The organism is Nostoc sp. (assembly GCF_036917675.1).
Classification (GTDB): domain Bacteria; phylum Cyanobacteriota; class Cyanobacteriia; order Cyanobacteriales; family Nostocaceae; genus Nostoc.
Genome location: NZ_JBALCT010000006.1, coordinates 1 through 57671, shown reverse-complemented (window position 1 = coordinate 57671; position 57671 = coordinate 1). Strand labels below are relative to the sequence as shown.

Below are 57671 nucleotides of genomic sequence, written 5' to 3'. Positions count from 1 at the left end.
CTACAAGGGTCTACAGTTATTTAGGCAATCCCAACTTGTTAGCTGGATACCTGCTACCAGCAGTTATTTTTAGCTTAGTGGCAATTTTTGCATGGCAAAGCTATCCTAAAAAAGCTTTAGCATTAACAATGTTAATTGTCAATACTTCCTGCCTGATCCTAACTTTTAGTCGTGGCGGTTGGATTGGATTAGTAGTGGCATTTTTGGCTGCGATCGCATTGCTAGTTTATTGGAAAAGCGACCAAATGCCTCGTTTTTGGCGTACTTGGTCGCTACCGATTGTCTTAGGAGGTTTGATTGGGGTATTGCTGCTAGCAGTGATATTTCTAGAGCCAGTTCGCCTGCGGGTGTTCAGTATTTTTGCCGATCGCAAAGATAGCAGTAATAATTTTCGCCGAAATGTGTGGGATGCTGTCTTTGAGATGATTCGCGATCGCCCGATTTTCGGCATTGGCCCTGGTCACGGCTCTTTTAATAAAGTTTATCCCCTCTACCAACACCCTCGTTACACTGCTTTGAGTGCTTATTCGATTTTGTTTGAAGTGACTGTAGAAACTGGCTTTGTTGGTTTAGCCTGCTTTCTCTGGCTAATAATTGTGACATTTAATACGGCATTTTTGCAAGTGCAACGATTACGAAAATTGAGAAGTGTAGAAGGATTTTGGTTAATTGGAGCGATCGCTATTTTGTTGGGTATGCTAGCTCATGGCACCGTAGATACTGTCTGGTATCGTCCTGAAGTCAATACTCTGTGGTGGCTGATCGTTGCCTTAATTGCCAGTTACTGGACACCTTTAACTCAAAAGCAGACAAATTCATCTAACTCAGAACCAGCAGTAAATTAACATGATTAAGTTGTCAGTTGTTTTTCTAGTGAACAACTGACAAATGAGTGAATTTTGAATTGTCTAGTCCTTGTAGGTGGTGCCACCTGGGGCATTAGGGTCCCGATAAGCGGTCGGTTTGCCATCACGCTTTTTGCCAGCCAAACCAGCTAAACCTAATAGACCAATTAATCCTAACCAACCCCAATCAAAATCCTTGTGATCATCGTAAGTCGTCGTTGTTGGAGCAGTAGTGACTCCGGGGTTAGCAGTGGTCTGAGCTTGTGCGGATAGAGTTAAGGGTAAAATTGCCATACTCAAGCCGAGAACGCCAGCGCCAACAGATGTAATGAAATTACTTTTCATAAGTTGTGACAATTCTTCATGCCATCCGAATTTACTCACCATTGTATCGAGTCCCATCTTTAGCAAAATCAATCTGCGGCTATAAATTAGGCATTTTCATAACTCACGCTATAGATATACAAAATGCTTTTCACCGCAATCCGTTTCTGACTTTGGTGTGATAGTTTAGCCACACTGACCCTTAATAGTTTTTCATTGCCCGTTGAATGTCACGCTGATCGTCGCGTCGTTTCAAGTCTTCTCGCTTATCGTGGAGCTTTTTACCTTTGCCAAGGGCTATACTCACTTTTACCCAACCTCGTTTGAGATACATTTTCAAAGGGATTAAAGTTAAACCCTGCTGTTCTACTGTGCCAATTAGCTTGCGGAGTTCTTTGCGATGCAACAGCAGCTTGCGTGTACGCCGTGGTTCATGATTGAAATATTGTCCACTAGCGGTATAAGGCGAGATATGCACATTGATCAACCATGCTTCGCCATTCCGAAGCAATGCATAGCCATCTTTGAGATTAACTTTACCGGCACGAATCGACTTCACCTCGGTTCCTGTCAATTCAATTCCAGCTTCGTAAGTTTCCAGAATTTCATACAAATAACGGGCTTGACGGTTGTCACTAATAACTTTGTAACCTTCGTTCTTGTCGCTCATTGATAATTTTGTGTGCTTTAAATGTACCTAAAAAATTATTTGGATTGGCTTATGAATTATAGGGTTTATCTTATAACCGCTATAAATGTTGAACTGTATATCACTAATTTAGCTTTTCTGAGTTCATAATTAAGAGTTTTTCGGCAAATTTAAATTACCTGGAGCCAATAATAAGCGTGGCTAATGGTTTGGAATATCGGAGAACGAAGTAGCAATGGATACCATTGGTGATTGGAGCTAGCTGGACTTGATTTTGATTTCCTTAGTTAATTTAGCAATATCATAGCGATCGCTGCTGCAATGTCTTTTAACTCAAATATGCTCTTTACGATCGCTTCTTGAAAAGTTAACATCATTTTAGCCATTTAAGAAGAGGTTTAAGATAAGTTTTCTCCCATCTCTTTACCCTCAAACAGATGCTTGAGTTTTTGCGTCAAACCATAGTTGCGCTCTATGGAATCGTCTGTGAAGTTTATCTTAGCTAAGGCTTAATTATCTACATACATATATCATCATGAGAAACAAATTAGTTTTTCTTAGCGTTGGATTAACCATGCTACTGACACCGAACCGAAGTATGGCTGGAGTAATTACTCTTTATGATGGTGCATCAGGTGTCACGCCCGATCAATATAATGCACCATCCCCGTGGCTAAATTTCGGCTCTCCCAATGGTGGAACACAAAGTGTTAGTGGTGGGTTAACAAATTTAGATACCAGTTCTAATAATGCTGCATATGCTGGCTATAGCAACTACAAAGTCGCTAGCCCGCCAGTTTCTTCTTCTGTCATTACCCCTACTACCCTGGTTAACTCATCATTTCCTTCTCTAGATAGAAATGCTGGTTATAACCTGAATTTTACTGTGAGGATTAACTCTCAAGCCAATGATGGAACGAATGGCCTTTATCGTGCTGGCTTCAGCATCATAGTTCTCAGTAGTGACAAACAAGGGATAGAAATAGGCTTTAGAACTGATGATATTTTTGCTCAGGTTAACTCCTCTTTTAATTCTATTCTTCCTGCTGAACAAAAAATTGGTATTAACAGTTTGCTATCAACCCTCACTAATTATAATTTAAACGTTTCTGGTAACAACTATATGCTAACTACTGGTGCTACTACTCTCTTCAGTGGCTTACTACGCGACTACACCACAGCTACTGGATTTGGTAGTGATGTTTATAGAACTCCTAACTTTGTTTTTCTCGGAGATGATACTACATCTGCACGAGCTAACATCGACCTTAAATCTATAACTCTTACCACTAATACTGCTCCCGTACCCTACGAATTTTCACCAAATGCTGGAATTTTTGCATTAGTGGCTGGGAGTATTATAAATCATTTGTGGAAAAACAAAAAGTCATGAAAGCATCTCATTTTGATATTATAGAACAGCTAAAAAAATCTAGCTTTTGGCTATCTGCGATCGCTGTTGGTTTAACAATCATTCAACTCGATTTAAATTGGAAACTTATTGGTAATATTGATGCTCTAACTCTCAGAGGTTTATTTTTAACAGCTATACTATATTTAATTTGGAAGAAACAGCATATCCTTAATCTAAAAAGTGATTTATTTTCTACTTTAATTGGCTTATTATTGATTAGCTTTATCCTAATAAAAAGTTTATCTTTGTTCTGGTTTGAATCTTTTTTTATCAAAATATTTGCTTTATTTTCATTTTTAGGGCTGGCTTTAATAGCATCAGGAATTAAAGGATTAAAGCAATACTGGCAAGAATTTATAATTTTGCTTTTATCCTTATCTGATGGATTACTCCTATCGTTAGTTGCAGCCAAAGTAGATGTTAGTTTATTAGCTGCTAAGGTTTCCAACTTTGTGCTTTGGTATCTAGGTTTTAGCGTGTATCGTCAAGGCGTGAACGTCATTCTTCCCACAGGAGGCATCGAGATATATCCTGGTTGTTCTGGCTTAAATGCCATATTATTATTATTACAATTGTCACTGGTTTTTATTTTCATATTTCCTATTAATATATTTCAAAAAATTTTGTTGCCAATTGTGGCTGTATCTCTAGCATTTATTATTAACATTTTCCGATTAGTATTGATGACATTGCTAGTAGCAAACTCCAATCATCAAGGTTTTGAATACTGGCATGGAGAATCTGGAAATCAAATATTTTCTACAATTTCGGTTTTAGCTTTTGGATTTGTTTGTCATTGGATACTAATGCAAAATAAACCAGCATGATTAAATTTACTCAATGGAAAAAAGAAATAAAATTTTGGGTACATATCCGAATATCATTGCTAGCTGTAACTTGTATTGGGGTTTTTTTGACCTTAGGAAAGTTAATATTTGATGCTGATGCTGCTAGTCATCAAGTTAGCAAGTTTGTATTTCCAGCCAATGTCTTATTAACAGACACGAAAATCTTAGAAAGTCAATTATTGATTGATAAAGTGGCACAAGAATCAAGAAGATATGATGCTGTCATTGCTGGTAGGCGCTATCGATATAGCTATAACAGCATTCCTGTGGATATAGAGATGCGTTATGTGGTAGGTACATTAGGGAACGTCGAAGGATTAATAATAAATAATACGACTATAAATTTGCCTCCTGGTAAGGTATTTAAAACAGTGCGCCAGCAGCTAGGGGTAGGATATTATGGTTTGTTTACCTATCAAAATAAGGCATATCTAAGTAGCTGTATAAATCCCCAAGGTGATAGTACAGTTACAACAGAACAATTTCTTCACAATAGACACATTTATAATATTCGCTTCAATCGTTTTCTACCTTGGTTACTTGGCGAGCAAAGCTTTTTAGATAAACGTTGTTTATGGGCACATTTATCCATTAATGTAAATAATGCTGACTATCAAAGTGCCTATAAATTATTGGAAAAGGCTTGGTTCTCTTGTTATCGTTGGTGGAGTCCTCGCTTTCCTAAACATTAAATTTTAACAAATATAAATAGTTGATTATGAATAACTTAGATAAAGATTACTGGCCTTCTATTTTTAATTTACGTTTAATTGGTTATATATTATTAATATTGTCTTTTATTGATGTTGTTAATATTTTTATTCCCTTTCAGTTTACTAATCCTGTCTGGGAATTTCAAATGATCGGAGCGCTAGTAGAACATGCACCTTTACCTTTAATAGGATCAATATTTGTATTTTTTGGAGAAATGAATTATCGTAGAGAAGTAGAAATATATCTATTAAATTTTATTTCATGGGCTGCTCTATTAGCTGGAATTTTATTTTTATTGCTGCTGCCTTTAGGAATTAAAAATACCTCGCGTATCGATAATCAAAATTGGGTGCAAATTGCAAATCATTCATCACAACAGATTACCCAAATGCAACAAATTAAGAAAGTATTGAGTAAGGCGACAACAAACCAAGATATCAATCAAATCATAAAATCTTTAAACCCTCAAGAGAATACGCCAGAGTTAAAAAATCCTCAAGATGTGAAAAGTCAACTTTTATCACAAATTGGGCAATTAGAAAAAAACACTAATAATCAAACTCAATTAGTAAAAAATAATACACACAAACAACTCATTATAAATTCTATAAAATGGAATTTAGGTGCTTTAATTTGTTCATTTGCTTTTATTTGGATTTGGCGTGTTACAAAGTGGGCACGTTGATCGAAATTCGTAGCTTTTTTAAACGCAAAGGGAAGGCAGCGCAGTCTTGGGGGTTTCCCCCATGAGCGACTGCCGTCGCAGAGGGGCGCTGAGTTTTGCCAATTTTAATTTGCTCGCTATAAACTTATGAAGTTTTATACTTAGCTTTTGGAAAATTATTAATTAACTTAAGAATAAGTTACACTACGGTAAGGATTTACTCTGGCTTATTCGTGAGTTGTTACAAATTACAAAGCTCTCTGGTCCTTCCAAGCAGAGGGAGTCAAAGGTGAGTTAGACTTCTTTAACCAATCCTAAAGATTTAAGATTTTCTTTATAAATCAACCTTGAAGCGTTTATTAGCTGGTCATAATGTCATAGTATGAAACATAAGAACACTATTCTTACCTGTGTTCACTGTTGAAGTGCGTAGAAGCAAATTTCTGAGTAAAAAAATGCTAGGGATATATTGTCCATGCCCTTGACGATCCTTGTAGTGGATGATGATTTGGGTACTCGTCTATCTGTTAGCGACTATCTTGAACTGTCTGGCTACTCAGTGATCATGGGTAATGACGGTCAAGAGGCTTTGGTTATGGTGGATGACTATCATCCTGATTTGATTGTCACGGATATCGTTATGCCACGGATGAATGGCTATGAACTGGTGCGCCGGGTGCGTCAACAACCGGTGTTTCGTTTATTGCCTGTAATTTTATTAACTGCACGCACTAAGACTCAGGAAAGGATTCTGGGCTACCAGTCAGGATGCGATTTATACTTACCCAAGCCTTTTGAACTCGAAGAGTTAGCAGCAGCAATCCGCAATCTTTTGGAGCGATCGCAAATCATTCAATCGGAGTATCGGTTTTCTCATAAACAGAGTTTGGGCATTTCCGCCTCGACAAAAGCCGTGGATGTCCAGAATTCTCTTTCCACTCAAATTCAGAAATCCCACTTGCACTTATCCCTAACTCCTAGAGAACAGGAAGTCCTAGAGTTATTGACTCATGGTCTTTCTAATGCCGAAATGGGTCTTCAGCTACACCTGAGTCCTCGAACAGTGGAAAAGTACGTTAGTAGTTTATTGAGAAAAACTTCAACCAGCAACCGAGCAGAATTAGTGCGTTTTGCGATTAAGCATGGACTGGTGGAATGAAAGTTAGGAGGAGAGACGCGAGGAACATCGCGTCTGTACAGGAGTTTTAACTCATAACTCATAACTCCTAACTTTTGTCAATAGACCTTCACAAGCATCGATTAGTAAATCAATAACCCGATTAAATCCTTCTTCACCACCGTAATAGGGATCTGGAACTTCCTTTAAAGTGTGTCGAGAGCAAAACTCGCACATCAAACGCACTTTATGCTGATATTGCTTAGTTTCGTCAAGAGTGAGGATGTTCTCATAATTTTCTTGATCCATCGCCAAAATCAGATCAAAGTCTTGAAAGTCTGACTTTTGAAACTGGCGTCCTCGACCGCGCAGTTTAATTCCCAACTTTGTAGCCGCCGCAGCACTCATGCGTCTGTCAGGTGGGCTACCAATGTGATAACTAGATGTACCAGCAGAGTCACAGAGGATGTGTTCGCTCAAGCCAGCCTGCTCAATTAGATGATTCATGATGTTTTCTGCCGATGGCGATCGGCAGATGTTACCTAAGCAGACAAATAGCAACTTGTAAGGCATAAATATTTTTTGTCATGCGTCAATAGTCATTCGTCCTTTGACCAATAACCAATAACCAATAACCAATGACCAATGACCAATGACCAATGACTCTTGACTGTTGACCAATGACCAATGACTCTTGACTCTTGACTAAAATCCAGGAAGTTCCAGTCCACTGGTTAATTCTTCCATACGTTCCCGCATTGTTGCTGTGGACTTGTTGTAGGCTTCTTTCATTGCTACTGTCACGAGATCGGAAAGTACTTCTGCACCTTCCCCTAAAGCATCTGGAGAAATCTCCACTCGCTTGGGTTCTTGGTTCCCACTGACAATCACCTTCACCAGGCCACCGCCAGATTCACCTTGAATCTCCATTTGCTCCAATTCTTCTTGGAGTCGCTTTGCGCCTTCTTGAACTTGCTGCGCTTTCTTAAAAGCTTCGGCTAATTCTTTCATTTTTCCTAAGCCAAAGCCGAATCCCTGTCCTTTTCCTGTCATAATTATTTGTACGCGTGTGCGTTGAATAACAAATCAAATTCAATTATAGATGCGGTAAGTAATTTGCCTCTTTTTTTACCAATAATTAATGCATTCTGGAATTGGGCATTGGGCATTGGTTACACGCCATCTCCCTGATCTCTCTCATCTCCCCAGTTCCCAATCCCCATCCCCTGAACTGAAAGTTTCAACAAGCAGCTTGAAACTCTCCGAGCATTTTGACTTCTGGCTCTAAATTAATAGACCAACGTTCTTGTACTTGATGTTGGATGTGGCGAATGAGACAGAAGATATCACTAGCTTTGGCTCCACCACGGTTAACGATAAAATTAGCATGGAGTAGTGCTACTTGTGCCCCACCAATTTGGTAGCCTTTGAGACCAGTTTGTTCAATTAACCAGCCAGCACTGTAAGGTTTGGGATTGCGGAACACACTGCCACAACTGGGGAAGTTGTATGGTTGGGTGCTTAACCGATGCTTTTTGTGTTGTTTGGTGATTGCCACAACTTTTGCTGGGTCAGTACCTGGGGTGAGTTGTAAGGTGGCTTGGGTGACTATGCGATCGCCACCTTGCAATAATGAAGTCCGATAGCTATAACCTAACTGTTCTGGGGTGAGAGTTTCCAGTGTACCATCGGGTGAAAGTACCTGGGCGCTAACTAACATATCTGCGATACAGCTATTATGTGCCCCGGCATTCATCACCACGGCACCTCCGGCTGTTCCGGGGATGCCAACAGCCCACTCCAATCCTTGCCAACCTAATTCTGCTGCCGCCCATGCCAAGCTGGGAATTGATTCTCCCGCAGCAACGGTTAATTGACCTGTCTCTGGGTCAAAGTAGCTGAAGCGGAGATGACGAGTAGCAATCACTAAACCTGTTATACCGCGATCGCTCACCAGCAAGTTAGAACCTGCTCCGAGTGTTGTCACCTTTAAATCACGTTCTTTTGCGTATTTAAGACTTGCTTGCAGTGCTTCTAAGTTTCGAGGGGCAACATACAAATCAGCTGCTCCTCCAACTCTATAGGAAGTAAACGCTGACAAGGAAGCCTGGGACTTGATCGCACAATCAGTATTGGGTAAGTAAATTACTTCACTATCTACCGAATTAGTTGTTTGGTGTTTCTTTGTATTCAAAGCAGAAACTGTGCAGACGTTTCCAGCTGCCTGGGAAATTGTCATCTTTACTTTATATTGGTAAAATTTTTACATTTATTTACCGCAAAGATACGGTAATAGAGTTAACCTATGGAATCGTTGCCAGACAGGCGCTTTGCTCAGAAATAAAACTTCGCAAAGTCTCCACTTTAGGATGTGGCTTTAGCAGGTTCGCAAAGTGTCGTCATTACTTCAGGAATCACCTGATTCAAGTTCCCAGCCCCCAAAAATAGCGCCAAGTCACCTGGGCGTAGTGTTTGCACCAAAAACTCACACACTGAAGGTAAAGTTGGTTGATAAACTACCTGCGAATGCTGTTTAGCAATTTCCGCCGCTAGATGTTCACCACTAATTTGCCCTAAATTTGGTTCACCTGCACTGTAAATATCAGTCAGCACCACCAAATCAGCATGGGTAAAAGACTCGGCAAATTCTTGTAAAAAGGTCAGTGTCCGGCTATAGCGATGGGGTTGGAAGATAGCAACCACTCTTTGCCCTGGTCTTGCCTGTAAACGGGCTGCGGCGAGAGTCGCGCGAATCTCGCTGGGATGATGAGCATAGTCATCAATGAAGGTAATACCATCAACTTCACCCCGGAACTCAAAACGGCGTCTTGCTCCTTCAAAAGTGGCGATACCTTTGGCAATTGCTCCAAATTCTAAGTTCAAGGCGCGACCAACAGCAACTGCTGCTAAGGCATTACTGAGATTGTGCCGACTGAGCAGCCGCAACTTCAACACGCCCAAAGCTTTGCCTCTTTCCCAAACTAGAGCCGTGGTCCCATCAGCACGATAATCAATATTAGTGACGGTGTAATCAGCGTCTGTATCTGACTGTAAGCTGTAACTGATTGTGGGTTGCAAGCGATCGCGCACTGTCGCACAATCAATGCTACCTATTAACGTTTTACAACCCTTAGCAAATGTCTGGAAGATGTCAATGACTTCTTCTAATGTATCGTAATGGTCAGGATGATCGAGTTCAATATTGGTGATGATGCCAATCTCTGGAGCGTGTTTTACCAAGGAACCATCAGATTCATCTGCTTCGGCTACCAAATATTGGCTTTGTCCCAATCGAGCATTACCGGACCAAGCATTAACTTCGCCACCTACTAAAATCGTTGGGTCTAAACCAGCTTGCAGAAGCATATAGCCAATCATACTACTGGTTGTTGTTTTGCCGTGTGTTCCTGCCACTGCAATACTGTAGTAATCGGCAATTAAAGCTGCCAGTACATCTGAACGATGTAAAATTGGACAACCTAATTCTAGCGCTGCTTTGTATTCTAAATTATTCGTGTTAATTGCTGTTGAACAAATGACTTGAGGCAGTTCTGACTTAGTATCAGTAGGTAATTGTTCTTGCGAATTTAATACTACTGCATTCGCCAATACCTGAGGGCGAAAGAATTCGAGATTGCTGGCCTCTTGTCTATCAAAAATATGAGCACCGATAGATTCTAACTTGTGCGTAATGTGGTTGGGACGAAGATCCGAACCTGATACTGGAAATTGACGCTTGGCGAGAACGTATGCCAGAGCAGACATACCTATGCCACCGATGCCAATGAAATGAAATGGTCTACCACTAAAATCTACAGAATTAGTCATTTATTGCTCCTTTTACACCACACCACACCATAATCGCAAATGACACGCGTATCATAACAGGAATTTGATTTATTACCGTAACTGCTCCTATATGATGTTTATGTTTGATGCCCGAAGGATGTTTCCGCTCTGGCTTTCCTTATTCAGAATGATTTTACCTTGGTTGGAGGTTTTTGCTATTTTTGAACTGTTCTTAAGATTATTCTGAAAATTTTCGCCGCATCGGGAAAGAAATTCTTGTAATGTCAAATACATATTTTTGGCTACCTTACTGGAATTGGCTACATAATACATTGTTGAGTGAAACTGATTTGAAATTGCATCAAGTCTAGACGTGAATTGAGTACAATAGTACATTGGTAGTGAAACTATTTTTCAATTGCATAAAACCCAGGCATAACTGGATGCAACAAGTTGCAATTTTTGGTGGCACATTTGATCCAATTCATTGGGGACACCTGCTCGTAGCCGAGACAGCTTTGCATCAAGTATCCCTTGAAAAGGTAATTTGGGTACCATCCCTAAATCCTCCTCATAAAGAAGCAGCTTTGTTTGAGCATCGTGTCCAAATGCTGCAATTAGGCATAAAAGATAACCCAGCGTTTACTGTCTCACTAGTGGAGGCAAATCGCTCTGGGACTTCCTATGCCATTAACACCCTGTTCGATTTATCTGCTTCTTATCCAAATACTCACTGGTACTGGATTGTGGGCTTGGATGCTTTCCAAACCTTACCCCGTTGGTACCGTGGACACGAACTAGCACAAATGTGTGATTGGTTAATCGCACCCCGACTGCTAGGTGGTGAGACTATAACTCAAAGCAGATTAATCTGCAAGCAAGTGGAGGAACAAATCAGGGAGCAGTCACATACCATTTCCTGGCAACTCTTGAATATACCTTTAGTAGGAGTTTCGTCAAGTCTAATTCGCAAATTTTGCCGCAAACGCCAGTCAATTCGTTATTTAGTCCCGGAATCGGTTAGATCATATATCACTAACAACAACCTCTACTCTCACAAATCTGAATAAATTATGTGTTTTTTTATTGATCTAACAGTTTATGGTTAAGAGTCCTTCCCCCCTTTGCGATATGATTGGGGTCAATGATATCAACATATAAGCATAAATACAGAGGGCAAGACACTGTGATTAGAGTTGCAATCAACGGTTTCGGGCGGATTGGACGTAACTTTACGCGTTGCTGGGTGGGTAGAGAGAATAGTAAAATCGATCTTGTCGCTATTAATGACACATCAGACCCGAGAACGAATGCTCACCTGCTGAAGTATGACTCAATGCTAGGGAAGATCAAGGGTGCTGAGATTAGTGCCGATGATAACTCTATCATCGTTAACGGTAAGACCATTAAGTGCGTATCCGATCGCAACCCAGAAAAGTTGCCCTGGAAAGATTGGGGAATTGACCTAATTATCGAAGCAACCGGGGTGTTTACTAGCAAAGAAGGAGCGCTCAAGCATGTGAATGCTGGAGCCAAGAAAGTTCTGATTACCGCTCCTGGTAAAAACGAGGATGGCACTTTTGTGATTGGTGTGAATCATCACGACTATGACCACAACATACACCACATTATCAGTAATGCTAGCTGTACTACCAACTGCTTGGCACCAATCGCCAAGGTGTTGAATGATAAGTTCGGCATCATCAAAGGCACGATGACCACCACCCATAGTTATACAGGCGATCAGCGCTTGCTAGACGCTTCTCACCGGGATTTGCGACGGGCGAGGGCAGCAGCGATCAATATTGTACCCACTTCCACGGGTGCAGCAAAAGCAGTAGCGCTGGTAATCCCAGAGCTTAGAGGCAAGCTAAATGGCGTTGCCTTGCGTGTACCTACCCCGAACGTCTCAATGGTAGATTTCGTAGTTCAGGTTGAGAAGCGTACTATTACGGAAGAAGTTAATCAAGCTCTTAAAGATGCTGCTGAAGGTTCACTCAAAGGCATTTTGGAGTATAGCGAACTAGAACTGGTATCGTCTGATTATCAAGGTAATGATGCTTCTTCGATTGTCGATGCCAACTTGACTTTTGTCTTAGGTAATGACCTAGTGAAAGTTATGGCGTGGTATGACAACGAGTGGGGTTACAGCCAACGAGTTTTGGATTTGGCTGAATTGGTAGCTGAAAAGTGGCAATAATTAGTCATTAGTCATTAGTCATTAGTCATTAGTCATTAGTCATTAGTCATTAGTCATTAGTCATTAGTCATTAGTCATTAGTCATTAGTTTTTGGACAAAGAACAAATGGCAAAAGACAAAGGACTATTGACCAAAATGTTGAAATCCCTGGCTAAGACTCAGAACTTGGTCAGGAAGTTTTTTTTGTTCGTCGTGCAATAATACTGTTGATCCGGCTGTAATCCTGCCTACGATCGCAGCACCTTCACCAAGATGTTGCACTAAGTCTGATGCTAACTCTTGTGGTAAGCACAGCACTAATTCAAAGTCTTCGCCACCGTATAGAGCATATTCTAGCGCTTGCTCTTGTGGCAACCAATGGTTAAAAGTTTTTGGTACGGGAATTTGTCTGCGTTCTAAGACAGCGCCAACGCCACTGGCGCGGCAAATTTGGATAATCGCATCTGCCAAACCATCACTGCTATCCATACCAGAAATGGGCATTGGGCATTGGGCATTGGACATTGGGTATGGGGATGCTAAGATTTTCCAGAGGATTGGCAAGACATCTAATCGGGGCTGTGGGCGCTGGTGTGCGCGGATTAGAGCCGTGCATTCTATATCTTTGAGGTTTTGTCCTACTTCGGGATGCAAGAGCAGTTCTAAGCCAGCTCTTGAGGCTCCATGAACACCTGTTACAACGATCGCATCTCCGACAACAGCAGCAGAACGGCGGATAATTTGACTAGGGTTAACTTGACCAAAAGCGGTAATTGCCAGAGTGGTAACAGGCGATCGCACAATATCACCCCCAACAATTGAGGTATTGTATTTTTGCAGGCATTCTGTCATTCCCTGGTATAGTCGCTCAACCCAACTCACCCTAACTTCACCGGGGAGTCCCAACCCGACAGTGATTCCCAATGGCAAAGCACCCATTGCTGCTAAATCTGATAAATTGGCAGCAGCTGCTCGCCAACCAGCATCTTCTGGGGAAGTGGTGAGGTTGCTAAAATGTACGCCATCAACCAGCACATCTGTAGTTACCACCAAACATTGCTCTGGTGCAGTCTCAAGTACTGCTGCATCATCGCCGATAATTTCAGGAGGACAGAAGCGCTGCAATCTTTCTAAAAGACCTTGTTCACCAATGTCTTTTACTTGTAGGGAAGATAACTCACTGTTCATTGGGCATTGGGCATTGGGCATTGGGCATTGGGCATTGGGCATTGGGCATTGGGCATTGGGCATTGGGCATTTCTCCCCCTGCTCCTTTATCTCTCATTTCCCTCGCTTTACGAATTAAGATATGGGTATTGTTTAGGAGACAGTTGGGATGGTCAGTACACCAGTAACCAGCATCACCTTTGAGGAGTACTTAACTTATGATGATGGCAGTGATTTCCATTATGAACTAGTGGATGGCAAGCTGGAGCTAATGAATCCACCTACTATTCAACATTTCCTGATTGTCGATTTTTTCGATACTGCCTTGAAAGCAGAAATCAAGCGTTGTAGTTCTCCTTGGCTATGTTTTCGGGAAAGTGGGGTGAGAACGGGTAGAAATAAATCTAGGTTGACTGACCTGTGTGTAGTGACACTGGAGCAAGCCAGAGAATTGTTAAATGCCTCAGCAGTATTTCAGTCACCCCCGTTACTAATTATCGAGGTGGTTAGTCCAGAGTCGGTGAAACGGGACTATCGCCATAAGCGATCTGAATATGCGGCCTTAGAGGTTCCTGAATATTGGATTGTAGACCCACTGCAAGGGAAAGTTTCAGTGTTGCTACTGGAAGATGGATTTTATGAAGAAACAGTTTTTACAGCGACTGGGCAAATTGGAACGCGGACTTTTCCCGAATTAGCGATCGCAGTTGATCAGGTGTTCACCGCCGGGAATCTGAGTTAGGAGTGGGTTTTGAATATACTTTACAACTTTTCAGACAACCTCATGCCTGTTGCGGGATGGGGTTGTTAAACTTTATGCAAAGATTACCAGCGATTAATACTATGCAGCATTCACACTCAAATTCACCTGCACAATGACATCGTTGTAATCTTTATCACCACCATTTGGTAAATCCTCAAAACCAAAGCTGTTATTCCCTAATAGGCGAATGTGATCTACTTTATCTGAGCTAGCGCCCAAGAATGGGAAGTAAACCTTCGCATCGCTATTGGCATTGCTATGGAGAATGGCATCGGCTCTAGGATTAACAATAATAAATGGCGCAAAGATAGAACCGGGCTGGAAAGTTCCTGTGTAATTTGCTGTACCTTGGTTATTCACTGTCAAGTCAATGCCTGCAACACGCCCATGCAGGGCGGCTTGGCTGTAACCAGCCTGTCCAACGAGAATATCTGCTTTACCATCGCCGTTGGTGTCAATGCCACCATTCTCATCAGCCACCTGATAAAAGCCCACATAGTTGTTGTAAGATGCTTCTCTGTGAACTGTAAAGTTAGCTGTTACCGATTGTGTCACACTCCGTAAATCAATCAGTTCCCCTTGATATTTGCCTTGCAGACCTGTACCCAAAGTTGCTTGTTTTTCTGTTGGCTGAATATTCACAACCAAATTCTGGAAGTTGAAAGAAAACCCTCCATCTTCTACGTTGTTATTTGTAGCAGAGGAAAAAAGGACATTTGAGAGGGAGGTTTTTCCAGACAGCACGGACTGAGTAGTACTGTTAGATACCAGATAGAATCGGAGTTTGGTATCAGAGTCAAATTCTAAGATGTTTGTCAGGTCGCCGGGATTAAAACCATTGGGCGCATTGGCAAGGGCAAAGAAAATCACCTTGGAGCGCAAAAGAGCCGCTTGGGTATAGCCCTCTGCACCAGGGGCTATGCCCTTAATCCTACCTTGTTCATCATCAACGAAAAATACACCCAGTTCATTTACCTCTTTGGAGGTACTGGTTTTAATCTTAATTGAGAGTTTTCCTTTATTACCTTTAATCTTATACTTAGTCTTGACACTAAAGATATCGCCTGTAATTTTTGTTAGTAGAGTAGTCTCGTCAGCGATCGCAAGTTTAAACACATCACTGACTTTATCTCCAGCAACATCCTTAGCGGTAACTTTGATGTTTAGACTACCGACGTCCCCATTTGCGGGAGTACCATTGAACCTACTGGTAGTAGTATTGAAGGTCAACCAAGTGGGTAGAGGGCTATCGTCGTCCAGAGTTGCAGTGTAGGTGAGGCTATCTCCAGCATCTGGATCGCTGAAGCTGTTAGCTGGTACGGTGAAGTTGAAGACACTATCTTGGGTGGCTTCTTGATTAAGTATTTCATTTGCCACCACTGGAACTTGGTTGACCAAGTAACGCGCTATGGCAAAGTCATTATTTGTCCCGTTATAGCTACCTCCCGCCACGAGAATCTTGCCGTCAGGTTGCACTTTGATACTGTAGCCAGAGTCATTATTGCTGCCAAAGTCGGTTGTTACCTTCCCAGTAGTGTTAAAGCTGGTGTCGAGACTGCCATTGCTGTTGTAACGTACTATGGCAAAGTCATAATTTGTGCCGTTATCGCTTTCTCCTGCCACGAGAATCTTGCCGTCAGGTTGCACGGTGATACTATAGCTAGAGTCATTATTGCTGGCAAAGTCGGTTGTTACCTTCCCAGTAGTGTTAAAGCTGGTGTCGAGACTGCCATTGCTGTTGTAACGCACTATGGCAAAGTCATTATTTATGCCGTTATAGCTACTTCCCGCCACAAGAATCTTGCCGTCAGGTTGCACCGTGATACTGAAGCCAAAATCATTATTACTGCCAAAGTCGGTTGTTACCTTGCCAGTAATGTTGAAGCTGGTGTCGAGTGTGCCATTGCTGTTGTAACGCGCTATGGCAAAGTCATTATTTATGCCATTATAGCTACCTCCCGCCACGAGAATCTTGCCGTCAGATTGCATGGTGATAGTGTTGCCATAGTCATTATCACTAGCAAAGTCGGTTATTACCTTGCCAGTAATGTTGAAGCTGGTGTCGAGTGTGCCATTGCTGTTGTAACGCGCTATGGCAAAGTCATTATTTATGCCATTATAGCTACCTCCCGCCACGAGAATCTTGCCGTCAGATTGCATGGTGATAGTGTTGCCATAGTCATTATCACTAGCAAAGTCGGTTATTACCTTGCCAGTAATGTTGAAGCTGGTGTCGAGTGTGCCATTGCTGTTGTAACGCGCTATGGCAAAGTCATTATTTATGCCATTATAGCTACCTCCCGCCACGAGAATCTTGCCGTCAGATTGCATGGTGATAGTGTTGCCATAGTCATTATCACTAGCAAAGTCGGTTATTACCTTGCCAGTAATGTTGAAGCTGGTGTCGAGTGTGCCATTGCTGTTGTAACGCACTATGGCAAAGTCATTATTTGTGCCGTTATAGCTATCTCCCGCCACGAGAATCTTGCCGTCAGGTTGGACGGTGATACTGGAGCCATAGTCATCGCCGTTACCAAAGTCGGTTGTTACCTTGCCAATAGTGTTGAAGCTGGTGTCGAGTATGCCATTGCTGTTGTAACGCACTATGGCAAAGTCACTATTTGTCCCGTTATCGCTAGTTCCCGCCACGAGAATTTTGCCGTCAGGTTGCACGGTAATACTGTTGCCATAGTCATTATTACTGGCAAAGTCGGTTGTTACCTTGCCAGTAGTGTTGAAGCTGGTGTCAAGCACTACTACACCTAGTACTGAAGCGTAAGCTGCCATTACTTCTGGTTGAAACGCCAGAGCCGGAACAATTGCCCCCGTAGAAACCTCCAGTTTCCAATCAGCACCTAATGCAGTACTCCCCGTTAAGTGATCAGACGCCGCTACTACTGCACCTGTCAATTTACTCAGGCGCTGTAAAAATGCTTTACCTTCCTCTGTTTGTCCTATTTCGCAACCATACAAGAGCAGTTGTGTATCTGCACTCAAAACATTTGCCCAGTCCATGAGTTGCCAAGCATAACGGTCGAGAGTTTCGTCGCTGAGTTGACTGTTCCCCAGATAGACTTGCCCTGGTGCGCCGTGAGAAACAATGTGTAGGCTGTTGATTACCCCATGAGTTGCCAGCACTTGGCTAATTTGTTCAATGCCATTTTGGTCAGCATCTAAGACGATAACAGTCGTGTTGGGCAATACACCTGCTACCAGACTTTGGTAGTTCTCAACCTGTGAGTCGATGAAAACTAGGCGAGTAGCAGGTATTTGCTCATGCAAGTCTTGAGTTGGCTCTTTTGCGATCGCGCTCAGGATGGTGTCTGACATAATTACTCTTATTAATTAATAGTTTTTTCTTGGCAGCCATTGCGTGCTATATCCTGGAAATCACGTAAAAACAGGATTTTTTTGGCATAGCAGAGGAGTCAACCATTAAACGTATATAAAAAACTAATACTTAACTTCAGTAAATTCACTGTTTTAATATAGATTAGATAAAATTTCTCTGAAAGACTTGCCTGTTCTAACTCCTGCTATTTTTTAACCTCGTCGCACTGATGTTAAAAAGCTTGTTTTTCGTTGTACCTTCCTCTCCTACGAGGCTACGGTTTACACACAAGTTTCTCTTGACGCAATTTACGGTTTATCGAATAGCAAAAGAAACCTCACCCTGGTTTTGATACGCAGAACCAGGGTGAGGTTTTTGTTTTGTTTTGGGTAATTCGATGACTGACAGCAGATTGCAACAAGCGCCTCTGTACAGATTATTGTAAGGGCACAACATTGTTCATTGGTGTAAACTTAAGCGCAAACTCATTTAAAACCTCGTTTCCAGCCAGAGGCTGGAAATGCTGCTCTTGGCGGCTCTGCCGCCAGCAAGGGAGGCTCTGCCTCTGAGAACGGCATTCCCAGTCGGAGACTCTTAACGAGATAATCTAAAAGCTGGTTCTAGGCAGGTTTTTACGTTAAGTTGACACGTATGAACATTGTTGTGCCCCTACCTGTGTACCTCATTTACCTGAAAAATGCTGTATGTGTAGACGCTAGCCCTTGTAGGCGAGGGGTTGGGGATTAGGTTTGAGAGCAAGTTGCACACGGGGTGAGTTAGTAATTGTTCTCCCCCTGCTCTCTTGTTATGCTGCTTGCGGCTGAACCAGATTTTCTATTCCCTGAACCACAGTTGCCGATTCAATTTTGTCACCCGCCTTCAGTTTATCCAAAACTTCTTTGCCTTCGGTGAGATAGCCAAAAACGGCATAACGACCATCCAATAGGTTGCGTCCGGCGGGGGTGAGTTCTGGTTCAAACAAAAAGAAGAAAAATTGTGATGAACCACCATTCACTTCACTTTCGGGACGAGCCATCACCACTGCACCAAAGGCAGAGAAAGGCAGAACTGGCATATCAACGTAACGACCGGCTTCTTCGAGAGTAATGCCATAGGTAGGCGCTTTATCACCCTGAACCAGGACTTCTAAGGGAATGGCGCGATATTTGCCCGTTGTTGGGTCAATGAAACCCACGTCTTTGCCAGCAGGATCTCCAGTTTGCAGAAAGTAAGATTCTTCAGAACGGGTAAATTCTAAGCCATTATAAAAACCCCTTTGCACCAAATCTACAAAATTACCAGCAGTGACAGGGGCGCTGTAACCGTCTACTACAAGGGTCAAATCGCCTTTATTAGTTTTGAATTCTACAGTGGCACGACCTTTAAGTTGCGGCAGATTACTGAACTGGGTAGGCACTTCAAAGGGGAATTGTTTCACCATTGACTCTTCTAGCTGAGTGACGAGATTCAGCAGTTTAGCTCTATCTTGCAGAATTTGTTCTTTATCTTTGCTGTCTGCCAATTCTTGCAGTTTACCCACCCCAGATTTCAACTCGGTAATCCAAGCTTCGGCTTGGGGTTGGCGTTCTTCGGGAACGCTTGTTAAGATTTGGGAGGGTTTATCGAGAATGCGGGATGCTTTGCTGATGTCTTTGGAAATAGCACCCCACCGCCGATTCGCCCGCAGTTGGGCAGAAATGTCCTCTAAACTGGCTTGTAGTTGCCGCACGGGTTTGTTATCTATCGGGAGTGCATACCGCAACAGAGCCTTACCGTCAGTAATTGCATTGCCAGCTGGCAGCGCGGCACTACTAGAGGGAGTCCACCCAGATGTAGTTATGCCTAAAAATATTGTTACCAGCAGTATTGCCATTAGGCTGTTCTTCAGCCACGATTTTAATAAGTTAAGCATGGGATAACTCAAATGCAGCATTGAATTGTTGACTGGACGTAACCCATCAATAATCTTCCCACAGTATGAGTGCTGAGTGGGGAGTAGGGAGTTAGGAGTTAGGAGTTAGGAGTTATAAGAATTCTTCCCCAATGCCCAATGCCAAATGACTAAATAGCTAATTACTCCGCTTGAAGGGTACAATAAATGCCGATTGTCTTCCAAAATTTGAAAGTTTCATGATCTCCAGTAACGATTTTCGACCTGGTGTTTCAATTGTCTTAGACGGGACTGTATGGCGAGTGATCGAATTCCTCCACGTTAAGCCAGGCAAAGGTTCCGCCTTTGTCAGAACCAAACTGAGAAATGTCCAAAGTGGGAGCGTGATTGAAAAAACGTTCCGAGCAGGGGAAACGCTTCCGCAAGCCACCTTAGAAAAAAGCACGATGCAACACACCTATAAAGAGGGCGATGAGTTCGTCTTTATGGATATGGAAACATACGAAGAAGGCAGATTGACCCGCGCACAAATTGGCGATCGCGTCAAATATCTCAAGGAAGGTATGGAAGCGGAAGTTATTAAATGGGGCGAACAGGTACTAGGAGTAGAATTGCCTAAGTCTGTGATTCTGGAAGTTGTACAAACAGATCCAGGTGTAAAAGGTGATACTGCCACAGGTGGCTCAAAACCAGCAACTCTGGAAACTGGTGCAATTGTGATGGTTCCTTTGTTTATTTCTCAAGGAGAACGCATCAAAGTTGATACTCAGGAAGATAAATATCTCAACAGGGAATAACTTTCATCTCCACTGAGATGTTTGTCCACCGATTTAAATCCCTACATAGGGATTAAATCCCTGCCCCACTTAAAATACTAATTTACGGATAGGTCGAGGTAATAAAAACTGTGCCATTGGACTTTAATGAAATCCGCCAACTACTGGCAACAATCGCCCAAACAGATATTGCAGAAGTTACGCTCAAAAGCGATGACTTTGAACTGACAGTCCGTAAGGCTGTGAGCATCAGCAATCAGGTGTTGTCGGCAGGTCAAGGGACCTTGGGCGGTGTGGTAGGTTCGGGTTTGATGTCGGGTTCATCTTTGGGAAACCAGGGGGTCGCAAGTCAAGTAACGGAGGTGGCCACAGGTCGCGTGTTTGATAATGCTGGAACTGGCACACAATTGCAGTTATCAGTAAATGCCCCCTCAACTATTGACCAGAGATTAGTAGAAGTGCTTTCCCCAATGGTAGGAACGTTTTATCGCGCTCCTGCGCCGGGGGAAGCGACATTTGTGGAAGTGGGCGATCGCGTCCGCAAGGGTCAAACAGTCTGTATCATTGAGGCCATGAAGCTGATGAATGAAATCGAAGCCGAACTCTCCGGCCAAGTGATGGAAATTCTCCTCCAAAATGGTGACGCTGTAGAATATGGTCAACCTTTGATGCGAATTAACCCTGATTAAGTATTAATGTATATATGAAGTGAGTCATCGTTAAAACTTTCAGTCCTTGCGGGTTAATCCTGATGAAACAAACGTTGCCTTTACCACCAGAAGTGGTGCAACAAGTAGCTGAATACTTCAGCCTGTTAAGTGAGCCAATGCGCTTGCGGCTGCTACACTTACTACGGGATGAAGAAAAATGCGTGCAAGAGTTGGTAGAGGCAACACAGACTTCTCAGGCAAATGTGTCAAAACACCTGAAGGTAATGTGGCAAGCAGGAATCCTTGGCCGCCGCAGTGAAGGAACTTGCGCCTATTACCGGGTGGAAGATGAAATGATTTTTGATTTGTGTAATCGGGTTTGCGATCGCCTCGCCACAAGGTTAGAACAGCAAGCTCGTAACTTTCGTGTGTTAAATAGCAATCGGTAAGCTTCATAAGAGTTATGAGTTATGAGTTATGAGTTAAAACTCCTCACTCCTGTACAGACGCGATTAATCGCGTCTCTTCTAACTCCTAACTTTTTTAAAGAGGATAATTTTTCTGAAAGCTTTCACGAGTTAGTGGCTGTTCTAACTCTAGACCCTCACCGCCTAAAACATCCAACGGTTTGCCGTTCACGTCAATGTACACCTTGGCTTTAGGATTTAAAGTTGTCGCAGTATAAACAACTTGTCCCACGCGCCCCATCATTGAAGTGCTACCACCACCACTGGTAAAATCTTCAGATAAATTAACGTGAACCTCGTCATTTTCTGACTTCAGCCCCAACAGCTTGGTTGCTTTGGGGATAGTAGTTGTTGAATCTGTCCCTGTTGTTGGGCCTGCTAACAAAGTTTGGAAAGCTGCTTCTAAAGCCTGGTTGGGCTGTACAGAAGCTACTTTAACAGGCTGGGGTACCAAAGCAATATTTTTGTCTTTTGGTGTGAGCCAATAAACGTTAGCAGTTTGCTCATTACCTGGCTGCTTAGTTGATGGCTGTGCTGGCTGAACGATTCGCGCGGAGGGATTTGACGGCGTGGGAGTATTGCTGGAGTGTGAAGTAAACCAAGCTACGCCGCCACCCACCGCTACAACAGCTGCTGATACGGCTGCAATTACGCCTGAAGAAATACGATTAGATCCTTGTTGGTCTTTCATGTTCAAAACTTTCCTGACTGAGGGCTGATATAGTAGTTATGTGAGGAGCAGCCTGGTTAAGGACGATACTTACAAGTGGAGAGTTTCCCACAACCTGGAAGAGACTTTATGTCTCAAAAAGCATTAATCCTGTGAGTCACTGACTCAATTTTAGAATTTTTACTTCTAATCCGTCACCTACCAAATTATGTAAATTTCATTCTTTTTGGAGATGATTAAATTTACAACGCAAAGGAACGCTGAGGAAAACGCAGAGAAACGCAAAGTGAAGTATTTATTCCTCTGCGTAAATCTTGGTGTTTAATTTTTTACCTGAATTGCGGCGGTAATCCACTGTTTGAGTGTAGATACAACTTCATCAATGACAATTTCTTGCGATTTACGGGTGGCTCTTTCTACAACTTCGACTTTGCCATTAGCGATCGCCCGCCCGGTTACAATTCTATAAGGGATGCCAATCAAGTCAGCATCTTTAAATTTCACTCCCGCACGTTCATCGCGGTCATCAAGTAGGGTTTCAATTCCCGCTTGATTCAGTTCTGTGTAAAGTTTTTGGGCGATTTCGACTTGTTGAGCATCTTTAATGTTGGGAATTGTGATGATCGCGTGATAAGGTGCGATCGCAACTGGCCAAATAATCCCATCTTTATCGTAAGATTGCTCTACGGCAGCTTGTGCCAATCGTGACACGCCTACGCCAAAACAACCCATAAGGAGCGGCTTTTCTTCACCCTGTTCATTGGTATAATTTGCTCCCATCGCTTGAGAATATTTAGTGCCTAATTGGAAGATGTGACCTGCTTCAATTCCACGAGCGCTTGCAAGAGTTTGTTCTGGGTTATGGATGGCGCGATCGCCTGGTCTTGCCTTCCGCACATCTACTACACCACTTGGTAATTTAAATTGCTCACCCCAATTAGCACCAACTACGTGATAGCCCGCTTCATTCGCACCCGTAACAAAGTTTTTTAAATCAACGACTGTTTGATCCACCAAACGCAAAAACTTGGGATGGATCTGTTTATTAGCGGTAATATACTCATCTGCGATATCTGGCGCAATGCAGCCTAAAGGTAGACATTTCGCTGTCCATGCTTGCTGGGCTTCTACATTTGGTACATTCAAACTAATAATAGTTTTAGCGCCATACTCAGAAGCTGATTTGGTCAATTCATTTTGTAACTTGACCTCATTAACTTCCTGATCGCCTCGGATGCTCACCAGAACTAACACCGTTATACCATTATCATAAACTGTCTGATAAAGGACATTTTTCACTAATTGAGTCGGAGAACAGTTGAGGAGTTGACAGACTTTTTCAATGGTTTCTGTTACAGGTGTATCGCGTTTCTCATAGGTTGTAAACCGTGAGGCTTCAATATCAATTGGTAAAGAAACAGCCTTTTCTACGTTAGCGGCGTATTTGCCATCCTCAGTGTAGAGAACTTCATCTTCACCAGCTTCCGCCAAAATCATAAATTCTGTGGAACCAGAACCACCAATTGCACCAGAATCAGCTTCTACTGCCCGAAAAGCTAAACCAGAACGCCGCAGGATATTACTGTAGGCTTTATACATATCCTGGTAAGTTTCTTTGAGGCTGGCTTCATCGGCATGGAAAGAGTAGCCGTCCTTCATGATAAACTCTCTTGAGCGCATCAAACCAAAGCGGGGACGAATTTCATCACGAAATTTAGTTTGAATTTGGTAGAGATGTAGTGGTAGCTGGCGATAAGAGCGAATCATATCACGAGCGATCGCTGTAATAACTTCCTCATGAGTTGGGCCTAATCCTAATTGTTGCTCACGGCGGTCAATTAAGGAAAACATGATCCCCTCAGCTTTGGTGTAAGTATCCCAGCGTCCCGATTCCTTCCATAAATCAGCCGGTTGTAATTGTGGTAAAAGACATTCTTGTGCGCCTGTAGCGTTCATTTCTTCCCGCACAATCTGGGAAACTTTTTGCAGTACCCGCCACATCAAAGGTAAATAAGCATAAATACCACTACCGATACGACGAATGTAACCCGCACGGAGTAATAATTTATGGCTGGGAATCTCAGCATCAGCTGGATCATCCCGGAGTGTAACGAATAACATTTGTGATAGTCGCATCGTTTATTGCCTTTCCAGAATCTCTAATTTGTTTATAAACCACCTGGCGATTAGAAATCGCGGTTAATCTTGCACACAAACTTTTGTCCGCCTGGGCGGACTAAGAAGGTATCCTAGTTTTTGAACCTGCGTGGTGAGCGCGATCAGCATCTTACAGCCGTTAAGATATGGCATGATATAATGCTTTGCAACTATTTAATCTAGGTCTAGGTTATGAGTCCTCTGACATTAAAACTAGACACCGTTAACCTAAGTGACGAACAATTTTATCACTTATGTCAAAATAACCGCGAACTGAAATTTGAACGCACTACCAAGGGAGAATTAATCATTATGTCCCCCGTTGGAGGAGAAAGCGGCAATCGAGAAGCAGATTTAATTATTGATTTGGGAATCTGGAATCGGCAAACTGGCCTCGGTTACACTTTCAGTTCTTCTACTATATTCAAATTGCCCAATGGTGGCGATCGTTCCCCAGATGCTGCTTGGATTCAACGAGAACGTTGGCAAGGACTTACACCTGAACAAAGACGCAAATTTCCCCCCATTGCACCAGATTTTGTCATTGAATTAAGGTCAGCAACAGATGATTTGGAAATGTTGCGTTCCAAAATGCAAGAATATATGGATGCAGGAGTACAATTGGGATGGTTGATAAATCCCCAACAACAGCAAGTAGAAATTTATCGCCAAAAACAAGATGTGGAAGTGCGAAATCTACCCACACAATTATCGGGTGAAAATGTATTGCCAGGATTTAGCTTGAGTCTGTCCTGTTATTAAGATTTGCAAGTGTTGCTAAACCTCCACTATCTACCCATACTTTCTATCGCAACAGAAAACACTCTATAAGTCTGCGTAGGTGCGGTTCATTAAAATAATTCGTAATTCGTAATTCGTAACGTCAGGGGATTTTACAGCCGTTAAGATAACTTAAAAGAAATAACCCTGGGCGATCAGAAATCGCGGCATCTTTAGGAGAAACTACCTTGGCAGATGTAATTTATCAAGCACAGGCACCCTTAGAATTTATTCCTCCGGCGTTTAACCCCTTATTTTTACAAGTTGTCCAGCTTTTACTACCAACTTACATTAACTGGCAAACAGCTATTACCCAAATTGAAGCAGACAACGTAGAGGTTTTGGTGGATCTCTATCGCCAGTTTCAGGAAGGTAAGATCCGTTTTATGTTGGCATTTCGCCATCCGAAAACAGACGATCCATTTTGTTTGAGCTACTTGTTTTCTCAACTTGTGCCGAAGGTAGCGCGATCGCAAGGTATAGCCCTAGAATATCCGATTCACGCTCATTTTATCTACGATCGCGGGATTCCTCTATGGGCAGGTTCTTATGTAGGTTGGATTGCTTCTCGTTTAGGTGCTACTCCGATTCAGCGCGGTAAGGCTGACTGGACGGGGTTACGTTCGGCGCGTGACTTGTTCGCCAATGGGAAATTCCCGATGGCGGCTGCGCCAGAAGGTGCTACCAATGGTTTATCAGAGAATATTAGCCCCTTAGAACCTGGTATCGCCCAATTAGGCTTTTGGTGTGCTGAAGATTTGCACAAAGTAGGACGCGACCAACAGGTTCTAATTGTACCAGTTGGGATTAAATATAGTTATGTTGATGCTCCTTGGGATGCGATCGCAAATCTTTTAAGTGAATTGGAAACGGCTAGTGGTTTACCTGTGAATCCACCAGAACAGGCTTCTATAGAGTCGCTTTATCCCCGGTTGTTGACTTTGGCAGAACATTTACTTTCGTTGATGGAAAAATTTTACACGCGGTTCTATCATCAAAAACTGGCAGATGTCAAAACAGTAGAGATCGAAGATAGAAATGAAGCATTAGCAGTTCGTTTACAAGCTTTATTGAATGCGGCGCTACAAATATCAGAACAGTATTTTGATTTGCAGGCAAAAGGTAGTTTAAGGGATCGATGTCAGCGAGTAGAACAAGCAGGTTGGAATTATATATTTAGAGAAGATTTTAAGGATGTAAAAGGAGTATCTGCTGTAGAGAAAGCTTTAGGCGATCGCGTTGCTGAAGAAGCGAATGCGCGAATGTGGCATATGCGTTTAGTAGAAAGTTTTGTGGCAGTTTCTGGTAATTATATTCGTGAAAATCCAACAGCAGAAAGGTTTGCTGAGACGATTTTAATTTTATGGCAGATGATTGCTAAAATCAAAGGTGATAAAGCTATACAACGTCCACAATTGGGTAAGCAAAAGGTAAAAATTACCGTGGGTAAACTGATATCTATTTCTGAGCGCTACCCGACGTATCAAGGGAATCGTTTGGCTGCTAGGCAGGCTGTTGCTGATGTAACGAATGATTTGCAACATGCGATGGAAGGTTTGATTTGATTCGGAGGGTTGCATCTTTAGCTAAGAAGCAGAATAACAATTCAAAATTCAAAATTCAAAATTCAAAAATTTTAGATATTTTCAGACGAAGATGAGTGCAGTCTTGGCGTCTCCCCAAGAGGAGCAACTCCGGGGGATTTAAACTCCGACTGAAACTGGGGCTACCTGTAGAGGTAGCGGTCTTAATATTATGTCCGTTTGATTGCTCATTAAACCCGAAGAACCCCACCCCGCCAAAGCTATGCTTTGTCTCCCCTCCCGAAGAGCGGGGAGGGGTTGGGGGTGGGGTTATTTATTTCTAGCGATCGCGGGTTTAGATGCCCTGTACGGAGATGCTCGCGGGACATAGTTTATTGAAATTACACAAACCTAAAAGTTTTTCAAAATTATCTAATTAAATGGGTGCAGAAAATCGTAGGCTACTAGACCTGCTTGGCTTTGCTCCTATTTCACCTTTAATATAATTGGGTTAGATAAAAGCAATTTTAACTAAATATGTAACTTGTTTTTTGAGGTTTATAAAATTCCCGTTAAGTTATCCAAATTATATTTCAGAAGAATCACGCTTCTCTATTTTTGTAATTGAAATTACAAATAGAGAAGTCCAGAAAATTGTGATTCTCTTAATCAATTTATAAAACATGAAAACTCACGGCTTATTCAATTTACTCAAGGTTGGTGTTGCCACTTTTGGAATCTTCTTTGTGGCTGGTCAAGGAGCATATGCCTCCGACTTAAAGGGAACAGCATTTAGCATATCTTTGGAGTGTTTGAACGACACTACCGGTCTTTTGGTGGGTCAAAATCCCAATGATGCTAGCGGCTGGCAGTATGCATTTGATTCAAACAAAGATGGGATGAACGGAAACTACTGGGTTGGTGCTGCACCAGGGACAGTAAATCCCTACGATATCTCTGGTATGGCGATCAAAGAAACTGCTACCAGCATCATTGTTGCAATCAATGGCAATATGAAGTTAACAGGAGAGGCTGAAGCGGGTGCTACAGGAGGTCAGATTGGATATGGTGATTTGTTCTTCAACATGGCCGGTAAGACCTTTGACAATGCTATGAGCAGTGGGGATTTATTTGGTATTCATTTCGCTTCAGCGAACGCTTCAGGGGTACAACAACTAGGTGTTTATAGTGGTGTTCAGGCAAAGACAGTTACTAATATCAAAGAAGGCTATACTGTTGCTACATATGGTGGTTTAGCAGGAGGAGGTAATTCTTACGAAAGTCAGGTAAAACAAGGTGGTGGTGTTGCCACTTATGGTGATTTGACTAGTAGTTACTTTACCAACAACGGCCAGGACAATACATTTAATCTTAATGTCATCAACTCTGGAAATTATCTTAATGGAATCTCGTTTCTAGCACAGGGCAATGTAACGCAGCAGTTGCTAACCACTGGCTATGATGCCAACAAATTCAACGGCACACAAACCATTGCATTTGAATTTACTAAATCTACTATTCTCAAATCGACTCCTGAGCCTGCTAGTCTCGCTGGTTTAGGAATCGTCGGTCTGGCCTTAGCTGGCAGCAAGCGCCGCAAGAAATCAATCATCGTAGCAAATGGGTAGAGATTATTCGCAGCAATAAAACTCTATAGATTCCCGCACGAAACATTAAATAAGTTAATTTCAATGCTCTTACTAGAAAGTAAGGGCATTTTTTATCTCAGAGAGTTATCAAATACAAAAAAGACTCAAGTGATTCTCCAAATAATCTTGGGAAAGCTCATAATATTTATCAAATACAAGTAGACGAGCCGCTAGTTATTCTGCAACTCTAGAGATAGGTGCATCATACTGATGACTTTGATGAGCCATTAGAATATTTCCAGGATTATATGTAATCCAGATGCTATTTTTATAAAAATGCTATCAATTGCTTATGAACAATATTATTAAGCAGGTAGGCGTAATTAAATATAAGATCAAACCTCACCCTCAATCCCTCTCCTTACTAAGGAGAGGGAAGCCGGAGGCAGGGTAAGGCTCATAACAACTACGAGAATGCAGAGTTATTTTTATTTTAATAGAGTTACAACTGATTCAACTCCCCCGATAGAAGATGATAATATATCTGGATCTTCTTCCTGATCAGCTTCTGTAGCTGTTTCTATACTTACACCCTTCCAGTGAAAGTCAAAATATTGTTCCTGAACCGTTTTTAATTCCTTTATTGACTCTTGGAAAAATAATTTAATAGCAGATAGCTGGTTTTCTTGAGATAAAAACTCTTGTAGGCTTTTTCGATAAAATATACCTGACCATGCTGGCAAAATTTTTAAATTAACAGGAGTCCATATATTAGGCTTATCGTTAATTATTTTCTGCATAGATTCAATAATTTTTGCGCGTTGTCCAAACTTATGAGAAACTTGCAAAAACATACCTAAATATGGATAATCAGTTAAATTAATTGGATTTAAATTGAAGTATCCAAGACCACACCATAAGTCCCATGTTGAGGGAGAAAAATGGGTGTAGATAATAAATCTTCCGTCCCATTTCCATTGAGTCCTACTTGCTGCACCTCTGATAACACCTCCAAAAGCTAGCTTGAATTCGTGCTGTACTTCTTCGCTGAGAGTTGATTCCATGAGATTGAGAGTTTTGTTAAAATTCACCATTGTCAATAAGTCAACTGATGAAAATTGATTTGTGGTAGACATTGCATTTCTCCTCATAAAAATTAATATTTCTTGGGCTAAGATATCAGTTGCGTGTTGTTGTAAGCGGGCATAAAATTGATGCCACCTCAGTTGATAAAAATTTATCTTTGTCTCTAAATTAAATCCTGGAGTTTTGATTTCGTCTTTTGGATCATAATCACGGGTGATATAAATCAAAATTCGATGTCTAACATTTTTTAATTTACTCAGAATCTCAGCATATTTTTCTAACTGTCGCCATCCTTCTGTAGAGCCAATTTTTGATTCAATAAATATTACATCTGTATTTAAACCATCTGACAGTTCAACTACAATGTCCAATCTACTATCTTCAGTATGGGTTTCAAGTCGTTTGTGTTCTTGTTGGGTTGAAATCTTGATGGTGGAATAATTATCATCACTAATGATTGAGTGATGTTTTAGCCAACCAATTAAAATATCATTATTCAGGGACAAAAAATAAGCAACAATTTCAGTAAAAAAATCTTCAAGCGGCTTACTTGTTGAATGTAAATTGAGTAAATTGCTAAACAAAGACATTGATTTTTAGCTATTTAAGATATTTGCGGAAATTTATACACAATAACTAGGGGGAGTATCTCACCTTTGCAAATATACCCGGCGATTAGAAATTGCAGGCAGGCTATTACTAGCAGTGCAGCAGTTATAACTTAGCCGATCGCAGTTTGACAAGAGTGCTACATAAACCAATACGCTTGGGTTAAAGTCAAAAACCAAAACCAATGTAGGTTGGGTTGAGGGACGAAACCCAACATTTTCGGTACTTTGTTGGGTTTCACTACGTTCAACCCAACCTACAATTATCCTTAACCCAAGCGTATTGCTACATAAACAATATTTACAACAAATAGGGGTAAAAATTTTACCCCTACAAAGTCGTGTATTATTTTAAGAATAGCTAGAGAAGGTTATGACTCTGTTAAGTGATTTTCTAGCAAAGATGCGATCGCATCTGGATGAATATTCTTGTATTTCTTTTTACCAATCTGTAAAACACAGTTGGGGGCGCTGCTACAGCATTTTTGGCAACTAGTATGTTCAATGGTAACTTTGTCTGACAAACCGCGATCGCACAAAGTTTTTTCTAATTCCGATAATAACCCTTTACCACCACGTTTAATACAACCGCCCTTTTGACATACCATAATCCTCGCTTTGGGTTGGAGTGGTAAATCTTGATTTGGACACGCATCAATTGGTGTCACCCGATAGGCTTTAATTTTAATTTTACTTGTGCGCGAGTCTAACTTACTATGACCACAAACGCGAATTTGCTGACCAGGAACTAAGGATAAACTTAGAGAACGGCGTAACTCTTTAGGCAGTTTAATTTCCACATTTCCAGATGGAACTGCCAATTGCATGTATTTATATTTTCCTGGTTCACCACCAACAAAACCTAGTAACTGTCCCTCAAGATTCAATTCTGATAACGTCAAATACTTGTCACCCATGATTGATAAAAAGTTAGTAATTAGTGATTAGTCATTAGTAATTAGTTAGGAGTCAGAAGTGAAAATTCATAATTCATCACTCATAGATTTTCACTGCTAAAATCTTGCACCTGCTCCATCTCCCGCCAAGAAATAAATTTCTTGGCTAATAGCTTAACTCCACTAAAGTGGACTAAAAGCCTTACTTAGTCTTCTTTAGAAGACTTTAGCTATTAGCCTCAGAATTCATTCTGAGGCGGTTGTGGGAACTGGTGCAATATCTGAAACTCCCTACTCCTAACTATTTCTAAGCGAGGCGTTTAGCTTCTACAGTTTTGGGTAAATTGGCTGCATCTGGCAATTCACGAAATTCCAATTCCCAACCATTTGCTAGGGTGAGAATCTTCCCATCATTTCCATCGGTTTGTTTGACGACTTCTTCCTCAAGGTCTTTTTTAGCAACGTAAACTACTAAAGTACCGGCATCATTCATGCGTAGCATTACTTTCATGAGATTTCTCAACAGATTCTAGTTCTTTTTTCATACAGCCGACGACGAACCCTGTTTCTAAGAAATGCACAGCATAGATATAGGAAGTCTGCAAATATGTGCCTATACTCGATATGTAGCCCATATCTCCCTTGTTTACTAAAACTTGGCCGACTTCCTTACCAGGAAAAGTACCATCGTTTTTGAGCAGTTTACGAACTCTTACTTTTTCACCAATTTCAAAAGCAGGTGGCAAGTTTAGTTCTAATTCATCACGTTGCATGAGAATACCTCTGTTCTCTGACCAAATTTAATAGTTCTTCTGTCGTCAAACTGCGTTTTTTCTGTACCGATTTATGGCGCACTGCATCTAAAACAGACTGGGTTTCTTCTGAGTTCAAGAAAATTCCATGCTGTTCTAGCAAGTTTGAAACCAAATGCCGTCCAGAATGTTTACCTAATACTAAACGTCGTTCCCAACCCACTTCTTCAGGGGCAAATGGTTCGTAGGTAATGGGGTTTTGCAATACTCCGTGAGCATGGATGCCAGATTCGTGAGCAAAGGTATTTTCGCCGACGATCGCTTTCCACGGTGGTACACTAGCACCTGATGCGGCTGCAACTAGTTGAGACAGTTCCAGCAAACTGGGTGTCTTAATGCCCAAATCGATGCCGTAGATGCGTTTGATCGCCATGACAACTTCTTCTAGAGCTGCATTTCCCGCCCTTTCACCCAATCCGTTGACTGTGGTATTCACTGATGAAGCTCCGGCTTTGATACCCGCAAGAGCGTTGGCAGTTGCCAGACCAAAATCATTGTGGGTATGGATTTCTAGGGGAATCATCAAAGCTGAAACTAGCCGTTTTACCTTGGTGTAGGTAGTGAAAGGGTCGAGAACTCCTACAGTGTCGCAGAAGCGGAATCTGGATGCACCCCATTCTTGAGCATAAAGCGCTACATCTAAGAGGAAGTTTTCATCAGCCCTGGAAGAATCTTCTCCGCCGACTGCTACCCAAAGACCTTGATCGAGGGCGAAGCTGATAGAGTCTTTGAGTTTTTGTAAACTTACTCGCCACTGACCATGAAATTTAGTGGCAATTTGGATACCAGAGACGGGAATGGCAATATGCACTCGGTTCAGACCACAGGCGATAGAAGCCTTAATATCTGAGATGACAGCGCGGTTCCAGCCCAGGAGTTTTGCTTGTAAACCCAAGTCAGAAATTGCAGCGATCGCTCGCGTTTCTTCGTCACCCATTGCCGGTATACCAACTTCTAATTCGGGTATACCAATGGCATCGAGAAACTTAGCGATCGCAACTTTTTCGTCTAGGGTAAAAGCAACACCTGCTGCTTGCTCGCCATCACGTAATGTAGTGTCATTAATTATGATTTGATTCATTGCAAATATCCCTCTTTTGGAAGTATTCTTAATATCCTTTCTCTCTACAATCCCCAGCGATGGCAAATGCTAAAAATATCACAATTCATAATGTAGGATACATGATCCTTAATTATTGCCCTATTATTAGCATCACATCTGTATGGCAGCGAACTAAAACCATGTATAATTTACTAATCGTTTTTACCGATGTCAGATGAATGTTGTTCGAGTAGTAATGAACTAATATAACTATTAGCAAACGCTGAACAAAGTAAAACACAGAAACCAGCAATTAAGGATGTAATCATCTTAGTAACCTCAGATTTTCTAGAGAATTAGTGTGTAATTTAGGCAGGTAAAGGTACTCAAAGCTAAAGGGTAAAAATTTGCTAACTATGTTCTGCTAGCCAGTCAAAAATTTTTCCTAGCTGCTCCAAGTCAACTAAACCATACTGCCAAAGGAGCATCGGTAATGGTCCATTTTCTAATTCCCGGTGTCGCAGAGCTACAGCAATATCAGCTTTTGAAAGTTCAAGTTCATTTTGCAAAAAATTGAGGAGTTTTATATTTCTGTTACGAGTCGCCATAATCGAACTTTCAATTTCTTAATTGGGGAAAAGGTTAAAAATTAGAAATTCCAATTTTTATTTGGGAATTTCGTCTTTTTAATTGTTGCTATATGTCAGGGAAATTTCAGATTTAGTAGACTGAACAAAATCTAAAAGCGATCTAATCCATCTCAGTCTGCAACAAATTCTATTAACATACAGTAGCTTCAACTTCTAAACCTATTGAAGGTTTGTGCATCTATGAACAAAGAGGGGAGTGGGGTATGAAAAACTTAAATATTTTTCCATTTCTACTCAGGATTCATCACTGTAATGCCAGCAACGCTCTAGCCACTCTAATAATTCGTGACGAGAAGCAAGAAATTGCATAACTATACTACGAATTAGAATCGCTTCTAGCAAATTATTCACTTGTACTCGTAAAGAACCATCGGGGGGACAAGAGCTATTAATTTTTAACTCTTGCAATCGGTGATAGATTCGCCAGCGATCGCTCAAAGGAATCTGCAAAACTTGATCGCCTAAAGTATTATTTGTCATTTGTCCTTCGTCCTTTGTTCTACCCTGCGGGAAACCACTGGCGTGTCTATGTCATTTGCTAATGACAAATGACCAATGACTAATGACTCTTGTCTTAAAGTTTGCAGTTGTTTTTCCAGTTGTTCAATGCGCGAGAGCAAAGAACGAATCACGGTTGCTTCCATATCAGGTAGCTTTCCATGTTCTAAAGGAGAAAGGCTGGCGCTTTCATTTCGGGAAATAATTCGACCCGGAACTCCCACAACTGTGCGATCGCTAGGGACATCCTGCAAGACAATGGAACCTGCACCAATACGGACGCGATCGCCAATTTGCAGATTACCTAAAACTTTCGCACCCGCCCCGATGACTGCATTTTTGCCCACTGTAGGATGACGCTTACCAGTTTCTTTACCAGTTCCGCCAAGGGTGACACCCTGATAAATTAATGCATAGTCGCCGACGATCGCAGTTTCACCAATGACAACACCCATTCCGTGGTCGATAAACACGCCCTGACCAATCTCTGCACCGGGGTGAATTTCAATTCCGGTGAAAAATCGCCCCAAATGAGAAATTAAACGGGGGATAAAACCCACTCCTCGACAATGTAACCAGTGAGCCAGACGATGCAAACATAGCGCGTGCAATCCAGGGTAGCAAAACACTACTTCTAGCCAATTACGTGCTGCTGGGTCGCGCTCAAAGATAATGCGAAAATCACTCAATAACGGCTCAAAAAAAACGCCAGAGAGTAAATTTTTCAGCAGGGATGTATGTACAGAATCCTGAGTTTTGATAATCTGGGGTTCGCTGATACTGTCTAAAGACTGTTGCATCGGTAATGTCTATCTGGTAAAAGAGCCATCTGCTATTTTTATGCTTATATCAGGCGACTTTCAAATCGATAGAAAACCCAATGTTGATTGGATTTATTGGATTGATTAAGGTTGTACTCAAACGCCAAAACCCCGACTTAACATAACTTGAAAATTAGTCTTGGGGTAGGGGTGCTAGTATTTAATGATGGGGGTACTAGTATTTTTGGGGCAGGGTTTAAGAATTTATGTACTCGCTACAATAAACTTTACCTGTAAGTCTTTGCAAACATTTCATCAAGATATTTTGCAATATATTAAGCTGTACTCAGATGCACTCAAATATGAGCTAGATGAGGCTAAAAATCAATTTTTTGTATACGCTACTACTATTATTATCTTATTATTTGGTTAGGCGAAAAACAAGTTTCTTTATTTTCTTTTAGGATTTACTGTCTGTATGTATGCATACGTTTCAAAATATAGTTATAGCTCATAGTGACTATCTTATTATATAGGTATGTGGAAGTTGCGATCGTCAAAATTTTTATAAATCTCGTTTTCAGGTTCTACCTGGAAATGTACTTCATTGCGGCTCTGCCGCGAATTCGGGAGGCGGAGCCTGCCAATAGGCATTTCCAGTCAGAGACTGGGAACGAGGTATCTGAAGATTCATTAATGGAGTTCAAAGGCTGATTAATGGAGTTCAAAGACTCATTAATGGAGTTCAAAGACTCATTAATGGAGTTCAAAGGCTGATTAATGGAGTTCAAAGACTCATTAATGGAGTTCAAAGACTCATTAATGGAGTTCAAAGACTCATTAATGGAGTTCAAAGACTCATTAATGGAGTTCAAAGACTCATTAATGGAGTTCAAAGGCTGATTAATGGAGTTCAAAGACTCATTAATGAGTATCAAAGACTCATTAATGAGTATTAATTTATTAAGAACCGGACACAGCTTTAGTTGGTCTACCTTTGATAGCTTTAAAGCGTTCGCCCAACTGTTCAGCGACAGTTTTTAAGCCTGGAGTCTTTTTTGATGCAGTTTTCACGTAATCATAAACAGTCAAACTGCCAGTCATAGCTTCACTACCGACTGCCATTAGAGTATCATCTACTTGTTCGCTGAGTTGCTGGATTGAGATTAAAAGTTCGGTCAGCGCTGCGGCTAATTGATAATCCCGAACAAGTTCTTCAACGTCAAAAGTGGCTGGGAGGATTTCGCGGTTAGACTGAGCAGCAGTGACGCTATTGTTCACAAAGGCTAGGCTTTTGTCGCCCATTTTTACTAACTTCCGGCGTTCTTCCGTGCTGAGAGTAATCAAGAAGGGAAGCTTTTGTTGGACTTTCTGTAGCGCAGCTTTAACTTCTTGGATATCTTGTGAAGAAAGGGAAGCTGTGATATTTTGATAGGCCATTATGTATTTACCTTGGGAGTTATGATGGTGAAGTAGCAATAGTTGCTAAGTATAGAGTTCCCATTAGTAGATGCGATCGCACATCATAACCTATTTATTTATCTGTTTTAGAAAATTTGTAGGTTGGGTTGAACGGAGTGAAACCCAACAAAACCCAAAAATGTTGGGTTTCGTTCCTCAACCCAACCTACACCGAAGCGATTTTTTAGGCTTAACCGAGCAGCATTACATCATAACCTATTTATTTATCTGTTTTAGTGCCGATGCCGAGGGATATTGACCAGATGCTATCAAAGCTTGTCGCTCTTGAAGCCTTTCATCGCCGTTAAAATCTAGGATACGTGCGGTGACTTCTCCAATCTCTGTTTGATGTTGAATCACAGCCTCATCTAGTCGAAAATGCTCACCCCAAAAGTCTCTGCGTGGGTTAAAAAATCGCACAAGTTCCCCAGTTTGCCAATTAATTGACTCCAAATCCGTCCCTTTTTGCAGATTACAGAAAATACAGGCATAGCAGAGATTATCTGCTGTTGTAGCGCCACCGTGTTTAACGTCGATTATATGGTTAACTTGAAAGCCTAAGCCGTCTACTTCTGGATATAAACAATATTCGCATAGATGGGCGGCGCGATCGGCAACTAAACGCCGCAGTTCTACATTAATATATGGACGAGACATTTTGAATACTTACTTAGGGTTAATGTACTGATGAGCTTTTGCTTTTGCTAACCTCATAATATGCTCTAGGGTGAGGAAATGATCTAACTCTCGCTGGTCACTTCCATTAAGACCTTCAGTTTTTGCCTGATAAACCAGATCCTCTAAACGCTCTTTGGTTGCATCCGAGAGTTTGAAATCGATAACACTTTGGGGTGTGGTTCCAGCAGCAATAAACTCTATAATTTCATCGTAGACTTTGGTTGTATTTACAGATGTAGTCATAAGTTACCCCTTTAATTCCTAAATTTTATGCAACTTCCAAAGATTTTCCTAGCGTTTTAGGCTCCGGGAGAGGTTCACCATCAGCCAAAGATGATTCAATTATCATTTCTAAAACTTCCTGAGCATTTTTAAGCGCATCTTCATAAGTCTCTCCGTGAGTGCAAGGCTGCATTATATCTGTAAACTCAGGTAAGAAAACTACATAACATTGGTCTTCTTCTGACCATTGAATAACGATTGTATATTTCATTCTTCTGTCTCCTGGTCTTGTTTAATTTTATTTAGTTCTTCAAGTGCTTCATTGACTTGCTTTTCTAAATAAGGTTTGGCGTCGCTACCATCTTTGCCAGCGATAATGATAGCTTTAGGCAATTGCGGATGCATCCATTTACTGTGGCTACCCTTTGCAGGTTTATAAATAAACCCTGCTTGCAATAACAAGCTTTTGAGTTCTCTAATTTTCTTGGGCATATACTCAGCTTACATTTACCCTTCCCACTGCTTTAACTTCTTCTGAGCAAATTCCCGCACTTGTTTATCTGGGTCATTCTCGGCGCGATCGCGCAACAGTGGTAAAGTCTGGTCATGCTGAGGAAATTGCTTGATAATTATCTCTAGTGCAATGCGCCGAGGATTAGGTTTAAACTGGGGATTATGGCTACCTTTAAAGGCATTATCGACAGCGCAGTGATAGTAGATTTCAAGCAACTCAGGTTGATATTTAAAGTGTTGAGCTAATTCTCGGACTGCTGCACCTTGCACATCTTCGTGATCATCCTGGGTAGCGCGTTCTTTGAGCCAGGTTTTGGTGTCGGGGTCATCTTTGAAGTTCTGAGCTAATGCCCAGATTGCTGCACCTCTCACATCTTCGTGATCATCCTGGGTAGCGCGTTCTTTAAGCCAGGTTTTGGTGTCGGGGTCATCTTTGAAGTTCCGGGCTAATGCCCAGACTGCTGCACCTCGTACATAATTATCATCATCCTGAGTAGCGCGTTCTTTGAGCCAGGTTTTGGTGTCGGGGTTATCTTTGAAGTACTCGGCTAATGCCCAGACTGCTGCACCTCGCACATCTTCGTGATCATCCTGGGTAGCGCGTTCTTTGAGGAAGGTTTTGGTGTCAGGAGATTCTTTGAAGTTCTGAGCTAATGCCCGGACTGCTTCAAGTCGCACATCTTCGTGATCATCCTGGGTAGCGCGTTCTTTGAAGAAGGTTTTGGTGTCGGGGTCATCTTTGAAGTTCTCGGCTAATGCCCAGACTGCTGCACCTCGCACATCTTCGTGATCATCCTGGGTAGCGCGTTCTTTGAAGAAAGTTTTGGTGTCGGGGTCATCTTTGAAGTGTTGAGCTAATTCTCGGACTGCTGCACTTCGCACATCTTCGTGATCATCCTGGGTAGCGCGTTCTTTGAGCCAGGTTTTGGTGTCGGGGTCATCTTTGAAGTTCTGGGCTAATGCCCAGACTACTGCACCTCGCACATCTTTGTGATCATCCTGGGTAGCGCGTTCTTTGAGGAAGGTTTTGGTGTCGGGGTCATCTTTGAAGTTCTGGGCTAATGCCCGGACTGCTACATCTCGTATAAACGAGTGATCATCTTGGGTAGCGAGTTCTTTGAGCCAGGTTTTGGTGTCGGGGTCATCTTTGAAGTGATTCCCTAATTCTCGGACTGCTGCACGTCGAACAAACGCGTCATCATCCTGGTTAGCACGTTCTTTGAGCCAGGTTTTGGTGTCGGGGTCATCTTTGAAGTGTTTCGCTAATTGTTCGACTGCTGCACGTCGCATAAGCCCGTTATCATCCTGGTTAGCACGTTCTTTGAGCCAGGTTTTGGTGTCAGGAGATTCTTGCCAGGTCGTTGCAATTGCTGTAACTGCTTGAGTATGAATTTCGCGTACTAGCTTAGTTTCTTCTTCATATAGTTGGGAGTAGTAATAGTACCAGAGGTCGTATTTAGTTAAATCTTTTAGCTTGTCAAGTAATTTATTAGCAGTTAACGCGATCGCCGAGCGATTTCTCACCTCCGCAAGACACTTCGCTGCTAAAAAAAGATTGACAAACTTTTCCTCTTCGCCATCTTGCGCCATTAAATAATCAAGAATTTCGCCAACAAATTTAGACTCAATCATTCCCGCAATTAACAGTAAGACCTCATGCCAACTTTCATCTTGCCAGTGTTTGCCAAAAACTTCATTCTTAAGTTCCTCAATAGTCAGCGTTTGCGTTTCTTTAAACTGCCAGACAAACTCCCAAGCACAGAAATATTCTAAAAATGTCCGATGCACAAAAGCATAATAATCTGCACCAAGGAAACATAACATAAAGTTGCGAGTCCGCAATTGATTAATCATCACCCGCGCCACATCTCTGGGTTTATCAAACTCTATAGTTTTGAGATAATCACTCAGAACTTTGACTAAATCATTTTCATAAATCAAATTCCCTGCCAAACCTTTCTCACCAGTTTGCATAAGATAAGCAACCTGACGCAGCATCGCTTGCTTATCTTTATAATCAATTGTCTTGGGATCGACTCTCTTATCTTCAGTCAAAGCGCGTTCCACATCCCATTGATGTAGCAGCACCCGCGATGCTTGATTATAAAGCTCCGCTCTATCTCTTGGTAGCTCTTGATTCCGATTAAGAATTGCCATCATCGTCAACAGCAGAGGATTTCCCGCCAATTCTGCAATAGATTTGGAAGCTGCAATTCCTCTTTGTAGCCGTTCCCGTTTTCTCTCTTTATCTACTGCATCGGTAAAAGTTAACTCATGCCAACGGTTGATAAAATCCTGAATTTGTTTTGAGTCTAAATCTTGTAAAATAAAGTGGCGAAACTCAGCATTAAGCAATCGTTGCGGTTTATAGCCAATAATCCGAGAAGTGACAATTACCTGCACATCAGGATAGTCATTAGTAAAACGATGAATATCAGTAATTACATCCTCTCGCTTACCAGGGTCAAATATCTCATCCAAACCATCAAACATCACTAAGGCATTACCAGCTTTTAATTGTTTATCTACTTCAAGCTGATTGAGATGATGAATTGCACCACTACAGTTATGAAAGAATTCTAGAAAACTATTGCACTCTTTATCTTCCCGTCGCCGCATATAAGTGCGTAATTCAATTAGCAAGGGAATTGGTAATGAGATAACATTATCCAGTGGAGACTCAGCCCAATTCAAAGCCAGAAATTGCAACAATGTAGACTTACCAGAACCAGGATCGCCCAAAATCACAATATATTTATAATCTTGCTTTTTATTGACAACATCTAAAACCGAACGGATCGGCTGTTCAAAATAAACCCGTTTGTGGCGTTCTAATTCTTCTAATTCAACAGCTTCTACTTGGTCGCTTTCTCGCAGCCGTCTAAGATGTTCTTTAGGCAGTTCGTGAACTTGTGCTAAAACTTGATGAGTTTCCCGGACATTTTGAGCAGTAAAAATCCGCCATAATTTAAGTTCGTTATAGGCATAGCCGCTTGTATCTAAGCTATCTAATTTGAGATTGCCATAGCGTTCGCAGATTCCTTCTTGATATTTAATTAAATTAAAATCTACAATAACACCAGCAATTTCTTTAGTATTTATTTCAATATCAGATAACTTTTGTAATTCTAGGATATGGTGTAATTCTTTTGAATCTAAAAGAAGTTCTTGGATTTGTATCAAATACTGTTCTGTAATTGATTGCCAGTTAAACTTAGATGGCAGAGCTTTTAATTGCAGCCTGTTCCAACTATCTTCTAGGGTTTTAGCGTCTAGAGATTCACAATTAATATCAAAAGCCTTACCAAGAATTTCTGTAACCAACTTATCGCTGATAAATTTCTGGATGTCTTTGGTGTACTCTTTAATCTCAGTTTCAGCAAGTTTGCAACGAACCTTTAACTGCTGCTGCATAAGTTGCAAAAATTCCTTTAAGGCTTTACCAGCAGCAATTTCTATGTCTTCCTTCTTAAGTTTCTTTAAAATCTTGCCAGGGATGCCTTTTAATAAATCTTTAGCCCAATCTTTAGCAGCATCTTTGGCTAAGTCTTCCAGAATGGGTTTAAAAATAAACCCGGCGGCCTGAGTTACACCCCAAATAGCTAACCAGTCCAGCATAATACTCGCTTCTGTTGAGAGTTTGACTACGAGTATATACACTAGCTTGAGTAATGTCTTCGACTTTCAGAGTTATTGTAGAAACATCTTGCACGATCGCACTTAACCCCATATCCCGCCTGGAAATTCATTACCAGGCGATTGTTGGGACTAGCAATCAATTGGAAACCGCGATGTCTACGACGGGCTGCGCGATCGCAATTTTCCCCACTGCACGCCCAGTTTCGCTATATTCATGAGCCGCCGCGAGTTCTTGTAAAGGATATGTGCGATCAATCACCACACGAATTTTACCCGCTTCAATCAATTCTTTCAGGTAAACCAAATCTTGAGTGTTAGGTTTTTCAAAGAGAAACTTAGCTTTTTGACCGGGAAGGAATGCCGTTAAGACGCTCTCTAACAAGACTTCCGGGCTAGGTACCGTGGTGATGTAAACTCCGTTGGGTTTGAGGACTCTTTTGGTTTGAGAGAGCGATCGCTTACCCACTGCATCAAAGATAATGTCATACTGCGCTGTATCTTCGGTGAAATCTTGCTGCGTATAATCAATCACGCGGTCTGCTAAGAGAGATTTCACCAAATCCAAGTTTTTAGTACTGCTAACTCCCGTCACCACTGCCCCTAAAGCTTTGGCAATTTGCACCGCAAAAATCCCCACACCGCCCGCAGCACCATTAATCAAGACAGTTTGCCCTGTTTGAATATTTCCCTGATCTCGCAGTGCTTGCAGAGCCGTGAGCGCTGCTAAAGGCACAGCCGCAGCTTCTTCATAAGATAGGTTTGTTGGTTTAAAAGCTGCCAAGTTTTCTGGGATAGCTGCAAATTCGGCGTAACCTCCTCCAGGGAAGCTAGTACTGCCATAAATAGCATCTCCTGGTTTAAAGCGTGTGACACCAGAGCCAACGGCTACGACTTCTCCCGCCACATCAAACCCCAGAATCTTCGGAAACTTATAGCCAGTAATCAAGCTCAACATCCCTTTGCGGATTTTCCAATCAATGGGATTAACGCTACTGGCACGAACTTTCACAAGTAACTGCGTTGGCTCAATTTTCGGCTGTTGCACATCTTCATACTGCAACACTTCAGCCGCGCCATACTGACGGATAACCACTGCTTTCATCGCATTCCTCCTGTTACTCTGTTTAACTCACATAACTTAGACAGCCTGTTTTTCGTTATAAATTCAGTGTAGCGATGTCTACGACGGGCTACGCCTACACATGGGTTGCTAGGCGCAGTGAGAAAATAGAAATATCAATATTCAATCAGAAGTAGTGTTTGATCAAAGCCGTGTTGGCGCAGCCTCTCTGAAAGAGACTCGCTATTTGTGGATGGATATAGGTTGGGATGGCGAATGCCTACGGCACGCTACGCGATCGCCGCATTCATGGCTGTCTGGTTCATATTGACTTAATTGATGGTAAAATCTGGATTCAACGGGATGGCACTGAAGAAGGCATTGCCGCCGATTTAGAACGGGCTGGAATTCCTAAAGAACATATCGTCCTTGGCTTTCGTCCACCAGAGTTAAGACCCTACACAGGTTATGCAGTTGCTTAAGGAGCGATCGATCGCTTTTCATTCTTCAGTCGTAAATACAACATTTTCATACAGCAGTTCAATCGGACACTCAAATTCAATGCTCGATAAAGTGACGATATCTCCAGCCGTGTAGGGATAGTAAAGCCACATCCTACCCTCTCCTCGACAGTAACGCTCAACGGAGATTTTTTCTGAGTCAATCAAGATATACTCTTGCAAACTGGGGATTGTCAGATAATAAGTGAATTTTTCATCCCGGTCTTTAGCGCTTGTACCTGGCGAAAGAACTTCAGCAATCAGCTTGGGATGTTGAATAAATTTGCGGGCATTGAGGTCTTGAGGGTCACAACTGACAATAACATCAGGATAATAGTAGCGACTCTGGGGAGTGAGTTGCACTTTCACGTCTGACACATTCGCTCGACAACCTCTGGAACGCAGATGAGGGCGTAAAGCAGTGTACAAGTTAAGTGCAATGTCGTTATGAGGAATTGTACCGCCTGTCATGGCAAATACTTCGCCATTGGCATATTCATAGCGAACGTCTTGCTGAGGTTCCCATTCCAGATATTCCTCAACGGTCATTTTCGGCGCTTCTTGGGGGATGGCTATCATAACTCAGATTTTTTCACGCTTGGTTTGATTGTAGCTTTTAAACCTCACTCTTAAAAGGACAGAGACTTTGATTTTTGCTAGTCAGGAGCCTACATGAATGCATTCCCATACTCGGTATGAGAACGAGCAAAGCTTCATCAGGCTAATTGCTTTATAAAAATACCTGATTACTTTCACAAAATGACCTTTGACTTACTCAAACCCCAGTTTGCTTTCTAATATCAGTGTTTTCCGCAAGCAAAAGCCAGAGCGAAAGTCAAAATTATTTATGACTTACGCACGAGTTACAGAATAACGAACCACAGAGGCGTATTGACACGGAGAAATGAGAGTTTGAGAGATATTTTGCGTAAGTCTTATTATTTTTAAAATCCTTGATTTTCCGTTAATTATTTATGAATAAACTCAAAACCTTGCCAATATACGGCTTTTACCTTACCAGGCAAGGATTTTAGGACTTGTGTGTACACTGTAGCCCTTTAGGAAAGAGACTTTAAATTGGGAGCATCTCAATGAGTGTAATAAAGCCTTGTAAAACCTCACCCCAACCCTCTCCAAAGCATCGGAGAGGGAGCAAGAATCTTGTTTCTTATCTGGTATATTTGCAAAACTGAGATGCTCCCCTTTAAATTTCCCTCCTTAGAGCGTCGGGAAGGGGGTTAGGTTTTTCGCTAAGGTTTGTAATGAGCAATTCAGAAAATTCATTGCGATCGCACAATCATGTTAGATTATAGTTTGTTGTTTCTCTCAAACACAAAATCTGAGAGTTTCCAACTCATCTCCTCATTGTCCGAATAAAAAAAAGGAGTTGAAAGTTAAGTTTCTTGAAAATTATGTGCAGCAACATATCTATTTCCCCTAGCTCAAATGGCTTCCTAGATAAGACTTTCAACCCCAATTGAATATCATTGTCAAAGCAAAAATTAAAAAAAGATGAAGCGCATTTTTACCCCCAAAAAAATGATATGTTAGATACAGAATTGAATTTCGCTTTTTTTCTGGAGTAGAACAATATAGACTATTCCAGTTTTTCACCCTCAAACCCTTGGCATTTATTGCTTTTGACGGAAAATGAGGGCAATCTGAGTACACATTTAAATAACCCAAACCCAGTTTTAAGTTAGTTAAAGTCCTTGCTGGGATTGGGTTATGACTGAGTACAAATAAATCCTGAACCCCTATCTATAAACACTAGAACCCCAACCAAACAATACTAGAACCCCTACCCGAAAAATAAATTTTTAATCCTTGTAATGCTTGAAGAATTAGGGTTTTTATTATTTGAGTACAAGTGTAATAAATCCAATAAATTCTATCCTAGAGAGACGCAACATCTGGCTGGGAGACGGCTGCTATAAATCTTATATCGCCAATCACTTAACGCTCCAATGCAAAACGAAGCGAAAAGTGAGTGGAGGGATGACATAGCACCATGCCTGAAGTGAAGAGAAGTCGCGGCTGTAAGCACAAATTCTACCCAAGAACCGAACGTTGACACACACCAGCCGAACATCAGATATCTATTGCCTGCCTTACTTGATAACAAGTCACCCGAACCCAAGGGTTTGCAGGCACTGTGGAAGACGCGACTTCAATTCCTCGGCATATAAGAGTAGCAACACCATCTCCCACAGTGGCAGCCAAGTCCACCGACCTTTTGCGAAACTCAATGACATCACCGTCTACACGACTCCTCAACTCCGACGCTACGGAATCGCCAACCCAAGCAAAATCAGGTGGTTGCGGCTGCGACAGCCCCAGCAGCGCCACCGTGGAAAGGGACGAAACGCTCGAAGAACGCATTGCGAAACATCCCTGCTACAGCGAAGACGCCCATCACCACTACGCCCGGTTGCACGTTGCAGTTGCTCCAGCTTGCAACATTCAATGCAACTATTGCAACCGTAAATATGACTGTGCTAACGAAAGCCGTCCTGGAGTAGTTAGCGAATTGCTAACCCCAGAAGAAGCTGCACACAAAGCTTTGGTCATTGGCGGCAAGATTCCTCAAATGACAGTTGTGGGAATTGCTGGCCCTGGCGACCCTCTGGCGAACCCAGAAAAGACTTTCCGCACATTTGAGTTGATTGCAGCCCAAGCACCAGATATTAAGCTGTGCTTATCAACCAATGGTTTAATGCTGCCTGACTACGTTGATCGCATTAAACAATTAAATATAGATCACGTTACGATCACCATTAACATGGTAGATCCAGAGATCGGTGCTAAGATTTATCCTTGGGTTCACTACAACCGCAAGCGTTACAGAGGCATTGAAGGCGCAACAATTCTCCACGAAAGACAGATGGAAGGATTGCAAGCCCTCAAAGATGCTGACATCTTATGCAAAGTTAACTCGGTGATGATTCCCGGAATTAATGACCATCACTTAGTCGAAGTGAATCGAGTTATTCGTGAAAAAGGTGCATTCTTACACAACATCATGCCATTGATTTCTGCACCAGAACATGGCACACACTTCGGTTTAACTGGTCAACGCGGACCCACACCCAAAGAACTCAAAGAAGTTCAAGACAATTGCTCTGGTAACATGAAAATGATGCGTCACTGTCGCCAGTGCCGTGCCGATGCCGTCGGATTATTAGGAGAAGACCGCAGTCAAGAATTTTCCAAAGAGAAATTCTTGGAAATGACTCCAGAATATGATATCGAGAAACGTCAAGAAGTTCACCAAGGGATTGAGAAGTTTAAAGAAGAACTTAAAGTAGCTAAAGACAAGGCGCTAGAGGGTAAGAAATTTGCCAACAGTCCCAAAATCCTAGTTGCAGTAGCAACCAAAGGCGGCGGATTGGTTAACCAGCACTTCGGTCATGCCAAAGAATTCCAAATTTACGAAGTGGATGGAAACGACGCTCGTTTTGTCGGTCATCGCAAAATTGACCAATACTGCCAAGGTGGATACGGCGAGGAAGCTTCTTTTGAGCATATTATGAAAGCGATCGCAGATTGCAAAGCAGTTTTAGCCTCTAAGATTGGTAATAGTCCTCAAGAAAAATTGCAAAAAGCTGGAATACAGAGTGTTGAAGCTTACGACGTGATTGAGAAGGTTGCTTTAGAGTTCTACGAGCAATACGTTAAAGAATTAGGGAATAGGGAATAGGGAGTAGGGAGTAGGGAATTTCAATATTCACCACTCCCCACTTACCACGGGCTAAATGCCCCGCTACCGCTAACACCACTCACCACTCCCCATTCCCCACTCCCAAAAAGGAGAATAATCATGGCTTACAAAATTATTACTAGCCAGTGTATTTCCTGCAATCTCTGTCTATCGGGATGTCCGACAAATGCAGTTAAAATGGTTGACGGACAGCACTGGATTGACCCTGAACTTTGTACAAACTGTATTGGTAGCATTCATACCGTGCCTCAGTGTAAAGCTGGTTGTCCTACATGCGACGGTTGCGTTAAGCAGCCTAGCGACTATTGGGAAGGCTGGTTTGCCGATTACAACCGCGTAGTTGCTAAATTAACAAATAAACAAGATTACTGGGAACGTTGGTTTAACAGCTATTCCCAGAAATACTCCGAACAGTTGCAAAAGCGTCAGCCCCAAACAATGGGAGCAGAAGCTTTAATAAATCGTAATTCGTAATTGAAAACAACAATGCAAAATAACTGCATCTATCTCGATAATAATGCCACCACTAAGGTAGACTCAGAAGTTATAGAGGTAATGCTACCTTACCTGACAGACTTTTACGGCAATCCCTCCAGTATGCATACCTTTGGTGGGCAAGTCGGTAAAGCACTGAGAACAGCAAGAGAACAACTTGCAGCCATCCTGGGAGCTGATGAGTCAGAAATTGTCTACACAAGTTGTGGAACTGAGGGAGATAACGCGGCGATTCGAGCCGCACTGTTAACGCACCCAGAAAAGCGACACATCGTTACCACCCAAGTTGAACATCCGGCAGTACTCAATGTCTGCAAACAATTAGAAACCCAAGGTTACAGTGTTACCTATCTTTCAGTAAATCATCAAGGGCAGCTCGATCTAGATGAACTAGAAGCTTCCTTGACGGGTAACACCGCCTTGGTGACAATTATGTATGCTAATAACGAAACTGGCACGATTTTCCCGATTGAGCAGATTGGGTTGCGGGTGAAAGAATATGGCGCTATCTTCCATGTAGACGCGGTGCAAGTAGTGGGAAAAATCCCCTTGAATATGAAGACTAGCACCGTGGATATGTTAACCCTGTCTGGTCACAAGCTGCACGGACCTAAAGGAATTGGTGCTTTATATATCCGGCGCGGGGTTCGGTTCCGTCCCTTCATCATTGGCGGACATCAAGAACGTGGACGTAGGGCAGGAACAGAAAATGTTCCGGGAATTATTGCCTTGGGCAAAGCTGCGGAACTTGAACTGTTACACTTAGAAGAAGCAAACAAAAGAGAAACAAGGCTGCGCGATCGCCTAGAACAAACTTTACTTGCGACAATTCCTGATTGTGTAGTCAATGGTGACCCTACGCAGAGATTACCCAATACCACCAATATCGGCTTCAAGTATATTGAAGGTGAAGCTATCTTACTATCCTTGAATAAATACGGTATCTGTGCCTCATCCGGTTCTGCTTGCACCTCCGGTTCACTGGAACCTTCCCACGTCCTTCGGGCTATGGGCTTACCCTACACAACTTTGCACGGTTCCATTCGCTTCAGCCTTTGTCGCTACACCACAGAAGCCGAAATCGATCAAGTGATAGAGGTAATGCCCAGTATTGTGGAACGTTTACGCGCCCTCTCACCTTTCAAAAATGATAATGCGGGTTGGCTGCAAGAACAAGAGCAAGCACTGGCTCATCGTTAATTAGGGAATAGGGAATAGGGCATAGCGCATTAAGAATAAAAGCAATGCCCGATGCCCCCCAATGCCCCATACCTCAATCTAAAATCCAAAATCTAAAATCTAAAATTCATTATGTGGGACTACACCGATAAAGTATTAGAACTGTTTTACAATCCCCTGAATCAGGGAGCCATTGAAGAATCTGGCGAACCTGGGGTTAAGCTTGCAATGGGAGAAATCGGTAGCATTGCTTGCGGTGATGCTCTGAGATTGCACCTGAAAGTGGAAGTAGAATCTGATAAGATTCTAGATGCTCGTTTTCAAACCTTTGGCTGTACTAGTGCGATCGCATCTTCTAGTGCATTAACCGAAATGATCAAAGGTTTAACTTTAGATGAAGCCCTGAAAGTATCCAACAGAGACATTGCAGATTACCTGGGTGGATTGCCAGAAGCGAAGATGCACTGCTCTGTCATGGGACAAGAAGCGCTAGAAGCGGCTATCTATAATTATCGCGGCATACCTCTAGCTACCCATAATGATGATGATGAAGGCGCGTTAGTTTGCAGTTGTTTTGGGATCAGCGAGGCCAAGATTCGCCGCGTCGTTCTAGAAAATAATCTCACTGGTGCCGAAGAGGTAACAAATTATGTGAAAGCTGGTGGTGGATGCGGTTCCTGTTTGGCGAACATCGATGATATAATAAAATCAGTTCAACAGGAATACGCCTCACCTGCTCTCAACGATTACGGCGTAAAAGTTGCCACAGAAATTGTTACGTCTAAAGAGCGATCGCTAACTAACGTCCAAAAGATTGCTCTAATTCAAAAGGTTCTGGATGAAGAAGTCAGACCCGTACTGATTGCAGACGGGGGAGATGTAGAACTCTATGATGTCGAAGGCGATCGCGTTAAAGTTGTCCTGCAAGGTGCTTGCGGTTCCTGTTCTAGTAGTACAGCAACTCTGAAAATTGCGATCGAAGCCAGATTACAAGATCGTGTCAGCAAGAGCCTTGTAGTCGAAGCAGTTTAGGAATTGCAATCTTTGACTTAACGTACTCTACAAATACGCCCTAATATGCATTCAGCCAGGAACAGAAAGTAGGATTTGAACCGAATCATTGTCTCCACTCAATGCTTCATACCAATTCGCCAAAAGAAAGTCACAGATTCAAACTTAACTTTCTTAATTAAGAATTACGTAGACACCCGAAGGATTGCTCCCCTCAAGGTATTACGAATTACGAATTGGTATCAGTCCTACCACTATTACTGCTAACAGCATATAGGCTTCATAGATTAAGCGCCTAAAAAGCAAATTTCATCATCTAACTCGCTTCAAAGGAACAGAATATGGCCACATTGTACGATAAACTGGGCGGACAACCAGCTATTGAACAAATAGTAGATGAACTCCACAGACGCATTGCCACAGACAGCCTCCTCAATCCCATTTTTGCTGGTACAGATATGCCCAAGCAACGTAATCATCTAGTTGCTTTCTTATCTCAAATTTTTGAGGGACCAAAGCAATATGCCGGTCGTCCAATGGACAAAACACACGCGGGAATGAATCTACAGCAACCACACTTCGATGCGATCGCCAAGCATCTCGGTGAAGCAATGGCTGTGCGTGGAGAGTCAGCAGAAGACACCAAAGCTGCACTAGAGCGCGTCACAAAGATGAAGGGCGCTATTTTGAACAAGTAATCGGACTTATGCATTGATTGTTGACAAATAGCAACATCAAGTCCTATTTAGTCTTTCAAGCTGAAACACATTATGACGTATTTGTAAATTGCGTAATCTCCTAGTCATTAGTCAGGATAAATGATTAATGACTAGGGGCAAAAGAAAAAAAATTTAGCTAGGAAATATATGTACTTACTTTCGATCATTTTAGCTGTAGAGCGATCGCCCCCGGTGACGTTCTACATACCCTCACTGCTGTAGCTCAACAGGTGTGAGAGCCAACAAACCCAAAAAACCCACCAACCAATTGCAGGATAACACCAATCATGACAGAAGAAAAGATAAGACAGATAGCTTTCTACGGTAAGGGCGGTATCGGTAAATCTACCACCTCTCAAAACACCCTAGCAGCAATGGCTGAAATGGGTAAACGCATTCTTATTGTCGGTTGCGACCCTAAAGCTGACTCCACCCGTTTGATGCTACATAGCAAGGCTCAAACAACCGTTCTTCACCTCGCCGCAGAACGTGGTGCAGTAGAAGATATAGAACTCCATGAAGTGATGCTGACCGGTTTCCGTGACGTTCGTTGCGTAGAATCTGGTGGTCCAGAACCTGGTGTAGGTTGCGCCGGTCGTGGTATCATCACCGCCATCAACTTCTTAGAAGAAAACGGTGCTTACCAAGACCTAGACTTCGTATCTTACGACGTATTAGGTGACGTTGTATGCGGTGGTTTCGCAATGCCTATCCGTGAAGGCAAGGCACAAGAAATCTACATCGTGACATCAGGTGAAATGATGGCGATGTACGCTGCTAACAACATTGCTCGTGGTGTTCTTAAGTATGCTCACACTGGTGGCGTGCGTTTGGGTGGTTTGATTTGTAACAGCCGTAACACTGACCGGGAAATCGACTTGATCGAAACCTTGGCAAAACGGTTGAACACCCAAATGATTCACTACGTACCCCGTGACAATATCGTTCAACACGCAGAATTGCGCCGGATGACTGTTAACGAGTACGCACCAGAAAGCAACCAAGCTAACGAATACCGGACATTGGCTCAGAAAATTATCGACAACAAGAATCTATCTATTCCTACACCCATCGAAATGGAAGAACTAGAAGAATTGTTGATTGAATTCGGTATCCTCGAAAGCGACGAAAATACCGCAATGCTAGTTGGTAAGAGTGCTGCTGAAGCTCCTGTAGTATAATTCGCTGCTAAGAAATAACGCTTTAGCACAAGGAAAAAGGTAAGATTGATATCTTTCCTTTGACCTTTGCTCCTCTAGCCTACATCTCCCCCCTAACCTTAGAGGGGACTCCTAGTCCCCCTATGCCCCCCCGCCCCCCATCCTTACGAGTCACAGAGACAAAGTATGACACCTCCAGAAAACCAAAACATCATCGAAGAAAGAAAAGAACTAATTAAAGAAGTTCTCACTGCTTATCCTGAAAAAGCTGCTAAAAAGCGGGAAAAACATTTAAACGTATACGAAGAAGGTAAGTCCGATTGCGGCGTTAAGTCTAACGTTAAATCCCTTCCTGGGGTAATGACCGCTCGTGGTTGTGCTTACGCCGGTTCTAAAGGTGTGGTCTGGGGTCCCATTAAGGATATGATCCACATCAGCCACGGGCCTGTTGGTTGCGGTTATTATTCTTGGTCTGGTCGTCGTAACTACTACATCGGTACTACAGGTATTGACTCCTTTGGTACCATGAACTTCACCTCCGACTTCCAAGAACGAGATATCGTCTTTGGTGGAGACAAGAAACTTACCAAGCTCATCCAAGAACTTGATGTACTTTTCCCACTCAACCGTGGTGTTTCCATTCAATCTGAATGTCCCATCGGTCTAATTGGGGATGACATCGAAGCTGTTGCTCGGAAGACATCGAAAGAAATTGGCAAGGCAGTTGTACCTGTGCGTTGCGAAGGCTTCCGGGGTGTTTCCCAATCTTTGGGACACCACATTGCTAACGACATGGTTCGTGACTGGGTGTTCACCAAATCCGACCAAGCCAAGAAAGACGGCACACTCAAGTTTGAAGGTACCCCTTATGACGTAGCCGTTATCGGTGACTACAACATCGGTGGAGATGCTTGGGCTAGCCGCATCCTGTTAGAAGAACTCGGCTTGCGCGTAGTCGCTCAGTGGTCAGGTGATGGCACGCTCAACGAAATGTTGATGACCCCCAATGTGAAGATGAACCTCATCCACTGTTACCGGTCGATGAACTACATCAGCCGTCACATGGAAGAAGCTTATGGTATTCCCTGGTTAGAATACAACTTCTTCGGCCCCACCAAGATTGCTGAATCTTTACGGGAAATCGCTTCCAAGTTTGACGAAACAATCCAAGCAAACGCTGAGAAGATTATCGCCAAGTATCAGCCCACAATGGATGCGATTCTTGGCAAGTATCGCCCCCGCTTGGAAGGTAAGACTGTTGCCATCATGGTTGGTGGTCTACGTCCTCGCCACGTTGTCCCAGCGTTCCAAGACTTGGGCATGAAGATGATAGGTACTGGTTATGAGTTCGCTCATAACGATGACTACAAACGTACTGCTCCCTTCATCGAAGACGGCACCATCGTTTATGACGACGTTACCGCTTACGAATTCGAGGAATTTATCAAAGCGCTCAAGCCCGACCTTGTAGCCTCTGGTGTGAAAGAGAAGTACGTCTTCCAAAAGATGGGTCTACCTTTCCGTCAAATGCACTCTTGGGATTACTCCGAACCTAGCGATGCCTCCGGGGGGCTACGCGCCAACGCACTTCAACATCATATAAGGCAAGGTTTTTTAGTGGCAGGAGAATAAAGAGCTTCTTTCTAGCCTAAATGCGACTTGTAGGGTTATCTAGGAACAATTTGTTTTTGTGCTTTAAACAATATAACTCTTATGCAGTCTCGTTTTTAGATTTTGCTTGCATTTTGCTCAAAGAAAAACTGTAAAATAGAAAACTATTTTTAATGACGATTTTTTAGATTAAATGGTGCGATCGCCCGTTGTAGACATCGTTTTTATTCGACAAGATGATAGGGGTGGAATTAGCAAAAGCAAGATAGGGTATACCAAACCTAAAGCGGTTATATCTGATCAGAATTGATAAACTGGTAGGTACGGAACCGGAGGTGAAAGACTTATGCTTAAATACTCCCCAATTATCAGCGCATCCCTTGAAATTATGGGCGGTACTCCAGTTTTTGCTGGAACTAGAGTTCCCGTGCAGACGCTTCTGGATTATCTTAAGGCAGGCGAATCGATTAACGATTTTTTGGATGGATTTCCAACTGTTACCAGACAGCAAGTTATCGCCTTGCTTGAGGAGGCTGAAAAGTAGCTTGTTGGCATGGTGGCATAGCATCAAACTCTTGTTGGATGAGTGTATTGACCGCAAACTAGCGAGGGAGTTTGTTGGCTATGAGGTGCAAACGGTTCCTCAGATGGCATGGGCGGGGGTAAAGAATGGTCAACTTCTTGCCCTTGCAGAAGCAAACTTTGATGTTTTCATCACTGTCGATCGCAACTTGTCATTTCAACAAAATCTACCACAGTTCGATATTGCGGTAATTGTTTTACAAGCACAATCTAACCGTTTGATAGATATGAAACCTCTAGTACCGAAGGTTTTAGCTACTTTAGCCACGACAGTTAAAGGGCAAGCCATAGTAGTCACTTTGTAAAAATAGAGCCTAGTAGTTATGACCTTCAACTTCGGAATGCGCTCAGTTTTGTAGTTTTCAATTAAAACACCAATAAATTCCATTAGCGATCGCACTTCAACATCATATAATGCAAGTTTTTTCGCGGCGGGAGAAAAAATAACCTATTTCTAGCCTAAATGCGAGTTGCAGGGTTATGTAGTAACAATCTATTTTGATGCTTTAAACAGTATAACTCTTATGGAGTCTTGTTTTTAGAATTTGCTGGCATTTTACTCAAAGAAAAGCTGTAAAATACAAGACTATTTTAAATGACGATTTTTTAGATTAAATGGTGCGATCGCTTTATGCTTGATTATAGCGTAGGCAATTGTATGATAGGGGATGTGATAGCCAAAAGTAGGATTAATCTACCTGCGACATATCAAATCTAAACTTACTTCAATGACTAAAATCGGTGGTGGCAAATGTGGCAAATGATTTATAACGCAGATATGTAGCCTGAACTAGCTGTCCACTGTAATGAATTATTATACATACCGCTAGAGGTGATAAGTTTGACTATTTTGAACCACCATAACCTTTACCCTCTGCTCTTCTTTCATCCATGATGTCTTCAAAAATTGAAGAATCATCAAATGTGTATTTTGGAGAAGCCTCACGAATAGGTTGAACATTTTGTCTTCTTGATTTTTTTCTAGCTTCGTCTTCCTGTTTTGCCAATGCAACACTTGTCCTATAAATCTCTAGCATTTCCTCTCTACTTTTTGCCCGGATTTGATCGTTTCGATTGATTATAGTGTATTGTAATTTTTTCGTTTGTTTTTGCTTTTTATCTGGGCTATTTCTATTACTTGCAGAATGTTTTCGTCTTCTGTTTTTTTTAATTTTCTCAACTTTTTTTGGAGAAGCAGTAAGGTTATTACTAAAGTGTTTATTTGGGGAATTATTTTTTGATTGTATATTTGCAAGCAATTTTTGCTTCTCTAATTTTTTCTTTTGCCGGATAAGTTGAAGTTTTCTTTCCTCTTTTTCAAGCCTTAGTTTGATTTCAGGCTTTTGCAATAAGGAGTAAATTTCATCAAAAAGATCACCCCAAACCTCCCTAACTTCGTCTTGTTTTCCATTGAGGCAACCATTGATAAACCGAATACGATTAAAATTATTATCTGTTATCTTCCCTTCCCGTTGAAATACTTCACAGAACTTTAGGTAAGTATTAAGAACTTGATCCGCTTTAGCTTCTCCTAGTTCCATTGCTAAAGAAACCCTGATAATAGCTCTGCTTACTTATATTACAGTATCCCCTTGGCGAATGGGTAACTACTCCCTTCCCGGTCTAATATTACCTATAATTTTCCTTATTTGCGCCTTTGCGCCTTTGCGTGAGCTAAAAATTCTTTCGGTAATCTTCTAGCGGGAAGGGAGTAGTTTGATATGATGGTGCGTGGCGCTTCGCAAGAACAAACCCTACTCAATTATAGCCATCGCCTTCACTCAACAAACATCTGGCGATCGCGTGATCAGGGGATGCGATGTCTACGACGGACTACGTTTACGCTCTCACTCGACAATAAACTAGGCGATCGCATTAAACTGTCCAATCCTCAATTAACAATCCGGGTATCTTGCTGAAATCTTGATGATTGCGCGTTAATAAAACTAATTTACGAGATAGTGCGATGTCTACGATGGGCTACGCCTACGCATGACAGAGATTATATGTGAGATGGATAAGAAGTAGACTATTGCTGCGATCGCATTCACTCGACAACCAGATTGCGATCGCGTGATCAGGGGATGCGATCGCATTAAACTGTTACTACCTTTATTAATATTCACTTCAGGCTACATCCGTTTAAGCAACTCATCATACTCATCATGTGCGCCAATCCAATACCAGTAAATGCGATCGGACTCCAACAAACCCAGAACACGATAGTTAAGACTGACACGAGCAGAATAAATCGGTTGTCTCTGGCTGACTTGCTTAAATTGAAGACTCGGGTGATATGGATCTGCTTACCATAGTGCATAGGCTTTTGCAGACTGTTCTTGAACTGATGCAGGAAGATCGCCCAACTGCTTACGAAAGGTTTTGGTTACACTTGATTTCATTTTTGAGGTGGAAAAACAGTATCAAGTGGAACTGTTTCGCCACTTGCGATCTCTTCTCGTACCATTGCAGCCATCTGATCCCACTGAGCATCGGTTGTCGCTGCAAAACGATTTTCCCAGTTTTGCTCATCTTGCACTTCTGCCAAAAGCCTAGCTGCGATCGCATGATCAGGGGATGCGATGTCTACGACGGGCTTCGCCTACGCTCTCACTCGACAACAAACTAGGCGATCGCATTAAACTGTCCAATCCTCAATTAACAATCCCGGTACTTTGCTGAAATCTCGATGATTCCGTGTTAATAAAACTAATTTACGAGATAGTACGCTCGCATGATGAGAGTGTGCGTGAGATGCATAAGAATTAGACCGTTGTAGCGATGCCTCCGGCGGGCTTCGCTTCGCCTACGCCCCAAATCGACAACACGCCACTGCATATTCATACTGGGTGAAGTTAAGCGTAGACGCTCTTAGCGGCTTGCCGTTCGTGCAGCGTCTCCGTCAGGAGAAGGCATCGCCTCTAACTCAGGAATGCGTTCAGTTTCGTAGTTTTGAATTAAAACACCGATAACTTCCATTAGAGACGCAAGCGGATGGATTTCGTCTTCACCAACTTGATCGATGAGACAATCGAGAATTTCAACCAAGCGTTCATATTCCTCTTCTGTGTGGGGAACAAAGACGTTTTCGCCAATGGATGACCAAGCAGTGATGGTTTGATCGAGGTTGAAGCTTTGCATTATTCCTTCCACTTTCGTATATCATATTCTGAATGCGTTAATACAGCCCGAATGTAGACTTTTCGGCGGTTGTAATGAATTGCGGCAATGAGTCGAACTTTATTACCACCAATATTAAACACTGTCAATTTACCCACTTGATCTGCTGATGGAAACATTTCACGGAGTTCCACAAATGAGGCAAACTCATTTCCCTTAACCAATTGATACCACTGAGGCAAGGCGTTATTTGTATCTGGATAAAGTTTAGCAAATTCATTCAGCCGTTTACGAGTAATAACATGCATCTCAAAACCCCTGACGTCTTAATAATTCTGTCATCCATATAACTCACCTGCGATCGCTAATCTTATATTTTAATCATTGCCCCAACTCAACAACACGCTACTGTATATTTAGAGATTGTGTGTGAGATGCACAATAAGTAGCCCGTTGTAGCGATCGCATGATAGAGATTATCTCTGAGATGCATAAGAAGTAGACCATTGGTGAGTCACCACAACTCAAAAGTAGATTCATCTACTTGTGAGAACAAAGTGTTACACAAATTAACTACTGAATTTCTGAACAATTGTCTGTACAATTGCCAAAATAGCTCCTACATTATCCAAGTAATATCTTTGCTTATCAAGCAAAGCCACTTTTTGTGAAAGTTGAAGAAACTGCCATACTTCCCCTGTTGTCACGCATCCATAGACGGGTATTTCTGCTTGTCCAGATGAACGATTGAATAAATGTGCCGCCACCATTTGGGCGATGCACTGTCCTAACCCAGCTTCAACATCATTTTTCTTCGCTTCCACAACAGTGAGAATTGGCGATCGCAACGGTGGTAAAGGTGGAGCTATTGCTAAAATAAAATCACATTCTCCAATCAAGCCCTGTGCAGGATCAACATCAAGTCTTTGTCCAGAGAAAATAGCCAAGCTATCTTGGCTGAGATCGCGACAGGTTAGTAAAATCGGTACAATAATAAATTCGCTCCGAGCCTTTTCACTAATCAGAGCTAATTGGGTGCGCTTTCCTAAAGTTTCATTTAACCACGAAGGAATAGAAAGAGGTACAAGCTTGGGAAACAAATCTGCTTCTTGGGTGGTGATTCCTAAAACAGCCGAAACTTTTTCTAGAGTAAAGTCACTGTACGCCATAATTTTGCACTGCTTTGAGTATATGACGTTTTCAATAAAAGGGAATTGCTTCTATTTTACCCTGTTGTAGAGTTGTCTAAGAGGATGTTTTAAAAGTTGAAGCGGGTCAAAAATTATGCAAGTCGCCTGACCATAATACGTATCATCGCAATATAAATAAAAGTCTCAGA

58 protein-coding genes and 2 pseudogenes (1 of these 60 running past the window's edge) are annotated in these 57671 nt (G+C 42.1%); 26 read left to right on the top strand and 34 right to left on the bottom strand.

What is annotated here, in order from left to right; genetic code table 11:
* A protein-coding gene (locus V7K31_RS02675) for an IctB family putative bicarbonate transporter (protein WP_335092438.1) crosses the window boundary here: on the top strand, window positions 1-845 show its 3' portion. 574 nt of this gene lie to the left of the window's left edge; 845 of the gene's 1419 nt are visible here — the last part of the coding sequence; its start codon lies off the left edge, out of view; its stop codon occupies window positions 843-845.
* Between the two features lie 63 nt (window positions 846-908).
* Here the strand turns inward: V7K31_RS02675 and V7K31_RS02670 are convergent, their stop codons facing one another.
* Together V7K31_RS02670 and smpB are read right to left on the bottom strand one after the other, a co-directional pair.
* Window positions 909-1190, bottom strand: coding sequence for a WGxxGxxG family protein (locus V7K31_RS02670; RefSeq protein WP_335092437.1), 282 nt, complete (start codon window positions 1188-1190; stop codon window positions 909-911).
* A gap of 181 nt (window positions 1191-1371) precedes the next feature.
* Window positions 1372-1839 (bottom strand): SsrA-binding protein SmpB, encoded by a 468-nt coding sequence (gene smpB, locus V7K31_RS02665; protein ID WP_334909986.1) that lies wholly within the window; start codon window positions 1837-1839, stop codon window positions 1372-1374.
* A 514-nt stretch (window positions 1840-2353) separates the two neighbouring features.
* On the opposite strand from smpB, the gene V7K31_RS02660 reads away from it, so the two are divergent.
* From V7K31_RS02660 to V7K31_RS02640, 5 genes are all read left to right on the top strand, one after another.
* A complete protein-coding gene (locus V7K31_RS02660) occupies window positions 2354-3211 on the top strand; it encodes a PFE-CTERM domain-containing protein (RefSeq protein ID WP_335092429.1) in 858 nt (285 codons plus the stop codon).
* The gene (gene crtA, locus V7K31_RS02655; RefSeq protein ID WP_335092428.1) at window positions 3190-4059 is read left to right on the top strand and encodes a cyanoexosortase A; all 870 of its coding nucleotides are present in this window, start codon (window positions 3190-3192) and stop codon (window positions 4057-4059) included. Before V7K31_RS02660 ends, crtA begins: the two co-directional genes overlap by 22 nt.
* Entirely contained in the window at window positions 4056-4772 is a 717-nt protein-coding gene (locus V7K31_RS02650) for a cyanoexosortase A system-associated protein (protein WP_335092427.1), read from the top strand. Before crtA ends, V7K31_RS02650 begins: the two co-directional genes overlap by 4 nt.
* 26 nt (window positions 4773-4798) lie before the next feature.
* Window positions 4799-5479: an HpsJ-like protein, cyanoexosortase A-associated gene (gene hpsJ-A / locus V7K31_RS02645; RefSeq protein ID WP_335092426.1), complete on the top strand. Its 681-nt coding sequence runs from the start codon at window positions 4799-4801 to the stop codon at window positions 5477-5479.
* 454 nt (window positions 5480-5933) lie between these two features.
* Window positions 5934-6617, top strand: coding sequence for a response regulator transcription factor (locus tag V7K31_RS02640; RefSeq protein WP_335092424.1), 684 nt, complete (start codon window positions 5934-5936; stop codon window positions 6615-6617).
* 51 nt (window positions 6618-6668) lie between these two features.
* On the opposite strand, the gene V7K31_RS02635 is transcribed toward V7K31_RS02640, so the two are convergent.
* The 4 genes from V7K31_RS02635 to murC all read right to left on the bottom strand — a co-directional run bounded on the left by V7K31_RS02635 (window position 6669) and on the right by murC (window position 10403).
* Window positions 6669-7148: a low molecular weight protein-tyrosine-phosphatase gene (locus V7K31_RS02635; RefSeq protein WP_335092423.1), complete on the bottom strand. Its 480-nt coding sequence runs from the start codon at window positions 7146-7148 to the stop codon at window positions 6669-6671.
* Between the two features lie 132 nt (window positions 7149-7280).
* Window positions 7281-7628, bottom strand: a complete 348-nt coding sequence (locus V7K31_RS02630; protein WP_292762183.1) for a YbaB/EbfC family nucleoid-associated protein — start codon at window positions 7626-7628, stop codon at window positions 7281-7283.
* Between the two features lie 187 nt (window positions 7629-7815).
* Entirely contained in the window at window positions 7816-8814 is a 999-nt protein-coding gene (murB, locus tag V7K31_RS02625; RefSeq protein ID WP_335092422.1) for a UDP-N-acetylmuramate dehydrogenase, read from the bottom strand.
* Between the two features lie 125 nt (window positions 8815-8939).
* Window positions 8940-10403: a UDP-N-acetylmuramate--L-alanine ligase gene (gene murC, locus V7K31_RS02620; RefSeq protein ID WP_335092421.1), complete on the bottom strand. Its 1464-nt coding sequence runs from the start codon at window positions 10401-10403 to the stop codon at window positions 8940-8942.
* A gap of 404 nt (window positions 10404-10807) precedes the next feature.
* Here murC and nadD point away from each other — a divergent pair, with 404 nt between their 5' ends.
* Entirely contained in the window at window positions 10808-11434 is a 627-nt protein-coding gene (gene nadD, locus V7K31_RS02615) for a nicotinate (nicotinamide) nucleotide adenylyltransferase (protein WP_335092420.1), read from the top strand.
* Window positions 11435-11550: 116 nt separating this feature from the next.
* On the top strand, window positions 11551-12564 hold the full coding sequence (locus V7K31_RS02610) for a type I glyceraldehyde-3-phosphate dehydrogenase (protein ID WP_335092418.1): 1014 nt from the start codon (window positions 11551-11553) through the stop codon (window positions 12562-12564).
* A gap of 124 nt (window positions 12565-12688) precedes the next feature.
* Here the strand turns inward: V7K31_RS02610 and thiL are convergent, their stop codons facing one another.
* The gene (thiL, locus tag V7K31_RS02605; RefSeq protein ID WP_335092436.1) at window positions 12689-13732 is read right to left on the bottom strand and encodes a thiamine-phosphate kinase; all 1044 of its coding nucleotides are present in this window, start codon (window positions 13730-13732) and stop codon (window positions 12689-12691) included.
* A 148-nt stretch (window positions 13733-13880) separates the two neighbouring features.
* Between thiL and V7K31_RS02600 the strand changes: the two genes are divergently transcribed.
* Window positions 13881-14453 carry a Uma2 family endonuclease gene (locus V7K31_RS02600; RefSeq protein ID WP_335092417.1) on the top strand — a complete coding sequence of 191 codons (573 nt, stop codon included), beginning with the start codon at window positions 13881-13883 and terminating at the stop codon, window positions 14451-14453.
* Window positions 14454-14552: 99 nt separating this feature from the next.
* On the opposite strand, the gene V7K31_RS02595 is transcribed toward V7K31_RS02600, so the two are convergent.
* Both V7K31_RS02595 and V7K31_RS02590 read right to left on the bottom strand, forming a co-directional pair.
* On the bottom strand, window positions 14553-17804 hold the full coding sequence (locus tag V7K31_RS02595) for a DUF4347 domain-containing protein (protein ID WP_335092416.1): 3252 nt from the start codon (window positions 17802-17804) through the stop codon (window positions 14553-14555).
* An 806-nt stretch (window positions 17805-18610) separates the two neighbouring features.
* Window positions 18611-19717, bottom strand: coding sequence for a peptidylprolyl isomerase (locus V7K31_RS02590; RefSeq protein ID WP_335092415.1), 1107 nt, complete (start codon window positions 19715-19717; stop codon window positions 18611-18613).
* 218 nt (window positions 19718-19935) lie between these two features.
* Here V7K31_RS02590 and efp point away from each other — a divergent pair, with 218 nt between their 5' ends.
* The 3 genes from efp (at window position 19936) to V7K31_RS02575 (ending at window position 21571) form a co-directional block, all read left to right on the top strand.
* On the top strand, window positions 19936-20493 hold the full coding sequence (efp, locus tag V7K31_RS02585) for an elongation factor P (RefSeq protein WP_335092414.1): 558 nt from the start codon (window positions 19936-19938) through the stop codon (window positions 20491-20493).
* Window positions 20494-20603: 110 nt separating this feature from the next.
* The gene (gene accB, locus V7K31_RS02580; RefSeq protein WP_335092413.1) at window positions 20604-21161 is read left to right on the top strand and encodes an acetyl-CoA carboxylase biotin carboxyl carrier protein; all 558 of its coding nucleotides are present in this window, start codon (window positions 20604-20606) and stop codon (window positions 21159-21161) included.
* A 62-nt stretch (window positions 21162-21223) separates the two neighbouring features.
* Window positions 21224-21571, top strand: coding sequence for an ArsR/SmtB family transcription factor (locus V7K31_RS02575; protein ID WP_334942311.1), 348 nt, complete (start codon window positions 21224-21226; stop codon window positions 21569-21571).
* 94 nt (window positions 21572-21665) lie between these two features.
* Here the strand turns inward: V7K31_RS02575 and V7K31_RS02570 are convergent, their stop codons facing one another.
* On the bottom strand, window positions 21666-22280 hold the full coding sequence (locus tag V7K31_RS02570; protein ID WP_335092411.1) for a GerMN domain-containing protein: 615 nt from the start codon (window positions 22278-22280) through the stop codon (window positions 21666-21668).
* 300 nt (window positions 22281-22580) lie between these two features.
* Complete coding sequence (locus V7K31_RS02565; protein ID WP_335092409.1) at window positions 22581-24395, bottom strand: proline--tRNA ligase; 1815 nt, start codon at window positions 24393-24395, stop codon at window positions 22581-22583.
* A gap of 213 nt (window positions 24396-24608) precedes the next feature.
* On the opposite strand from V7K31_RS02565, the gene V7K31_RS02560 reads away from it, so the two are divergent.
* The 3 genes from V7K31_RS02560 (at window position 24609) to V7K31_RS02550 (ending at window position 28347) form a co-directional block, all read left to right on the top strand.
* Complete coding sequence (locus V7K31_RS02560; protein ID WP_335092408.1) at window positions 24609-25178, top strand: Uma2 family endonuclease; 570 nt, start codon at window positions 24609-24611, stop codon at window positions 25176-25178.
* A 206-nt stretch (window positions 25179-25384) separates the two neighbouring features.
* Window positions 25385-26761, top strand: coding sequence for a 1-acyl-sn-glycerol-3-phosphate acyltransferase (locus V7K31_RS02555; protein ID WP_335092406.1), 1377 nt, complete (start codon window positions 25385-25387; stop codon window positions 26759-26761).
* Between the two features lie 641 nt (window positions 26762-27402).
* Window positions 27403-28347 carry a PEP-CTERM sorting domain-containing protein gene (locus V7K31_RS02550; protein ID WP_335092405.1) on the top strand — a complete coding sequence of 315 codons (945 nt, stop codon included), beginning with the start codon at window positions 27403-27405 and terminating at the stop codon, window positions 28345-28347.
* Window positions 28348-28796: 449 nt separating this feature from the next.
* On the opposite strand, the gene V7K31_RS02545 is transcribed toward V7K31_RS02550, so the two are convergent.
* The 15 genes from V7K31_RS02545 to V7K31_RS02475 form a co-directional block, all read right to left on the bottom strand.
* A complete protein-coding gene (locus tag V7K31_RS02545; RefSeq protein WP_335092404.1) occupies window positions 28797-29984 on the bottom strand; it encodes a PD-(D/E)XK nuclease family protein in 1188 nt (395 codons plus the stop codon).
* Window positions 29985-30373: 389 nt separating this feature from the next.
* Complete coding sequence (locus V7K31_RS02540; RefSeq protein WP_335092402.1) at window positions 30374-30919, bottom strand: (2Fe-2S) ferredoxin domain-containing protein; 546 nt, start codon at window positions 30917-30919, stop codon at window positions 30374-30376.
* Between the two features lie 286 nt (window positions 30920-31205).
* Entirely contained in the window at window positions 31206-31409 is a 204-nt protein-coding gene (nifT, locus tag V7K31_RS02535) for a putative nitrogen fixation protein NifT (RefSeq protein ID WP_335092401.1), read from the bottom strand.
* Window positions 31384-31671 (bottom strand): nitrogen fixation protein NifZ, encoded by a 288-nt coding sequence (locus V7K31_RS02530; protein WP_335092399.1) that lies wholly within the window; start codon window positions 31669-31671, stop codon window positions 31384-31386. The genes nifT and V7K31_RS02530 overlap by 26 nt, the downstream gene beginning before the upstream one ends.
* Window positions 31661-32791 carry a homocitrate synthase gene (nifV, locus tag V7K31_RS02525; RefSeq protein ID WP_335092398.1) on the bottom strand — a complete coding sequence of 377 codons (1131 nt, stop codon included), beginning with the start codon at window positions 32789-32791 and terminating at the stop codon, window positions 31661-31663. Before nifV ends, V7K31_RS02530 begins: the two co-directional genes overlap by 11 nt.
* A gap of 371 nt (window positions 32792-33162) precedes the next feature.
* A complete protein-coding gene (locus tag V7K31_RS02520; protein ID WP_334833269.1) occupies window positions 33163-33360 on the bottom strand; it encodes a DUF2949 domain-containing protein in 198 nt (65 codons plus the stop codon).
* 276 nt (window positions 33361-33636) lie between these two features.
* Entirely contained in the window at window positions 33637-33882 is a 246-nt protein-coding gene (locus V7K31_RS02515; RefSeq protein ID WP_335092397.1) for an Asr1405/Asl0597 family protein, read from the bottom strand.
* Window positions 33879-34700: a serine O-acetyltransferase gene (cysE, locus tag V7K31_RS02510; protein ID WP_335092396.1), complete on the bottom strand. Its 822-nt coding sequence runs from the start codon at window positions 34698-34700 to the stop codon at window positions 33879-33881. The genes V7K31_RS02515 and cysE overlap by 4 nt, the downstream gene beginning before the upstream one ends.
* Before the next feature lie 924 nt (window positions 34701-35624).
* Entirely contained in the window at window positions 35625-36101 is a 477-nt protein-coding gene (locus V7K31_RS02505) for a hypothetical protein (RefSeq protein WP_335092395.1), read from the bottom strand.
* 237 nt (window positions 36102-36338) lie between these two features.
* On the bottom strand, window positions 36339-36779 hold the full coding sequence (locus V7K31_RS02500; protein ID WP_335092394.1) for an HNH endonuclease: 441 nt from the start codon (window positions 36777-36779) through the stop codon (window positions 36339-36341).
* Window positions 36780-36788: 9 nt separating this feature from the next.
* On the bottom strand, window positions 36789-37043 hold the full coding sequence (locus tag V7K31_RS02495; RefSeq protein WP_335092393.1) for a hypothetical protein: 255 nt from the start codon (window positions 37041-37043) through the stop codon (window positions 36789-36791).
* 25 nt (window positions 37044-37068) lie between these two features.
* Window positions 37069-37293, bottom strand: a complete 225-nt coding sequence (locus V7K31_RS02490) for a type II toxin-antitoxin system HicB family antitoxin (protein WP_335092391.1) — start codon at window positions 37291-37293, stop codon at window positions 37069-37071.
* Window positions 37290-37514, bottom strand: coding sequence for a type II toxin-antitoxin system HicA family toxin (locus V7K31_RS02485; protein ID WP_335092390.1), 225 nt, complete (start codon window positions 37512-37514; stop codon window positions 37290-37292). The genes V7K31_RS02490 and V7K31_RS02485 overlap by 4 nt, the downstream gene beginning before the upstream one ends.
* Window positions 37515-37529: 15 nt before the next feature.
* A complete protein-coding gene (locus V7K31_RS02480) occupies window positions 37530-41153 on the bottom strand; it encodes a HEAT repeat domain-containing protein (RefSeq protein ID WP_335092389.1) in 3624 nt (1207 codons plus the stop codon).
* Between the two features lie 157 nt (window positions 41154-41310).
* Window positions 41311-42276: an NAD(P)-dependent alcohol dehydrogenase gene (locus V7K31_RS02475; protein ID WP_335092388.1), complete on the bottom strand. Its 966-nt coding sequence runs from the start codon at window positions 42274-42276 to the stop codon at window positions 41311-41313.
* Window positions 42277-42409: 133 nt separating this feature from the next.
* Here V7K31_RS02475 and V7K31_RS31755 point away from each other — a divergent pair.
* Window positions 42410-42716 (top strand): annotated as a pseudogene (locus V7K31_RS31755) (XisI protein).
* Window positions 42717-42734: 18 nt separating this feature from the next.
* On the opposite strand, the gene V7K31_RS02465 reads toward V7K31_RS31755, so the two are convergent.
* Entirely contained in the window at window positions 42735-43313 is a 579-nt protein-coding gene (locus V7K31_RS02465) for a Uma2 family endonuclease (protein WP_335092386.1), read from the bottom strand.
* 1669 nt (window positions 43314-44982) lie between these two features.
* On the opposite strand from V7K31_RS02465, the gene nifB reads away from it, so the two are divergent.
* The 9 genes from nifB to V7K31_RS02420 all read left to right on the top strand — a co-directional run bounded on the left by nifB (window position 44983) and on the right by V7K31_RS02420 (window position 53517).
* The gene (gene nifB, locus V7K31_RS02460; RefSeq protein ID WP_335092434.1) at window positions 44983-46434 is read left to right on the top strand and encodes a nitrogenase cofactor biosynthesis protein NifB; all 1452 of its coding nucleotides are present in this window, start codon (window positions 44983-44985) and stop codon (window positions 46432-46434) included.
* Between the two features lie 120 nt (window positions 46435-46554).
* Entirely contained in the window at window positions 46555-46929 is a 375-nt protein-coding gene (locus tag V7K31_RS02455; protein ID WP_335092385.1) for a DUF362 domain-containing protein, read from the top strand.
* Window positions 46930-46941: 12 nt separating this feature from the next.
* A complete protein-coding gene (gene nifS, locus V7K31_RS02450) occupies window positions 46942-48150 on the top strand; it encodes a cysteine desulfurase NifS (RefSeq protein WP_335092384.1) in 1209 nt (402 codons plus the stop codon).
* A 111-nt stretch (window positions 48151-48261) separates the two neighbouring features.
* Window positions 48262-49161, top strand: a complete 900-nt coding sequence (nifU, locus tag V7K31_RS02445; RefSeq protein ID WP_334942463.1) for a Fe-S cluster assembly protein NifU — start codon at window positions 48262-48264, stop codon at window positions 49159-49161.
* Between the two features lie 320 nt (window positions 49162-49481).
* Window positions 49482-49838 carry a globin domain-containing protein gene (locus V7K31_RS02440; protein WP_335092382.1) on the top strand — a complete coding sequence of 119 codons (357 nt, stop codon included), beginning with the start codon at window positions 49482-49484 and terminating at the stop codon, window positions 49836-49838.
* Between the two features lie 308 nt (window positions 49839-50146).
* The gene (gene nifH / locus V7K31_RS02435; RefSeq protein ID WP_335092380.1) at window positions 50147-51040 is read left to right on the top strand and encodes a nitrogenase iron protein; all 894 of its coding nucleotides are present in this window, start codon (window positions 50147-50149) and stop codon (window positions 51038-51040) included.
* A 165-nt stretch (window positions 51041-51205) separates the two neighbouring features.
* Window positions 51206-52651: a nitrogenase molybdenum-iron protein alpha chain gene (nifD, locus tag V7K31_RS02430; protein ID WP_335092379.1), complete on the top strand. Its 1446-nt coding sequence runs from the start codon at window positions 51206-51208 to the stop codon at window positions 52649-52651.
* Window positions 52652-52976: 325 nt separating this feature from the next.
* Complete coding sequence (locus tag V7K31_RS02425; protein ID WP_335092378.1) at window positions 52977-53174, top strand: DUF433 domain-containing protein; 198 nt, start codon at window positions 52977-52979, stop codon at window positions 53172-53174.
* A 4-nt stretch (window positions 53175-53178) separates the two neighbouring features.
* A complete protein-coding gene (locus V7K31_RS02420) occupies window positions 53179-53517 on the top strand; it encodes a DUF5615 family PIN-like protein (protein WP_335092377.1) in 339 nt (112 codons plus the stop codon).
* A 540-nt stretch (window positions 53518-54057) separates the two neighbouring features.
* Here the strand turns inward: V7K31_RS02420 and V7K31_RS02415 are convergent.
* Window positions 54058-54753, bottom strand: a complete 696-nt coding sequence (locus V7K31_RS02415; protein ID WP_335092376.1) for a hypothetical protein — start codon at window positions 54751-54753, stop codon at window positions 54058-54060.
* Between the two features lie 180 nt (window positions 54754-54933).
* Here V7K31_RS02415 and V7K31_RS02410 point away from each other — a divergent pair, with 180 nt between their 5' ends.
* The gene (locus tag V7K31_RS02410) at window positions 54934-55131 is read left to right on the top strand and encodes a hypothetical protein (RefSeq protein ID WP_335092375.1); all 198 of its coding nucleotides are present in this window, start codon (window positions 54934-54936) and stop codon (window positions 55129-55131) included.
* Between the two features lie 51 nt (window positions 55132-55182).
* Here V7K31_RS02410 and V7K31_RS02405 read toward each other — a convergent pair whose 3' ends face one another.
* The 6 genes and pseudogenes from V7K31_RS02405 to V7K31_RS02385 form a co-directional block, all read right to left on the bottom strand.
* Entirely contained in the window at window positions 55183-55338 is a 156-nt protein-coding gene (locus V7K31_RS02405) for a hypothetical protein (protein WP_335092374.1), read from the bottom strand.
* A gap of 6 nt (window positions 55339-55344) precedes the next feature.
* Window positions 55345-55494 (bottom strand): annotated as a pseudogene (locus tag V7K31_RS31750) (ParE family toxin-like protein); the annotation flags it as partial.
* Between the two features lie 116 nt (window positions 55495-55610).
* Window positions 55611-55760, bottom strand: coding sequence for a hypothetical protein (locus V7K31_RS02400; RefSeq protein ID WP_335092373.1), 150 nt, complete (start codon window positions 55758-55760; stop codon window positions 55611-55613).
* A 323-nt stretch (window positions 55761-56083) separates the two neighbouring features.
* A complete protein-coding gene (locus V7K31_RS02395; protein ID WP_335092372.1) occupies window positions 56084-56353 on the bottom strand; it encodes a hypothetical protein in 270 nt (89 codons plus the stop codon).
* Window positions 56353-56640, bottom strand: coding sequence for a type II toxin-antitoxin system HigB family toxin (locus V7K31_RS02390; RefSeq protein WP_335092371.1), 288 nt, complete (start codon window positions 56638-56640; stop codon window positions 56353-56355). The genes V7K31_RS02395 and V7K31_RS02390 overlap by 1 nt, the downstream gene beginning before the upstream one ends.
* 261 nt (window positions 56641-56901) lie before the next feature.
* Window positions 56902-57501, bottom strand: a complete 600-nt coding sequence (locus V7K31_RS02385; protein ID WP_335092370.1) for a hypothetical protein — start codon at window positions 57499-57501, stop codon at window positions 56902-56904.
* Window positions 57502-57671: the final 170 nt, after the last annotated feature.

Coding starts and splice junctions, on each gene's coding strand:
- V7K31_RS02670 (WP_335092437.1), bottom strand. CDS start 1,190: ATGAAAAGTAATTTCATTACATCTGTTGGCGCTGGCGTTCTCGGCTTG.
- smpB (WP_334909986.1), bottom strand. CDS start 1,839: ATGAGCGACAAGAACGAAGGTTACAAAGTTATTAGTGACAACCGTCAA.
- V7K31_RS02660 (WP_335092429.1), top strand. CDS start 2,354: ATGAGAAACAAATTAGTTTTTCTTAGCGTTGGATTAACCATGCTACTG.
- V7K31_RS02650 (WP_335092427.1), top strand. CDS start 4,056: ATGATTAAATTTACTCAATGGAAAAAAGAAATAAAATTTTGGGTACAT.
- hpsJ-A (WP_335092426.1), top strand. CDS start 4,799: ATGAATAACTTAGATAAAGATTACTGGCCTTCTATTTTTAATTTACGT.
- V7K31_RS02640 (WP_335092424.1), top strand. CDS start 5,934: ATGCCCTTGACGATCCTTGTAGTGGATGATGATTTGGGTACTCGTCTA.
- V7K31_RS02635 (WP_335092423.1), bottom strand. CDS start 7,148: ATGCCTTACAAGTTGCTATTTGTCTGCTTAGGTAACATCTGCCGATCG.
- V7K31_RS02630 (WP_292762183.1), bottom strand. CDS start 7,628: ATGACAGGAAAAGGACAGGGATTCGGCTTTGGCTTAGGAAAAATGAAA.
- murB (WP_335092422.1), bottom strand. CDS start 8,814: ATGACAATTTCCCAGGCAGCTGGAAACGTCTGCACAGTTTCTGCTTTG.
- murC (WP_335092421.1), bottom strand. CDS start 10,403: ATGACTAATTCTGTAGATTTTAGTGGTAGACCATTTCATTTCATTGGC.
- nadD (WP_335092420.1), top strand. CDS start 10,808: ATGCAACAAGTTGCAATTTTTGGTGGCACATTTGATCCAATTCATTGG.
- thiL (WP_335092436.1), bottom strand. CDS start 13,732: ATGAACAGTGAGTTATCTTCCCTACAAGTAAAAGACATTGGTGAACAA.
- V7K31_RS02600 (WP_335092417.1), top strand. CDS start 13,881: ATGGTCAGTACACCAGTAACCAGCATCACCTTTGAGGAGTACTTAACT.
- V7K31_RS02595 (WP_335092416.1), bottom strand. CDS start 17,804: ATGTCAGACACCATCCTGAGCGCGATCGCAAAAGAGCCAACTCAAGAC.
- V7K31_RS02590 (WP_335092415.1), bottom strand. CDS start 19,717: ATGCTTAACTTATTAAAATCGTGGCTGAAGAACAGCCTAATGGCAATA.
- efp (WP_335092414.1), top strand. CDS start 19,936: ATGATCTCCAGTAACGATTTTCGACCTGGTGTTTCAATTGTCTTAGAC.
- V7K31_RS02575 (WP_334942311.1), top strand. CDS start 21,224: ATGAAACAAACGTTGCCTTTACCACCAGAAGTGGTGCAACAAGTAGCT.
- V7K31_RS02570 (WP_335092411.1), bottom strand. CDS start 22,280: ATGAAAGACCAACAAGGATCTAATCGTATTTCTTCAGGCGTAATTGCA.
- V7K31_RS02565 (WP_335092409.1), bottom strand. CDS start 24,395: ATGCGACTATCACAAATGTTATTCGTTACACTCCGGGATGATCCAGCT.
- V7K31_RS02560 (WP_335092408.1), top strand. CDS start 24,609: ATGAGTCCTCTGACATTAAAACTAGACACCGTTAACCTAAGTGACGAA.
- V7K31_RS02550 (WP_335092405.1), top strand. CDS start 27,403: ATGAAAACTCACGGCTTATTCAATTTACTCAAGGTTGGTGTTGCCACT.
- V7K31_RS02545 (WP_335092404.1), bottom strand. CDS start 29,984: ATGTCTTTGTTTAGCAATTTACTCAATTTACATTCAACAAGTAAGCCG.
- V7K31_RS02540 (WP_335092402.1), bottom strand. CDS start 30,919: ATGGGTGACAAGTATTTGACGTTATCAGAATTGAATCTTGAGGGACAG.
- nifT (WP_335092401.1), bottom strand. CDS start 31,409: ATGAAAGTAATGCTACGCATGAATGATGCCGGTACTTTAGTAGTTTAC.
- V7K31_RS02530 (WP_335092399.1), bottom strand. CDS start 31,671: ATGCAACGTGATGAATTAGAACTAAACTTGCCACCTGCTTTTGAAATT.
- nifV (WP_335092398.1), bottom strand. CDS start 32,791: ATGAATCAAATCATAATTAATGACACTACATTACGTGATGGCGAGCAA.
- V7K31_RS02520 (WP_334833269.1), bottom strand. CDS start 33,360: ATGGCGACTCGTAACAGAAATATAAAACTCCTCAATTTTTTGCAAAAT.
- V7K31_RS02515 (WP_335092397.1), bottom strand. CDS start 33,882: ATGACAAATAATACTTTAGGCGATCAAGTTTTGCAGATTCCTTTGAGC.
- cysE (WP_335092396.1), bottom strand. CDS start 34,700: ATGCAACAGTCTTTAGACAGTATCAGCGAACCCCAGATTATCAAAACT.
- V7K31_RS02505 (WP_335092395.1), bottom strand. CDS start 36,101: ATGGCCTATCAAAATATCACAGCTTCCCTTTCTTCACAAGATATCCAA.
- V7K31_RS02500 (WP_335092394.1), bottom strand. CDS start 36,779: ATGTCTCGTCCATATATTAATGTAGAACTGCGGCGTTTAGTTGCCGAT.
- V7K31_RS02495 (WP_335092393.1), bottom strand. CDS start 37,043: ATGACTACATCTGTAAATACAACCAAAGTCTACGATGAAATTATAGAG.
- V7K31_RS02490 (WP_335092391.1), bottom strand. CDS start 37,293: ATGAAATATACAATCGTTATTCAATGGTCAGAAGAAGACCAATGTTAT.
- V7K31_RS02485 (WP_335092390.1), bottom strand. CDS start 37,514: ATGCCCAAGAAAATTAGAGAACTCAAAAGCTTGTTATTGCAAGCAGGG.
- V7K31_RS02480 (WP_335092389.1), bottom strand. CDS start 41,153: ATGCTGGACTGGTTAGCTATTTGGGGTGTAACTCAGGCCGCCGGGTTT.
- V7K31_RS02475 (WP_335092388.1), bottom strand. CDS start 42,276: ATGAAAGCAGTGGTTATCCGTCAGTATGGCGCGGCTGAAGTGTTGCAG.
- V7K31_RS02465 (WP_335092386.1), bottom strand. CDS start 43,313: ATGATAGCCATCCCCCAAGAAGCGCCGAAAATGACCGTTGAGGAATAT.
- nifB (WP_335092434.1), top strand. CDS start 44,983: ATGACATCACCGTCTACACGACTCCTCAACTCCGACGCTACGGAATCG.
- V7K31_RS02455 (WP_335092385.1), top strand. CDS start 46,555: ATGGCTTACAAAATTATTACTAGCCAGTGTATTTCCTGCAATCTCTGT.
- nifS (WP_335092384.1), top strand. CDS start 46,942: ATGCAAAATAACTGCATCTATCTCGATAATAATGCCACCACTAAGGTA.
- nifU (WP_334942463.1), top strand. CDS start 48,262: ATGTGGGACTACACCGATAAAGTATTAGAACTGTTTTACAATCCCCTG.
- V7K31_RS02440 (WP_335092382.1), top strand. CDS start 49,482: ATGGCCACATTGTACGATAAACTGGGCGGACAACCAGCTATTGAACAA.
- nifH (WP_335092380.1), top strand. CDS start 50,147: ATGACAGAAGAAAAGATAAGACAGATAGCTTTCTACGGTAAGGGCGGT.
- nifD (WP_335092379.1), top strand. CDS start 51,206: ATGACACCTCCAGAAAACCAAAACATCATCGAAGAAAGAAAAGAACTA.
- V7K31_RS02425 (WP_335092378.1), top strand. CDS start 52,977: ATGCTTAAATACTCCCCAATTATCAGCGCATCCCTTGAAATTATGGGC.
- V7K31_RS02415 (WP_335092376.1), bottom strand. CDS start 54,753: ATGGAACTAGGAGAAGCTAAAGCGGATCAAGTTCTTAATACTTACCTA.
- V7K31_RS02410 (WP_335092375.1), top strand. CDS start 54,934: ATGATGGTGCGTGGCGCTTCGCAAGAACAAACCCTACTCAATTATAGC.
- V7K31_RS02395 (WP_335092372.1), bottom strand. CDS start 56,353: ATGCAAAGCTTCAACCTCGATCAAACCATCACTGCTTGGTCATCCATT.
- V7K31_RS02390 (WP_335092371.1), bottom strand. CDS start 56,640: ATGCATGTTATTACTCGTAAACGGCTGAATGAATTTGCTAAACTTTAT.
- V7K31_RS02385 (WP_335092370.1), bottom strand. CDS start 57,501: ATGGCGTACAGTGACTTTACTCTAGAAAAAGTTTCGGCTGTTTTAGGA.